Raw genomic sequence first — 48,045 nt, forward strand, 5'->3', positions numbered from 1 at the left:
AAAGACATGATGGGTAATTATAATTATCCAAAATGGTTGCTGGTTTTGGGTGTATTAACCTGCTTACTCACATGGTGGATGGGTTATATGTCATTCACGACGGTATTTAATTACCTCACCAAGCTCTAATCAACTTCACACTCAATTGAAAAGGAATGATCACAATGTATGTCGATTTAAATAGTGACTTGGGTGAAAGTTTTGGCTCATGGAAAATGGGTAATGATGAGGAAATTTTACCTGTGGTCAGTAGCGCCAATATTGCCTGTGGCTTTCATGCAGGTGACCCGTTGGGAATATTGAAAACGCTTCAACAAGCGGTGAAGTTAGATGTCACGATTGGTGCGCATGTTTCCTACCCAGATTTGGTTGGTTTTGGTCGCCGTAATATGGATCTGTCTCAAGACGAGCTGATTGCAGATGTGCTCTATCAAATTTCGGCACTTGACGGTTTGGCAAAAGTTGCTGGCTCCAAAGTGCAATATGTCAAGCCGCATGGGGCGTTGTATAACACCATTGCCAAAGATGCTGTACAAGCCGAAGCCGTGATTGAAGCCATTAAAATGTATAACCCATCATTGGTACTGGTTGCTTTGGCTGGGTCAAATTTGGTTGCACAAGCACGTCAGGCAGGTCTAAAAGTGGTTTCAGAAGCCTTTGCTGATCGTGCTTATAACCGTGATGGCTCACTGGTTTCACGCCGTTTAGAGGGTGCTGTTTTGCATGATGCAGAGTTTGTGGCAAAACGTGTGGTTGCGATGTTAAAAAATGGCGGGGTTGAGTCAATTGATGGTGTCTTTACCCCGATTCAAGCCGATACGATTTGTTTGCATGGTGATACCGCAGGTGCACTAGAAATGTCAGCAGCGATTAAAGCTGAGCTGTTAAAAAACGACATTCAAGTTCGTTCATTTTGTGCATAAAACAATAAGGACAAAACACATGTTTAAAGAGATTAAAGTCGATCCAGTTCAACTCAAAGCGGCATTGGATGCGCGACAACAAATTCGTGCGGGTTTTGATCAACCCACTGCAGGAATGGCTGCTGGGATGACGCAAGTGAATATGATTTCTGTACCCAAAGACTGGGCATATGATTTCTTGTTGTACGCACAGCGTAATCCGCAAAGCTGTCCTGTATTAGATGTTTTGGAAGAAGGCGTATACCACTCTCGATTGGCTGCTGACTCAGACATTCGCACTGACTTTCCACGATATCGTGTTTGGAAAGACGGTGAAATGGTTGATGAGCTCACTGATGCGAGTGAGCTTTATAACGCGCATCCTGATTTAGTGACCTTTTTAATTGGCTGTAGTTTCTCCTTTGAAACAGCTTTGCAAGAAGCGGGGATTGAAGTGCGTCATATCCATGACAAGACCAATGTACCGATGTATTTGAGTAATATCGAATGCCTTTCTGCTGGACGTATTTCAGGAAATATGGTGGTTTCTATGCGCCCAATTCCTGCCCATCAAATAGCTGAGGCTGTAAAAATTACGGCGCGTATGCCGAGTGTTCATGGTGCTCCCGTACATATTGGTCATCCTGAAAGTTTGGGCATACGTGACATCAATCAGCCAGATTTTGGTGATGCCTCACGTATTGAACAGGGTGAAATTCCAGTATTTTGGGCATGTGGTGTAACGCCTCAAGCGGCAATCATGAACTCGAAAATCCCATTTGCCATTAGCCATGCACCAGGACATATGTTGATTACAGACATACCTGATCGTGCGTGGCTGCGTTAAGATAAGAAAGGATCAGTAAATGCGATTTTTATCGGTAAATTCCGACAGTTTCTTGATTGAACTTTCTAGTTTAGAAGAAACTTTGGCGTTATACAGTAAATTGCAAAATTTACACTTGAATGGAATCAAAGATTTAATTCCTGCTGCAAAAACAATTTTAATTTGTTTTAACGAAATCAAGACTGACTTTAAAACCTTGAGTGTTTTGATTAGTACTTTAAACCTTGATTCAGGTTTTGATCGCAATACGCAGGAAGTGATTATTCCGATTCGTTACGATGGCGAAGATTTAGCACAAGTGGCGGAACTGCAAGGCCTTTCTATAGCCGATCTGATATTAAAACATCATCAAAGTACTTGGGACGTTGCCTTTATTGGCTTTGCTCCAGGTTTTGCTTATATGAGTAGCCTTGATCTGCCCTTTACAGACGTTCCTCGTCTAAAAACACCGCGTAAAAAAATTCCATCAGGCTCACTTGGACTTGCTGGGCAATACTCGGGTATCTACCCAAAAGATAGTCCAGGTGGCTGGCAATTGATTGGAACAACGTCAGAAAAAATGTGGGATTTGGAGCGTCAAAATCCTGCGTTTTTACGACCAGGAATGCGGGTGCATTTTGAGGATATAACCCATCATCCTGTATCTGTGGATGTGCCCAAGAAAATCACGCCACGACAAGATTTAAATTTAAAACACCCCCTATTCAAAATCACGGCATCTGGCTTGCAAGTTTCGATTCAAGATGAAGGCCGTTTTCAGCACAGCAATATCGGTGTGGGTACAGCAGGGGCGATGGATGTCGCTTCGATGCATTGTGCCAATCGAATCGTGGGGAATCCAACGGATACGCCTGTGATTGAGGTGCTAAATGGCGGTTTAAAAGCAGTCATGCAAAATTCAGCTGTCATTAGCGTGGCAGGTGCAATTTCCAATATCCATGTGAAATTTGCAGATGGTCAAAAAGCAGATTTTGATAGCTATCAGGCGATTGCACTGGATGAGGGAGATGAATTTCAAATTCAAACGCCGAGTGCAGGGTTACGCAATTACCTTGCGGTTCGTGGTGGTTTGGATATTCAACCCGTTTTAAATAGCTGTTCTTTTGACAGTTTAGCCATTCTTGGTCCAGCCCCTTTAAAAACGGGTGATGTCATTTACCAAGGTCAAGTCGTCCCATCCAATATCAGCATCAACGAAGTGCCAAAATCCAATCTCCCATCCCTTGGCGATACGATTGAACTTGATATTGTGATGGGACCTCGAACGGATTGGTTTGAGCAAAGCAGTATTGAAAAACTGTGCAATCAAGCATGGTTAGTCACCAATGAAAGTAATCGAGTGGGATTACGTTTATCTGGGAAAGCGCCCTTAACACGTAAGATTCACCATGAATTGGAAAGCGAAGGCACATGTATTGGTGCTTTGCAGATTCCACCCAATGGTCAACCTGTATTATTTATGAATGATCACCCCTTAACTGGTGGTTATCCTGTGATTGCTTCGGTTGCCAAGCATCATTGGGATTTGGTGGCACAAATACCTGCGGATTGCCATATCAAATTTAGAAAAATCGCCGAATTTGTAGATATCGAGAACTAAGATGAACCAGCAAAAATATGTAAATGAAAAATTATTGATTGCCAATCGTGGTGAAATTGCTGTGCGTATTATCCATGCTTGTCGTGATATGGGCATTGCTTCTGTGGCAATGTATGCAGATGATGATATCGGCAGTTTACATGTCGAACTTGCAGATGAAGCATGGGGTTTGGTTGGCGCAACCGCAAAAGAAACCTATTTAAATATTGATGCCATTATTGATATTGCTAAAAAATCAAAAGCCACCATGGTGCATCCTGGTTATGGTTTTTTATCGGAACGGGCTGAATTTGCACAAGCTGTGATTGATGCAGGCTTGAAGTGGGTAGGCCCATCTCCTGAAGCAATTACCAAGTTAGGTGATAAAATTGAAGCACGTAAAATCGCTGCTTCAGTGGGTGCTCCTTTGGTACAAGGCACACAAGACCCATTGAATAATGCAGATGAGGCTTTAGCCTTTGCAAAACAATATGGCTTGCCTATTGCAATTAAGGCGGCATTTGGCGGTGGTGGTCGTGGTTTAAAAGTGGTTTGGAAGCTTGAAGAAGTGAAAGAACTCTATGACTCTGCTGTCCGTGAAGCAAAAGCGGCCTTTGGCCGTGGCGAATGCTTTGTTGAGCAGTACTTAGACAATCCTCGTCATGTGGAAGCGCAAGTGATTGCAGATCTACACGGGAATGTGGTGGTCTTAGGTACGCGCGATTGTTCTTTACAGCGTCGTAATCAAAAATTAGTTGAGGAATCTCCAGCACCATTTATCAGTGATGAGATTTACCAAGAGATTTTAACTTCAGCAAAAAATATTTGTCAGGCTGCTCAGTATGTTGGAGCAGGGACAGTCGAGTATTTATTAAGTCAAAACGGGACTTTATCATTTTTAGAAGTCAATACACGGTTGCAAGTTGAGCATCCTGTGACTGAAGAAACAGCGCGAGTTGATTTGGTGGTTGAGCAAATTCAGGTGGCTTTGGGCGAAGAGTTATCGATCAAAGAAACCCCTAAAGCACAAGGCCATGCCATTGAGTTTCGTATCAATGCAGAAGACCCTAGCCGTGGTTTTATTCCAGCATTTGGTACACTAAGTTTATTTGAAGCACCTTTTGGTCATGGTGTGCGTGTAGATACCGGCGTGCGCACAGGCTCTCTGGTTTCCAGCCATTTCGATTCTTTAATGGCAAAGCTGATTGTGACGGGGGAAACGCGTGAAATCGCAATACGCCGCGCAAAACGTGCTTTAAAGCAGTTTAAAATTGAGGGTGTGGCTTCAGTTTTAGATTTTCATCGTGCCGTGCTGAATGAGCCTGATTTTACCGACGAATTTAAAGTACATACGCGTTGGATTGAAAATGACTTTAAACAAGACTTAAAATCAACTCGACGTGCAATTCCTCAGCATCAACAAGCGATGGTTTTAAGCTATATCGAAATTGATGGGAAATTACATCGTCTAGGCTTACCTGCAGGGATGTTTGCTCAAGGTGCAGTTCAGGTGGAGCAACAACCAGCGCAAAGCACAGAGTTAGCACTTCAACCTGAGCACTTACAAGCGCCTATAAACGGTGCAATCATTGCTTGGAAAGTCCAAACTGGTGAGCAAGTGAGTGCAGGGCAAGTTGTGGCAATTATGGAAGCCATGAAAATGGAAGTTCAAGTTTTGGCACATCAAAGTGGTCAAATTGAATTGCTGAAAGAAGTCGGGAGCACGTGTCAGGCTGATCAAGTGATTGCAACCATCCAATGATATTTATCTTTAAAATCTAAAGCTTATATATTTAAGTCAGATGGAATTGGGAATTTAGGATTAAATTTCCAATTTTATTTGACCTTTTGTTGAAAGCTGGTTGTAATGCTTGCCACTGTTCAGTTGCAAACTTTTTGACCATGCCGAATAAAGCTGTTCTTCTCGATCTTGAAAATAATATGCCTACAGCCAAAATGCTGCGGGAGATTATTGAACATTACCCAACACTCTATCTTTTCAATTGTACGGGGCAATTCCAGTACTCACTGGAAGATTTAACTGAATTTTCAGGCTGGGTGAGCAGTGGTCAGGTGGTGATTTTAGAAGTACCGAATGCATCTGAAAAAGAATATGAATATGCAGTTGTGGTGGGGCAATTATTGGCATTATTAGAGCCAGAGATGCAGATTGAGGTCATTTCTGCGATGCCAAGTTGTTCCTTATTGTTGGATCTGATGCGTAGTGCTGATCTAGCGTGTAGTTTTATTCAAGTCGAATCAACGTTGGAACGTCAACGCAACAAGTACTCGATACCTAGTCTACAAACCATTCAAAATAAGCCGTATTTGCAAATGGTTAAAAAGTATTGCGATGCCTTGGGAGAGATGACAGGCAAACCGAATACCATTGAAAAATTAAAGAATTCTATTGTGAATATTTTACAAGTTGTGCCAGAAAAAGCTCAGCATCTGGTCGGCATGTTAATTAATTTAAAAATTGTCAAACGCTTTGATGATCAGGTGGCTTATCGTAAAAAAGTCTTGAAACAATGGACAAGTCTCGATATCGACAAGCCTGTTTCAGCGTATCCAACTGAGACGGAATCCGCAGCACAACCCAATATCAAACTTGAAAAAATTGATCAAATTTTAGAAAAATTACGTATCGATTCAGATCAGGTGTTACAGGAAATGGATCAGCAAGACTCAGTGAGTGCAGTACATCAGGTTTTGTTTAAAAACTTTGCCAAAATAGATCCAGTGCAAATTGAAGTTATTCATAAATTGAATAATTTAAAAACCGATAAACCTAAAGATATTTATGAGTTGCGTGATTTATTGGAGCAAATGTTTCCAAAATCAGATATCCGTTTATTGCTTAAAGAATTGATTGAAAAAGGCTATATTTATTGGAATGGTCATGAAGTTGTTTATAGCCATGAAATGTATTTAAATTAGGGCGATTTTTAAGCTGCTCAGAGCAATATAAAAAAGCGCTTAGATTTGGATATTTAGCGCTTTTTTATTAAGCCATACACTATAGTTTTATAACTTTGCTTATGCTTATAAATTTGCTACGCCACCATCGACCAAAAGTTCGCTACCGACAATAAATCTAGCTTCGTCAGAAGCAAGATAAATAAAGGCATTGGCAATTTCGACTGGATCTGCCAACCTTTGAATTGGCACAAGATTTTCAATACTGGCTTTGAGCTGTTCAACTTCAGCAGGCGTACTCGCAACTTTGTTGAGGGCAGGGGTTAAGGTTGGTCCTGGTGAAAGTAAGTTAAATCGTATTTTCTGGGCTAAAAGTTCTCTAGATAAGGTCTTGACCAAAGAGCGTAAGGCGATTTTTGAAGCGGCATAAACGCTACTTTTCTCTAAGGCGATATGAATACTGGTCGAACCACATAAAATCACTGAAGCATGGGGCTTGATCATTGGAAGTAAGCGTTGTATCAGAAAAAATGGACCTTTTACATTGGTATCGAAAATCGCATCGAATTGTTCAACAGTCCATTGTCCAAATGCTTCATGGCTAACACTGCCTGCATTGATATAAATTACATCGAATTTAATGGATAATTGTTGCATTTTTTCAATGAAATGATCTTGTGATGCTAAGCTTGAGTGATCACATTGGATGCCCAAACTTTGGCTGCCGAATTGTTCTTGTGTCAGTACAATTTGATCTGGATTTCGGCCAGTAAACACAACAAAAGCACCTTCTTGTATTGCGCGTTGTGCTGCTGCAAAACCAATTCCACTGGTTGCGCCAGTAATTAAAACCGTTTTATCCTTTAATCGCATGTTTTTCACTAAAATGTCTACAAACCCTTATATTGTGAAAATTTATTTGCCAAAGTAAGTACTTACCAACTGGTGACTTAGTCGTTGTTTGGTTTGAAATGGACTAAACTCAAAGGCTATAAAATGTAGCTTTATGTAAGGTAGAAAAAATGACGACACTGCAATATGAGCAAAATTGTTCGATTATGCGATTTGTTGGATTATTTTCGGGAAAATGGGTATTGCCAATTGTCTATCATCTTATTGAAGCACAGCATCCTGTTCGATTTAGCCAATTACAGAAGGCTTTAGCGCCAATCCCACAAAAAGAGTTGTCGAAACATTTAAAACTGCTGGAGCAACACCAACTTATAACCAAGCAGATTTACCCAGAAGTACCGCCTAGAGTGGAATATCAAATTACCGAATTAGGACAAACGCTGCAAAGCGCTATTCAGTCATTGGGAAGCTGGATGGAGCTTTATGAAAAAAATATGAATGAAAAATAAGAAATTAAACTGACCTCAAAATCAGTAATTGGCGGTAATTTTAATTTTAAACTTGCGTTTTATATTCAGCTTATGCAACTCTAATATAGGAATTAAAAGGTGAACTATGGAACACACTGGTCTTTGGGTTGCGCTCGTTATTATTGTTTTTGTATTGGGCTCAATTTTTGGCTTACGCGTAAGCCCTAGAGAAAAAGCATTAGGTTTAATGCGAGAGAAAGCACGCAAGATGGGCTTACACCCACGTTTAGTGGCTGCACCAGAGTGGACGAAAATCCCGATGGCAACAGAGTCTCGTGCGAGTATGGTGGCTTATTATAGTGTACTGATTCCAGATGCACGCTTAGCTTTGATGCGCGCCCGTGTAGAAGAGCAAAAGCTTCAAGTGGTCCTCGGTGATGAGAAATTTAAAGATTTTCCCATTGCATTAAAAGGGATTTATGCTATTGATATGCAGGCCAACTGTGTAGGGCTTTATTGGGATGAAGAATCTGACCTCAGAGCAACACAGCTTGATGATATGAAGGCATATTTACTTAAATTGGCTGAAATTTAACTTAATAATAGGAACAGTGGTTTATTATGGCGAACGCTCCTCGGTCCACATCCAAAAGCACAACAGCAAATTCTCCTGATGCTGGGAAAAAACGTGCATTAGTGATTGTGGAGTCGCCTGCAAAAGCGAAAACGATTAATAAATATTTAGGCTCAAATTACATTGTGAAGTCTTCGGTAGGTCATGTTCGTGATTTACCTACAGGTGGTTCAAGTAAATCGACAGAAAAAAAGCCTGCAACGCGTACCAAATTGACGGATGAACAGAAGGCTGAAAAAGCACAATCCGCTTTAGTCAATCGTATGGGTGTCGATCCTGAGCATGGTTGGAAAGCCAAATATGAAGTGCTTCCCGGCAAAGAACATGTGGTCGCTGAACTCAAAAAACTAGCCAAAGATGCAGATGAAATCTATCTCGCAACGGATTTGGATAGAGAAGGAGAAGCGATTGCGTGGCATTTAAGAGAAGTGATTGGTGGTGATGATAGCCGTTACCATCGTGTGGTCTTTAACGAGATTACTAAAAATGCCATTCAAGAAGCATTTAAGCAACCTACACGTCTAGATTTAAACCGTGTGAATGCGCAACAAGCACGTCGTTTTCTCGACCGCGTGGTGGGCTTTATGGTTTCACCGCTACTGTGGGAAAAGATTGCACGTGGCCTCTCTGCAGGGCGTGTACAGTCGGTTGCAGTAAAATTGGTGGTCGAGCGTGAGCGTGAGATTCGTGCCTTTATTCCTGAAGAATACTGGCAAGTTTTTGCAGACACTCATTCTGCAAAAGATGAAATTCGTTTAGAAGCAGTCAAACAAGGCGGCAAAACATTAAAATTACAAAATAAAGCGCAAACAGATGCTTTATTGAAAATTTTAAAAGATGCTGAATATAAAGTTGCAACACGTGAAGATAAGCCAACGAAGGTCAATCCAAGTGCGCCTTATATCACTTCAACCTTGCAACAAGCTGCAAGTACTCGCTTAGGTTTTTCAGTAAAGAAAACCATGATGCTTGCACAGCGCTTATATGAAGCTGGTTTTATTACTTATATGCGTACTGACTCAACATTCTTGAGTGATGATGCTGTCAGTATGGTGCGTAATCATATTGAAACTGAATTTGGTGCAAAGTACTTACCTGCTAAAGCAAATCGTTATGGGAATAAAGCCAATGCGCAAGAAGCCCATGAAGCGATTCGTCCTTCCAATGTTGCCTTAAAAGGCGATAGTTTGGCGGGTGTTGAGCGTGATGCACAGCGTTTATATGATTTGATCTGGCGTCAATTTGTTGCATGTCAAATGACTCCAGCAGAGTATTTATCCTCAACGATTTTGGTTGATGCGAATGGTGTAGAACTCAAAGCCAAAGGTCGTACTTTAGTTTTTGATGGTTTTACCAAAGTTCGTGGTCAGAACAAGTCTGATGATGATGTTTTATTACCTGCAGTCAAAGTGGGTGAAATTCTCAAACTTGAGAAACTTGATCCTTCTCAACACTTTACTAAACCACCTGCACGTTTTACTGAAGCATCTTTAGTAAAAGAGTTGGAAAAACGTGGAATCGGTCGTCCATCGACTTATGCTGCGATTATTTCGACGATTCAAGATCGTGGTTATGTCAAACTCGACAATCGCCGTCTTTTTGCAGAGAAGATGGGTGAAATTGTTACCGATCGTCTAGACGAGAACTTCAATAACCTGATGAATTATGCATTTACTGCAGATTTGGAAGGTCAATTGGATAAAGTTGCAGATGGTGAACGTAATTGGAAAGAACTGTTAGATAGTTTCTATGGTGATTTTAAAAAGCGTTTAACCACAGCACAGGGCGAAAACGGCATGCGCCGTAATCAACCTGTAGAAGTTGAAGCTGTTCACTGTAAAGAATGTGAACGCCCGATGCAGATTCGTACAGGCACGACGGGTGTCTTCCTTGGCTGTTCTGGTTATAACTTACCACCAAAAGAACGCTGTAAAGGAACGTTGAATTTAACACCAGTTGAGTCGTTGGCTATACTTTCTGATGATGACAGTGCTGAAACTGCTGACTTAATGTCGAAAAAACGTTGTCCAGTATGTGGTACTGCAATGGACAGCTATGTGATTGATGGTGGTCGCAAGTTACATATTTGTGGAAATAACCCAGATTGTGATGGTTATGAGCTGGAAGAAGGCGAGTTCAAAATCAAGGGTTATGATGGTCCAACCATTCCATGTGATAAATGTGATGGCGAGATGCAGTTGAAAACGGGTCGTTTTGGTCCATATTTCGCTTGTATGAGTTGTGACAATACCCGTAAAGTTTTGAAAAATGGTCAGCCAGCACCACCTCGTGTCGACCCAATCAAAATGGAACATTTACGTTCAGTCAAACATGATGATTACTTTGTTCTACGTGATGGAGCAGCGGGTTTATTCTTGGCGGCAAGCAAATTCCCTAAAGTACGCGAAACACGTGCACCGAAGGTTGCGGAGTTACGTTCAGTTGCAGATCAACTTGATCCTAAGTATCAGTTTATCTTGCAAGCACCTGATCAAGATCCAGATGGTAATCCAACATTGGTTAAGTTTAGCCGTAAAAACCAAGCGCAATATATTGGTTCAGAAACCCCAGAAGGTAAACAAACCAAATGGTCTTTGGTCTACCAAGATGGGAAATGGGTAGAAGCTTAATCCATAAATATTTAAAAATGCTGGCCTAGGTCAGCATTTTTATTGCGATTAAAAATTGAGAATATATTCAATGTGGAAAAAGATTCGAGTTGGTATTTTACTGGTCATTCTGTTGATTGTTGCAGTGAACGCATGGCGTGATATGAATCAAGATTGGAGCAAGCCAATCGTTGTTTTATTACATCCGATCAATGCAGATGGTCAACGCTCCACATCAGCCTATATTCAGCAAATTTCAACAGATGATCTTGAAGAAATTGAACATTATTTAGGTCTACAGTCTCAAGCATTTCGTGGGCAACCGATTTCATTTCATTTTCAGCTTGGACGTGAATTAAATACCTTGCCACCTAAGTTTCCAGAATCAGGTCGTATCTTGGATACGGTTTTGTGGAGTTTAAAATTTAGATTTTATGCATGGAAACAGCATCAAGGCGAAGATGGCTCACCATCGGTAACGCTGTATTTAAATTATTATGATCCCAAGTTGCAGAAAGTATTGAAGCACTCCACTGCATTGGAGCGTGGGCGTATTGGCTCAGTGAATTTATTTGCATCACGAAAGCAAAGTTCGAGCAATAAAGTCGTTCTTGTACATGAGTTATTGCATACCTTTGGTGCAAAAGACAAATATGATTTTACAACGGGGCAGCCACTCTATCCGACGGGCTATGCCAATCCTGAGCAACAACCACGTTATCCGCAGCAGCGTGCAGAAATTATGGGCGGCTATATTGCGCTTTCAGAAAGCAAAAGCAAGACACCTGAAGATCTAGAAGATACCATGATCAGTCGACTCACTGCACAAGAAATGGGGTGGGTGAAGTAGCGTATAGAGCTGTGCTGTTTATCGCTTAGATTCTGCTCAAACAAAGCTTTATTTTGGTACAGATGCAGATTTTATACAGACAAACACCTGAATTAGATCAACAATAAAATGAATGAATAACAACCAAGAGAAGAATTATGCGTACTGTAGGAAATGATTTAGTTCGTCATCAACTCCATGAAAACCGTAAATGGTATCTTCTGCTTGGAGCTTTATTGGTGATCTTTGGATTAGTGCTATTGGCTTCACTGGGTATGGCAACATTGACGGTTGTTGCATTGTTTGGTGCTTTAATGATGATCGGTGGGGTTTTACACCTGATTGCAGCGTTTAAAATTTTTGATGGTGGTTTCCGCTGGCTTTGGGCGTTGTTTGGTGTGTTGTATATTGCAGCGGGTTATTATGCATTTAAATCTCCGATTACTACTGCAGTGGTATTAACCAATTTACTGGCAATTGCTTTATTGATTGGCGGTTTTATTCGTATTTTTAATGCGTTTATGTTAAAGCCAATGTCTGGATGGGGGTGGACATTATTTTCAGGGCTTTTAACCTTGGCAACAGGTGCAATTATTCTGGCATCACCAGACTCTCCTTTTTGGGTACTCGGATTATTTTTAGGTGTGGATATTTTGTTCCAAGGAGTCAACTATCTCACCTTTGCTGCGGCAATTAAACAAATCCCACCTGCGAGTCATTAAGGTTTCATTTAATGTTTTAAATCATATGTGCTTTTAACAAAACGCCTGATCAATGAGATCAGGCGTTTTGCATTTTGGTGTAAACTTTTATGCAACTAGAGCAGTATTCAGTTAAATCTTATCTCAATTAACCTTCCTAAAAAGCGAGGTGTTACCTAGATAAATGATTTAAGCGTTGAAACTCAGCTTATTTCGCGACTTTATATTGGCTGGAAATGGCGATACGGTTCCATGTGTTGATCACAATCGCAACCCATTCAATCGCCGTGATTTCATCACTGGATAAATGCTGTGCAGCTTGTTCATAAGCGCTATCTGGAAAATGTTGATTGGCAATTAAAGTGATCTCTTCAATTAAAATTAAAGCCGCACGTTCTTTTTCAGTAAAGTATTCACTTTCACGCCAAGCACTAATCAACGCAATACGATCCGTTGACTCGCCCGCTTTAATTGCATCTTGGGTATGCATACGAACACAGAAAGCACATTGGTTAATTTGCGAGGCTCTTAATTTGAGCAAATGAGAGAATCCAGCATCAAGCCCAGCTTGCTGAACTTTTTGCATAGATAAATTTTCAAGCTCGATGACCGTTTTATATAGTTCTGGGGCAGTCTTACCAAGGTTTACACGTTGCATAGTTGTCATTTCTTTAGTCTTAATTATGAATTTATTAGTTTATCTATACTCGAAAAATCGTTATGTTAATTTTTGAATCTCACCAAAATGCATTTGCTCATGTCTAAAGTTTTTGTTCTTGCGCCTGACTCATTTAAAGAAAGTATAACAGCCGAACAAGCTTGTTTTGCAATGCAACGTGGCATTGAAAAAGTCATTGCTGATGCACAGTTTATTCATATACCTATGGCAGATGGTGGCGAGGGAACAGTCGATGCTTTGGTCGCTGCACGAAGTGGTCGAAAAGTATATATTGAGGTCACTGGTCCATTGGCTCAGCAACGAATATCGACCTATTGGGGATTAATTGATAGCGGTCAAACGGCTGTTATAGAAATGGCGATGGCAAACGGTATTCATCTGATCGAGAAGTCTCAACGCAATCCTTTAGTGACGTCAACTCTGGGTACAGGGGAAATGATTAAAGCCGCTTTGGATTTGGGTGTTGGTAAAATCATTATTGGTCTGGGTGGTAGTATTACCAATGATGCTGGTGCCGGGATGGCACAGGCTTTAGGGGCAAAATTTTTAGATGAAAACAACCATCCTGTAGACGTGGGTGGTGGGCAGCTTCAGCAGATCAAAAGCATTGATATTTCACAACTCGATGCGCGTTTAAAAGCGACTGAGATTATTATTGCCAGTGATGTAAACAATCCGTTATGTGGTCCAAATGGTGCTTCTTTTATTTTTGCGCCACAGAAAGGAGCAACTGCTGAGATGGTCGGGATCTTAGATCAAAACCTTGATCATTTTGCTGCGTTGGTGAAACAACAGTTGAATGTTGATGTTGCAAATCTACAGGGTGCTGGTGCTGCAGGCGGTTTGGGTTTCGGACTTATGGCTTTTACGGGTGCAAAAATACGCTCAGGTGTGGAAATCGTGATTAAAGAAACCCGACTTGAGGAAAAAATTGCCCAAGCAGATTATGTGTTTACTGGCGAGGGTGGTATTGATTTTCAAACCAAGTTTGGCAAAACACCTTTTGGGGTAGCACAAGTTGCCAAGCAGTTGAATAAACCTGTGATTGCTTTTGCAGGGCATATCGGTGAAGGCGTCGATGAGCTTTATGCAGAAGGCTTTAGTGCAATTTTTGGTATTGTTGATGGTGCATGTGATTTAGCAACAGCATTAAAGCATGGTGAGCAAAATTTAGAACGCTGTTGTGAGAGTGTGGCACGGTTGTTAAGACTATAAGGCGGTTTTTATTGTATAAAGTCCTCCTTTAATCTCTGCTAGGGACGATAAATTTTATTGTCTTGAGTTTTTCTTCATTGGTATGTCCTGATTTAAGCGTCAATTCACGACTTGATTCTTGGGTTAAAATGCATAATTTCACTATAGCTCTGCTAAACTAGCAGCCATCCATAAAATGATGAGTGAAAATGAGTTTAGCCAACCTGATTGATGAATTAAACCCTCAACAAAAACAAGCTGCTACGACTGAAACAAAACATAGTCTAGTTCTTGCTGGGGCAGGTTGTGGCAAAACCAAAACCATTGTGGCACGAGCTGCATATCTCATTGATCAAGGCATTCCTGCCAATCAAATCCAAATTTTGACATTTACCCGCCGTTCTGCCAGCGAGATTGTGGCGCGGGTAGAACTTGCTTTAGGTGATCAGGCCAAAGGGTTACGCGCATCTACATTTCATACCTTTTGCATGTATTTACTTAGACGTGTGCCAAAAGCTTTTGGATTGGATCAATTTTCGATTATAGATCGTGATGATCAATTGATGTTGTTCCGTTTGATTCGTGGGAAGGATGATAAAAAGAATCCCAACGCCTTACCTAAACCACAACAGCTTTGTGATTTATATTCCTTTGCACGCAATACTCGGCAAAAACTAAGTTTGGCTTTAGAAAAGCAACTGCCTGAGTTTTTAGACGATAAAGAGCAAATCGCTGAAATCATGAAAGAGTACGAAATCCGTAAGCGGGCACGTAGTTTTCTAGATTACGATGATATTCTCGCCGTGGTTGCTTCTGCTTTGGCGCAGTCCGATGGTTTAGCGGATTATGTTGCGGGCTTATGTCAGTACATGCTGGTTGATGAAATGCAGGATACCAATCCTTTGCAGTGGGCGATTCTTGAACCATTAAAAGATAAAACATCACTGTTCTGCGTGGGAGACGATGCACAGTCGATTTATGGTTTTCGTGGTGCGGATTTTGAAAATATCCACCATTTTAAAGAGCGTGTGCCAGATGCAGAGATTTTCAAATTAGAAAAAAATTATCGCTCTACTCAAGAAATTTTAGATTTTTCAAACTGGTTACTCGATCAAAGTTCGATTCATTATGATAAAAAACTGGAAGCTTATCGTGGTGATGGCATTAAACCGCGAATGCATGTTTTTCCAAATGAATTTGATGAAGCAAAATGGATCGCGATCGACATCAAAGAGCGACATTTATTGGAAGGTTCAGCTTGGCATGACCATATGGTGTTGGTGCGTTCGGCCTTTGCTGCAAGACATATTGAGGCTGCTTTTATCCAAGCCAATGTTCCCTACCGATTTATTGGTGGGATGAAGTTACTTGAAACAGCGCATGTCAAAGACTTATTGAGCTTATTGCGTGTTATTGCCAATCCATTGGATGATATTGCGTGGATGCGGTTTTTAACCTTATGGAATGGCGTGGGTGATGTCGGTGCGAGTAAGCTGGCGCAACAACTCTTACTTGATGCAGATATTGAGAAAATTACAGAAAAATTAGAAAAGTTTGGGCGCATTCCTGACAACACATTGCTGATCATGAAGCAAATGAGTGTATTAAAAACCGAAGTTGAAGCCTGTGTAAAACTCGGTGTAGAGGCTATTCTCAATCAGCTTGAAGAAAATTATGCCAAAAAAGATTGGCATAAACGGGTGGGTGATTTTGATCTGGTCAAGCAATTGGCGTCTAAACATACTCAACTGAGCGAGTTCTTAGAAGAATATGTACTTGACCCTGTTTCAATCAGTGAAATTGAGCGTCAGTCGCAAGATGATGTGGTGACTTTAATTACCATCCATTCTGCTAAAGGCACAGAACAAAAGGTTTGCTATGTGGCAAATGTCTCTGCTGGACAATACCCAAATGCACGCGCACAAGGCAATTTCGATGAAGTTGAAGAAGAGCGCCGTGTACTTTATGTGGCTTTAACACGCGCGCAAAATGAACTTATTCTAACCAAACAAAATTTAAGTTTTTGGGCTCATACGCAAACAGATGAACAAGGTCGTAAGATTGAAAGTTATTTTCTCAATGATTTAACTCGAAATTTATGTAGCACAGAAACCCACTATAGACAGCGAGAGCAAACTGTAAAAAGTGCCCTAATCGAGCGTCGGGCGATTAATTTAGATTTTGGTATAGATCTAGATTAAACTATAGCAATCGTTTTTCATTCAAAAAGTAGGTAGGCGAGTGCTTTTTGATGTTTTTTGCCTCGTTTATATTTTAAGGTTGTGAGATGAAAATTTTAGTTCGTAATTTAGAACGTACTGTAACTGAAGCTGAATTGTTAGAGTTATTTAAGCAATACGGTACAGTAGATACTTGTACTCTAGTACTTGATGCAGCAACAGGTAAATCGAAAGGTTTTGCTTTTGTTGAAATGCCACATGGTAGAGAAGCAGTTAAAGCGATTAAAGGTTTAAATACCTTGCGCTTACATGGTCATGGAATTCGTGTAAAAGCAGCAGAAGATAAGCCAGAAGCATAATTGGCAGATATTCTAAGGAGCATTTATTGCTCCTTTTTTATTTTAGTATTTAAATGATCTCGTCAAACCATGATAAAAATAAAAACTTAAATTGATATTTTTGTAAAAACGAGCGCTATCTATTTTATTGACATACAACATGGATAAAATTCATTGTGATTTTTGTTCAATAAAGATTAAGCTAAGACTGTAAAGAATGCCAAAATCTTAGGGAACTTCCATGTCACGTGTAGCTCGCTTTCATGCAGACCGTACCAATCAAAAACTTTATTTTGCTCGTCTTGCATGTATGCAGGGAGAACAAACTGAAAATGTTCAACAAGCTCAAGCACATCGTGAAGCAGCAGTATTTCATTTACATGGCGCGGTTTTAGCATTTCTGCAAGAGTTGGTACGTTATTACCGTTTAAATGATTTTTCCCCAACCTTAAAGTCAATCGAAGAAAATATGGCGGCTAAAGGACAGGTCTCACCAGAAGTTTTAGTGATGCAAAAATTAGCCAAAGAAGGATTTATTGCTGAACTCAAAAGAGCATATCGACTTTGTCAATATGCACCTGAACCAAGTGCACCAGAACCAGAGGATGAAACATCATCAAACTTAATTATCAAAGTGACGCAAACACCTCAAGCTTGGTTGCCTGATACAAAGATTTTAAGAGAGTGGCACCGAGATTTATCGCAACTTATTGATGGTTTTCGTAATGAAATGGTTGAATTCTGATCTTTTTGATCAGATATACTTGAAATTTTGTTTTAAATGACTATATAAAATATCTACAAGATGCAAAGTGCATTCAGCACCTTGCCCCATGTTGAGCATGGAGGATTTATGTCTATCGAACAGTTAAAAGAGTTATTTGGAAATCAGGAAGCTATTTTGGAGTTGGTACAGCTCGAAAGTGGGGAGCTGGCACTGCGTAATGCAGGTTCTGAAAAAGAGCCATTGGTCACTATTCAATTTAATGAAGAAGTGAAAGCACTACTGGGTGATCAAACGCCAGCGATTGCACAACAGATGATTCAAGCTGCATTATTTGCGTTACTTGAAAAACAGGCAGATGAATGGCACGCTGAAGTTGTTGATGAACAACCAAAATTTATGAGCTAGTGATTTCATTTATTCTAGAATAAATACAATAAACGCACTTTCGAGTGCGTTTTTCTTTGTATGCAAATAACCTGACATACGCAAATGGCGTCAAATTCTAGAAGTTCTAAATCTCTGCTTAGATGGGGCGGTGATCCCCCATCCAACATGGTTATCGATACCATTACATAATGAAGCACCACGACTTTCCAATGTCTACAAAGAACGGTCGTGTGGTTTTAGCTGCCTTTTAAAAGATCTACGTTTTAAAGATGAGCCGAATTCAATGTGTTGGTTCATGATGGTGAGCAATTTGGATCTGGTTTAAAATATGATTACTCATGTTTTTCGCCATTTCCTCTTTTGCATAATACACTTCACCGACATTGTCTTTACGGATCACTTCAGCTTCTTCTTTATTTTCAGCACAGACTAACACTTGAATTTCTGGATTAAGCAGCTTGGCTGTATCGACAATTTTATGAATATCTACAATATCCATCGGTGAAATCACCAATAGCCGTGCATGTTGGATATGGGCTTGAATCAATACACTGGGTTCAGTTGCCCGACCAGAAACCGCAGCGATGCCTTTTTCACGCAAATTCTCTACAATTTCGCGGTTCTCTTCGGCGATGACCACTTTGATGCCATCATCCATCAATGTTTTGGTAATACGACGTCCGACTTCACCATGACCAACAATCACCACTTGATCACGTAAATAGGCTTGATCAACTTCATCTGGAAGCATCGCCAATGGGTCACCGCTACGCTCAAGTAAGCGTGCTAAATGCGAACGCTCACGGATCCAGTTTTGCACAGGTTCGATCGCAGAAAATAGAAATGAATTGAGAGTGATAGAAAATAAAGCACCCGCTAAGATTAAGTTTTGCGCTTCAGGGCTAAGTAATCCAAGTGACAAACCCAAGGTTGCCAGAATAAAGGAGAACTCTCCAATTTGTGCCAAACTGGCGCCCACTGTTAATGCTGTATTGATGGGGTAACGGAAAAATAATACCAACGCCATCGCTGCCAGCGTCTTACCAATCATAATAATGGCAATGACTGCTAAGATATGTAGAGGCTGTTCCACAATAATACGTGGATCAAATAACATCCCGACAGAAACGAAGAACAAAATCGAGAAAATTTCGCGTAAAGGTAAGGTTTCTTCTTCTGCACGATGACTAAAATCTGATTCTTTAACTACCATTCCGGCAAAGAACGCTCCAAGTGCCATAGAAACGCCGAAGATTGCGTATGAGCCATATGCGATTGAAACTGCTGCTGCGACTACGGTTAAGGTAAAAAGCTCTCTAGAGCCTAAACGTGCCACATATTGCATAATCATTGGCACAAGACGTTTCCCAATGATGAGCATAAATGCGATAAAACCAGTTACTTTTAATAGGGTGATGCCGAGTGTTAACCAAATGTTTTGATCAGATTCATGTCCTGCAATAGGATGTCCGCCTAAAAGTACGGCTGTTGCAGGCAGTAGAACCAAGACTAAAACCATGACCAGATCTTCGACCAGCAACCAGCCAACGGCAATCTTACCATTCACCGAGTTAAGCAGTCCTTTGTCGCCTAATGCTTTGAGTAAAACCACAGTACTTGCACAGGATAAGCTTAAGCCAAAGACCAGTGCAGAGCCAAAGCTCCAGCCCCAAAAGATGGAAACAGCCATACCCAGTAAGGTCGCAACTGCAATTTGTAAAATTGCACCAGGGAGGGCAATTTTTCGGACTTGCATTAAATCGTTGAGGGAAAAATGCATCCCGACACCGAACATCAAGAACATGACGCCTAATTCAGCAAGCTGATTGGCCAGCGCGATGTCTGCAACAACACCTGGGGTATTGGGACTGATGATAATTCCCGCAATTAAATAACCAATCAAAGGTGGCAGGCGTAATCGTGCAGCGATATAGCCAAAGATCAGGGCTATACCAAAACCAACTGCAAGTAAAATAATCAGATCTACATCATGAGGCACTAAATACTCCTTAAATCTTCAGGAGAAATCATTCAAAAAATCATTTCTTAAGGTAATGACTTTGTATAAAGCCATATAAAATGCACAATCAGTGCCAAATTCGCTAAAGAGTTTAACAAGTCGAAGAAAAAAAAGGCAAAAAAAACGACCCAAATGGATCGTATTTTTTAAGAAAACTAAAATTATTTAATTTTAGCTTCTTTGAAGATTACGTGTTGACGGATTTTTGGATCAAATTTTTTGATTTCCATTTTTTCCGGCATAGTACGTTTGTTCTTAGTAGTGGTATAGAAATAACCTGTACCAGCAGTAGAAACTAAGCGAATTTTATCACGCATGGTTCAGACTCCTTAGATCTTTTGACCTTGAGCACGAAGGTCAGCAACAACCTTTTCAATGCCCAATTTGTCGATAATACGCATACCTTTAGTGGTTAGACGAAGACGTACAAAACGTTTTTCGCTTTCTAACCAGAAACGGTGGTGATGCAGGTTCGGCTCGAACCGGCGTTTAGTTTTGTTGTTGGCGTGTGAGACGTTGTTACCAACGACTGGACGCTTGCCGGTAACTTGGCAAACCTTAGACATGGTGTAACTCCATTGATTTAGCCAACAGCAAATCTGTATGGCCAGTCAAAATAAAACGGATTGAATTCATTCAAGGGGCGTTTTATACCAAAATTCCGCTTAAAAGACAAGCGGAATTCGTCAAAACGCAACATGATCTAATTTGATAGATCATGCCTTGATCAGTTAGCGTAAGAAAGTTTTCTCTAAAATCTTATTTAGGGCTTTGTCATAAGGCGCTAATATGAATTTTAAGCTAAATAGCTTAGGAATAGACATTACTGAACGCTCATGTGATAAACCAAAGAAACCTTCCGGGCCATGATATTTGCCCATGCCAGATGCACCAACGCCACCAAATGGTAAATCGTCTTGTGCAACATGGGTAACTACGGCATTTTGACCGAAATGCCCAGAATGGGTACGTTGAGAAACGTATTCTGCGCGGGCATTGTCAAAGTCGAAATAGTATAAAGCAAGTGGACGCGGTCTGCCATTAATAAAGTCAATTACATCGTCAATTTGATCATATTCCATAATCGGAAGCACTGGACCAAAGATTTCATTCTTCATAATGTCCATTGTCGGTAGAACACCTGTTAAGAATGTTGGGGCAATTTTACGTACACTCGCTAATTCCTCATTTTGAGGATTGATTTCAATCAACTCAGCGCCTTGTTGACGTGCATCCTCTAAATAACCTTGAACACGGTTGTACTGCTTATCGTTGATAATGCTGGTGTAATCTTGATTATCACGAATCGTCGGGTACATTGTTGTTGCAGCTTGTTTAAAGCTTTCAATAAACTCGGCAGTTTTTCCTCTAGGTAGGAACATATAGTCTGGTGCTACACAGGTTTGACCAGAGTTCCATAATTTACCAAAAGCAATACGTTCAGCGACCAGATTGAGATCGCTTGAAGGATGTACGATTACAGGTGATTTACCACCAAGCTCAAGAATAACAGGCACTAGATTTTCGGCAGCAGCAGACATCACGGTTTTACCGACATTGGTAGAGCCAGTAAAAATGATTTTATCGAATGCTAAATGTGAAAATGCATCTGAAATTTGACCACCACCATTCACCACGGCAACCAATTCTTGTGGAAATGCTTCTGAGAGAGCATTTTCAAGTACGAAGCCAAAATTAGAAGATGAACTTGAAATTTTGAGTATTGCGTGATTTCCGGCAGCCAGTGCACAAATCAGTGGGCCAACAGAAAGCAACAATGGATAGTTCCATGGTGCAATAATTCCAATCACACCTAAAGGCTGATATTGCACCCAAGCTTTAGCTGGTTGGTGTAAGATAGACACATGGCGCTTAGATGGTTTCATCCATGCTGTTAAATGCTTGCTATAATATTTAATTTGTTCTAAACATGTGAGTAGTTCACCAATTTTAGTTTCGCTGATTGAACGATTGCCGTAGTCTTGATTGATTGCTTCTGCAAATTGATCTTGGTATTTTACCAGAACTTTCTTTAAGCGAGCTAAACGTTCAATACGTTCCTTTGCTGTAGGAACAGGGTAGCGTTGATAAGCGACTTTCTGTTGTTCAAGAATGTCATGCATACGTTGAACTTCAGGTGAGTAAGAAGTCATTGAATTTGTTTTTGTATGACTGTTCATGACAAACACCATTTACGAATAGGTTAATATAATATAATTTTTAGAGTAAATACTCTAAATAGTCAAGTCACTTTATGTTAGCTTGTGCTAACGGTTAAAAATGGTAATAGGATGTCGAGCTCCAAAACTTTGAAAACGAAAGACCGAATTTTGCAGATTAGTCTGCAACTTTTTAATGAGCGCGGCGAACGTGCAGTTACAACGAATCATATTGCAGCAGAGCTTGGGATCAGTCCTGGAAATTTGTATTATCATTTTCGAAACAAACAAGAAATCATCAAAGAATTGATGGAACAATACCAAAAAGAAACTTTAGATATGCTGTCATTACCCGATGACCGTGGAGTCAATGCGAATGATAAAATCCGTTATTTCCAAGTTTTAAGCAGTCAGCTATGGGAATATCGCTTTCTACATCGTGATGTTTATCATTTAATTGAAAATAACGACGACTTTAGAAAAATTTATCCTCGCTTTGCTGGCAAGGTCATGCAACAAGGGCAAAAAATTTATCATGCCTTTGTTGAAGCGGGACTGATGCAGATGACACCTTCTGAAATTGAAGCACTTATCATCAATATTTGGATTGTCCTGACCAACTGGACCAACTTCCTATATATGTCTGGGCATTTAAGTGACTCCAACCATTTAGATGAAAAATGGATTTGGCAAGCATTGCGCCAGATGGTGTTTTTAGAAGGTCCTTATTTACGTGGCGAAAGTCGTGAAACCTATGAACGTTTGCTAGAAAGCTTCGGTTCTTCGGAATTATTTGCCAGTTTATCTGCGGTAAAACGCGATTGATGCTGAATCAAGATTGAAAGCTGATGAAAAAGCGTTAAAATATTCGGCTGTTTTTTAAATTAACTTATAAGTGATATCCATCAACATGAACATGACTACTGCCAACACAGCACGTCTACTGATTACTTGTGAAGACAAGCCAGGAATCGTGCAAGCTGTATCGAGCTTTTTGTATCATCAGGGCGCGAACATTACTGCGCTTGATCAATACGCAACTGAAGCTCAGGGCGGGCGTTATTTTATGCGTGTTGAGTTTGAACTTGATCATTTGCAATCCCGTCGTGAGAGTCTCATTCAAACTTTCGCAACCAACGTGGCTGAACGTTATAGTATGCATTGGCGTTTAGCTTTAGTGAGCGACATTAAAAAAGTCGGTATTTTGGTGTCTAAAGTTGACCATGCTTTGCTTGAGTTGTTATGGCGTCATTCGCGTGGTGGCTTACCTTGTGAAATTACCCAAGTGGTTTCAAACCATGAAGACTTACGCGAATCAGTAGAAAACTTTGGTATCCCTTTCTATGTGGTTCCTGTCAACAAAGAAAATAAACGTGAAGCCTATACAAAGATCGATGAGTTAATGCAAGGGAATGATTTATTGGTTCTCGCGCGTTATATGCAAATTCTCGATGAAGAGTTTGTACAAAAGTGGGAAATGAAAGTGATCAATATTCATCACTCATTTTTACCTGCTTTTGTGGGGGCAAATCCATATAAACAGGCTTATGAAAAAGGCGTTAAATTGATTGGCGCAACAGCGCATTATGTGACGGCTGATCTGGATCAAGGTCCAATCATTGAGCAAGATGTAGAACGAGTAAACCACGATTTTACTGTGGATCAACTGCGTGAATTAGGCCAAGACGTTGAACGTAACGTACTTGCTAGAGCGGTAAAATGGCATCTAGAAGACCGTATTATTGTCGATGGCAATAAGACTGTTGTTTTTCAATAACATGTGAATATTCATTTAATATTAGTCATAAAAAAGGATGCTTTATGCATCCTTTTTTTATTTTTAATTTGTAAAATCGATTAAAAACATTGAAAAACCAGTTGCAAATGAAAACACTTCTCATTTATCATTGTTGCACTTTAATTGTTCTATCCGATGAGCTTAATCTACAAACTGAATAATTTTTTGTAGTTTGCTCAATTTTAGGTATTTAGATTCTTATGAGTCAGTCTTCCATTGCACCACTTCAAACGCCACCACCGATGAAGAAAAAAGTCCTTGCTGCAGTGTTAGCAGTTGTTGTCGGGCACGTAGGTGTGTTGTGGGGGGTAAGTCATATGAAACCATTTGAACTGCCTCAAATAAAGAAAGAACCTTTAAAAATCAAATTTTTAAAGTTAAAAGAAGATGTTCCACCGCCGCCACCTCCTCCATCTGAACCCATCAAACCTAAAGTTCAACCGAAACCTATAGAGAAGAAAGTTGAGCCTAAACCTGTGGTTAAGCCAAAAATCATTGAGCAGAAAAAACCTGTAGAAAATGATGATCGGGCAAGAAAGCTTGAAGAACAAAAGCGTTTAGAAGAGCAACAGAAGCAGGATAAGGCACGTCAAGATGAGCAAAAACGTCAAGATGATCAGAAGCGTGCGGAACAGCAGAAACGTGAACAAGATGAACGTGATCGTCAAAAACGTGAGCAAGATGAGCGTGATCGTCAACGTCGTGAGCAAGAGCAAAGAAACACGCCGCGTAATGTAAGCGAAGGCCAGGTGTCTTGGAGTCGTAGTCCACGTATCGCAAAAGAGCAATTACTTAAACTGATGTCTCCAGAAGATGGAACAAAGGTTGTGAATCTAGAAATTACTGCGGATGCGGGCGGAAATATTACCAATGTCCGTATTCTTCAATCTAGCGGTAATTCAAGTTTAGATAGTTATGTTGTTAAGCAGACTCAATCTGCAAAATTTAAAGCTTATAGAGAAAATGGTGCGGGTGTACCATTTAAAATTAGGCAAGATTTTGCATTGTCGGTCTCAAAAAAGTAAATAATTTTTTTAAGAATTAGGAAATGTGCATATGAACTTTTCAGTTTATTGGCAACATGCTGATGCGGTCAGTAAGACACTGTATTTCGTGTTATTGGCAATGTCTATTGCAACGTGGACTGTGTTCATTTTGCGTATTTTAGGCACGCGTCAACTCAAGCAAGTTGCTCAAGATCACCTTGCTCAGGCTTTAAAAGCATTAAAAGCCAAGCTTGCGCCATTAAGCTTTGATCAACGTAAAGCGGTTGCAGAACAAGCTTTACTCCGTCAAATCTCAGCAGAAAAGGCCAATGCTGAAAAAGGTGTTTCAGTTTTAGGAACGATTGCTTCACTTGCACCATTTGTTGGTTTATTTGGTACAGTATGGGGAATCTTCCATGCACTTGTTGCTGTAGGTAAAAGTGGTCAAGCAGGTTTAGCTCAAGTTGCAACGCCAGTTGGTGAGGCATTGATCATGACCGGTCTAGGTCTTGCTGTTGCGATTCCAGCGGTATTGGCATATAACATTTGCGTACGTTTTAACCGTACATTGTCAAATGAGTTGCAAGATCAAGCACATGGTTTGTTAATTGATACGATGTTACAACAAGATTCTTCAACGCAAAAAGTTGAATCTGAATCTACCAGTAAAGGTTTAGTTGGAGGTCAAGCTTAATGGCTTTTCAATTGGGAGAAGACAACGATTCTGGCATGAATGAGATGAACCTCATTCCGCTGATCGATATTATGTTGGTATTGATGATCATCTTCTTGGTGACAGCCACCGTTGCTAACCCATCGATACCATTAACTTTACCAAAGACCACTGCTGAAGTAATCGCGCCTCCACCTGAAGCAATTACCATCAGTATCAATCAGAATGGCGATGTGGCTTGGAATGATAAAGTCATCACTTTAGATGAATTGGCTAAAAGATTTGATGAAGAAGGTCAAAAGCCAGTAAAACCAGCTGTACAGTTGAGAGCGGATAAAGAATCTCGCTATGATACCGTTGCACAAGTGATGTCTCGTGCAAGTGAAGCAGGATTAAATGATCTTGCATTTATGAGTGATAATTAATTTAAATAATTATAAATATTTGAAAACCTCCTTTTAAGGAGGTTTTTTTATGTTGATATTTTAACTATTGGGTTACTTCACTTTTGTTGCATAAAGTGAACTATTTCAGTGATCTTAGTCTTTTAAAAGATCTTGAAATTGGCTATGGAGTTTGAGTAATTTTGGTGGAATGGCAAAATTACAATAACCTTGTGCAGGATTACGGGCAAAGAAGTTCTGATGATATTCTTCGGCAGGATGGAAGGTGGGTACTGGACTGAGTTCAGTCACAATATTTAAACCATCTGCTTTGAGCTGCTCAATAAATTGCTCAGATTCAAGTTTTTGCTGTTCATTGAAGTAATAAATCACCGAACGATATTGTGTTCCAATATCATTACCTTGGCGGTTTAATGTGGTTGGATCATGAATTGCAAAAAAAACCGTGAGTAATTGTTGATAATTGATTTGCTGTTCATCAAATTCAATCAAAATCACTTCAGCATGATTGGTATCCCCATTACAAATTGCTTCATAAGTTGGATTGGGAGTATGCCCGCCAGCATAACCACTGACTACGTGATTGACACCTTTGAGTTGTAAAAATACGGCTTCGGTACACCAAAAGCAGCCACCACCAAATAGAGCCTGTTGCATGTGAAGATCCCTTTATTTTTAAATTATAGAAAAGACGAAACGATGCCAAAGATCATATCGTGAACTTGCTTAGTTTGTCATATAACCATTTAAGCATAGGTACAATACTTGTTTGACTCACTAAACAGATCTGTTTAAATTGTTGCAAAATTTTAAAAGCGTAATCTATTCGAATTGCTGTAAAAACTTAAGCTTTTCTATTTAAGGTGAACCAAAAGACATTCAACGGAATGCCTTCTATATTCATGAGAATTTATTCGTCGTCTAATAAATCCATTTGTTTTGCAATTTGATAGAGGTTATTTGAACGATTCCCTGTACGACAAAACATAAGTACTGGTTTTGGAAGCTCGTTAAAGCGGTTGGCAAAGGTTCTAACATCAACTTCTGTGATTTGACCAGCAACAACAGGTAGAAATACATAGTCCAAACCTGCAGCACGTGCAGCTTCTTCTATTTGAGCACTTGTAGGCTGTTCCGTTCCGCCTTCCAAATCAGGACGATTATTTATTACAGACTTAAAGCCTTTTTCTGCCACTTGAGCAATATGTTCTGGACCAATTTGACCAGCAAAACCAACATTTTCACTCATTTCGTCACTCCTATATGATTTAAAATCCAATATGCTATATATAATAGCATTAAGCTCAGAACTGAGTTTGAACGATAAAAGATTTATAAAAGAAATATCTATAAAAGATAACGCAATGGAGTGTGTATGTACGCATATACAGTTGAACCACTATATATTCCCATTGGACAAGAAGTCATAGCGGCGGATTTTTATCGACCTAAAAATCTAAAAAAACCTGCTGTTATTATTATGGCTCATGGATTTGCATGTTTAAGACAATTTAAGTTGGTGAGCTATGCGCAAAAAATTGCACAGGCAGGCTATGCGGTTGTGCTGTTTGATTATCGTTTTTGGGGAGGAAGTACAGGCTTTCCTCGTGAACTAATTTCACTGCAAAATCAATTGGATGATTGGAAAACTGTAGTCAGTTATGTCGCAACTCAAAAGAAAATTAATCCAAAAAAAATAGTGCTTTGGGGAACCTCTTTGAGTGGCGGCTATGTACTTAGTCTTGCAAGTGAGCTAAAAAGTGTCCAAGCCATTATGGTGCAAGTGCCTTATGTGGATGGAGCAGAAACGGCAAAATTGTTTCCAATTCAACAGTTACCCAAGGCATTAAAAATATCTAGTCAAGATTATATGGGGGCAAAAGTTGGTATGCTTCCACGAACCTTACCTGTAGTACATCCCTTTGATTTATGCTTTATTCCGACCAAAGATAGTTATAACGGCTATATGTCGATTGTAAATCCAGACTACTTTTGGAGTGGGGAAGTTCCAGCACGGGTATTTTTTAATTTAATTCGTTTTAGACCAATTCAGACCGTCAGAAGTATTAATATTCCTGTGCTATTTATTGCTGCTAAAAAAGACAGTTTTATCCCGATTGAATCTAGTCGGGAAACGGCGACAAATATTGCACCTTTTGTACAATATCATGAATGGGATATGGCACATTTTGATATTTATCATGGGAAATGGTTGGAAAAATCAATTTTGACCCAATTAGAGTTTTTACATCAACATATTGGAGTGAGCTAGATGATTATTGTATGTCCATCATGTGGCGCAAAAAACCGAGTTCCCGAAGATAAATTAAATGCTCAACCCACTTGTGGTCAATGTCATCAAAATTTGATTACACTTGCTCCTATTGAGTTAAATGAACAAAATTTCAGTAACTTTGTCAGCCATAGTGATTTGCCAATTATGATTGATTTATGGGCAGAGTGGTGTGGTCCTTGTAAAATGATGGCACCGCATTTTGCTGAAGTTGCAAAAAATAACCCCCATGTGGTTTTTGCTAAAATTGATACTGAAGCGAATCCACGGTTAAGTAGTGCATTTAATATTCGCAGCATTCCAACCTTGGTTTTAATGAATAAAACTACGGAAGTTGCTAGAATAAGTGGTGCGTTACGTGCTAACCAATTACAAGAATGGTTAGATCAACAATTGAATGCCCATAAGTAATTCACGGGCTCGGAGTTATTGTGTCAGATTCTCATGTAAAACCTGAAGGTACACTGTCTTTACAAACCATCGCAATGCCAGCAGATACAAACTGGAGTGGTGATGTTTTTGGTGGTTGGATTGTTTCACAAATGGATTTGGCTGGTGCAATTCATGCAGAACGCTTTAGTAAAGGGCGTTGTGCAACGATTTCGATTAATCAGATGACTTTTCTTGTTCCCGTAAAAGTGGGGGATGTGATTAGTTGTTATACCAAGCTTTTAAAGGTCGGTAATACATCGATTCAAATGCAGATCGAAGTTTGGGATAGTCATGACAGTTCTCGTGCTGCCAAGCGTGTTACCGCAGGTGTATTTACTTTTGTTGCTGTAGATGTTGCGGGAAATAAACGCCAAATTCCTGAAGATGTAAAGCAGAAGTATTTAGCGTCGCAAAGTGCTTAAATGCTCAAGATAAAAAATCCCAACATTGTTTGGGATTTTTTATGGAATAGGTGCTTAGATCGTTTGATTTAAATACTGTGTTAAAACATGGTATTGCTGTTGGCGCTTGATTCTGGAACAGCTTGCTGTACATCCCAGTGTTCAATAATTTTTCCATTTTCGACTCTAAAGATATCGACAATTGCAACACCACGATCTTGTGGATTTTGAGCTGAATGAACGTGTAAAAATACTAAATTTCCTTCTGTGACAGCACGTTTGATTACACTTTTTGCTTCAGGATTTTTTTGGAAATACTGGGTAAAGTGATTTACAAAGGGCGCTTTACCATCTGGAACACGCGGGTTGTGCTGAATATATTGGTTACCAATATAACGATCTGCATATGCTTTAACTTGATGCTTTTGAAATACACCTTCATAAAAATCAGTCACAATGGCTTTATTTTGTTGCGCTTGTTGGGTGGTTGAATTCGCTGCTAATGTGTTGCCCGTTGCAGTAGTAGCAACGTGATTTGGATTTTGGGCACATGCAGTGAGAAACAAAATAGGGCTTAGAATGAGGCTGAGTACAATAATTTTTCTTGGCGTAGCTGATCGCATGGTTATTCTCTATAGTTCAAATCTCAATAGTTCAAGATGGTGGTGGAAATAACACCATCTTGATGAGTAAATAAGCATGAATATAGTGAATAATCGTCACTCATTATTTGTACTTTGGTAAATTTTATACTTACTGAGCAGTAAGTTTTATTTACATTTGCAGATTTGTATTTATTTCTTTTTTAGGCGTTCTTTTGACACCCAAGCCCACACCATTTGGCATTCTACAGGCTCTTTTCCAGACTCATCCATAATGGTGACTGGAACCAGCGTTTCACCTTTTTCAGAGCTTTGCATTTCTAAAATTTGTTCTTTGCTCAATGTCGCTGTTGCTGTCATATCACCTTTAGACGGTCGTTTATATTCAATATGCATGCTTTTGATCAATACAATTGAACTATCAGGAACATTCATACCTGTGACAAAGCCTGTTGCTGTTTCAGCAATCAGCGCCATTGCAACAGCGTGTAATTGTCCAATATGGTTTTGCATAGCACGGTGGTTTTTAATTTCCACCACAACTTTTGAATGACTGACTTCTAGGTACTTAATATTGGCTGTGCCCACCATAGGCACAACTCGACCAAATGCCTTACTCCAGAGCGTACTACGAATGCCTTTAGGGAATTTAGAAGTCGCTTTCACAAGTTTAGATAAACGGTTGGTCTGAGTCATGTCTTAACCTATAGTGTTGCTAAAGACCTTAGTCTTTGAAGTTATTAAATTGTAAAGGTACACCGAATTGTTGTTCTTTTAAAAATGCCATAACTTGCTGTAATGTATCGCGCTTTTTATCAGTTACACGTATCTTGTCACCTTGGATAGAAGATTGCACTTTGACGCCACTTTCTTTAATGGCTTTATTAATTTTTTTTGCGGTATCTGAGTCAAGTCCATCTTTAAGCTTGATCACTTGCACAATATTTTTACCTGAAGCCGTCATTTTTTGTGGATCAAGGGCTTGAATATCGATTTTACGTTTAAAGAAATGATTTTCAAGCATGCTATAGACTTGTTCACACTGGAAATCACTTTCAGTTGAAATTTTAATTTCTTTGGCTTTTTCATTAATTTCGATTGAAACGTCCTGACCACGGAAGTCAAAGCGTGTCGCAATTTCTTTTTGTGTGTTTTGAACAGCATGATTTACTTCAAAAATCTCTAATTCTGAAACAATATCGAAAGATGGCATAGTTTAGACCTTTACAAATGGAAAGAATATCTGAGATGCTAGGGATGTTTTCTTCATTTGCCAAGTGTTGTTTACATCAAAGGAGTGCACAATGATCCGTAAATTAGAAATTACAACATTTGAGTTCCCAGAAAATGCAGTTATCTGGGATGTTCGTGATGCAAAAGCCTTTGCCGAAGGCCATGTAAAAGGGGCTGTAAATCAGCCTATAGATGGTTTAAGTGCTGAGAGCTTGACTCAAGTGAATTCGGATCAGTCCATTTACATTTTATGTGGTGGTGGAAGTAAAGCGCCTCGAGCTGCTGAAAAATTAGAGAGTTTAGATGATTCTCGTGATTACGTTGTACTTATGGGGGGAACACGTGCAGCACGTGATGCAGGTCTCCCATTAGAACAGGGTTCGTAAAAAAGCGCCGAAAGGCGCTTTTTTATTACAGATAATTAATAAAAAAGAATCATGATTGAATCGGTTTAAAATAAGGTTTTTTGGCTTTTACTTTCTTTTGAAAGCGGTTTGGATTTAATTTTTGCAATAAATTTTGGGGAATTGGGCAAGCTTGATTAAGGACCAAAGCCACCAATATTTCACTACACAAGGGCGCAAATAAAAAACCTTTAGAGCCCAGCCCAGAAAATGTATAAACCTCTTTCTCAGCTTCAACTTTTCCCAGTAATGGAAAATAGTCCAGACTTTGGGCTCGTACAGAAGCACGCCCGTGCCATTCATCAACTTTGCAGAGTGATTCTGCGTATTGTGGAAACACACTGTGGATAAGTTCATAGTTATGCACATGGTCTTCAAGCAAAACTTCAGTGTCATCACGATTGGGATAAAAAGAAGCACCTAAAATCAAATGCTGCTCATCAAGCTGCATGCAGTAGCCACCATAACTGTAGGCATAGTGCGGATCTAATCGGTGTTTAACATTGTTGAGCCAACTGACTTGTCCACGGATCGGTTTGAGTATCGGGAACTGCTCAAAAAAAGCATGGCTTTCCTTGGCACAACAGACAATCACATGATTAAAATCACCAAGATCTGTGTGCTGGCTATCTTGTAGTGTTAATTGATGATGATTCGATTGAACAATACTATGAATGTGAGCATGTTTAAATTGAATCAGCGGATGTTCAAGGATTTGGTCTTTGAGTTGCTGGGGATAAATTGAACCCGCTTGAGTGAGCTGTAAACTCTCAAGTGTAGTTTGTGGCTCTAAAGCATCGGCTGTTTGAGCTTTGAGTAAACCTTGAGGATATTGTGCTGCTAAATCTAATAAATGTTCAGCATTTTTTTGTGCTAATTGTTGAACGGCAATAGGACGAAAAGCCTGAAATTTTGGATAGTGCTGTAGGGCATGTTGCCAAGCCAAGGTCATTAAATGTTCCGAACTTTGCTCGATAGGGCAGAGTTTCGGATTTAATAAGGCCAGAGGATTACCAGAAGCACCTGCTAAAGGCGCTGATTGGTCGTAAATCGTAACTTGATGTCCTCTTTGGGCAAATCCCCATGCGCAGCTTAAACCTGCAATTCCAGCACCAATGATGGCAATGTGGCGTTGATTTAAATTATTTTGGGTTTTCCGTATTTTTTTTTGAATGTTTTGCGTTGCAAGGTCCATTGACTGAGATTGATTTTCTTCGACTGCTTGCTCAGATGGATTCCAAATGGCTTTTAGCATTTCACGTTTATGACCAAAACCACGCGGACGTGAAATAGTGATTCCATGCTGTTTTAGACCCCGTTTAAGCACACCTGCTACGCTGAATGAGGCAAAAGTTGTTCCAAAATCTGACAGTCTAACAATATTGTTTAAAACTTTGTCCTCCCACATGTCTGGATTACAAGAGGGTGCAAATCCATCTAAAAACCATGCGTTAACTTGTTGGGCTTTAACCATTGCTGGAAATACATCATGTGCATCACCTAACCACAGATCAATTGAAAAACGCGCTTCTGGAAAGCTTAAGCGGTGACAACCTGCGATGGGCAATGGATAGTGTTGAATCAACTGATCAGAAAATTGTTGAAGTTCAGTCCAGACCTTTAACGCACGGGTTAAATCCTGTTTAGACAAGGGGAACTTCTCTACACTGATCACATGTAAGTGGCTGTGATTATCTGGACGAACATTGTGCCAAAGTTGCCACAATGCCAAAATATTTAATCCTGTACCAAAGCCAGTTTCACCAACACAGAAGTATTCAAAATCATCTAAATCTGCAAGTCGTGTTGAAAGATCATTACCATTCAAAAATACGTGTCGGGTTTCAAGTAACCCGTTGTCTTTAGAAAAATAGACATCACCAAATTGTTTGGAAATTGGAACTTCAATTCCATCAATACATTGCCAGTCTAAATCGGCAGTTTGAATGGCATTTGACAAAGCAGATTACCTTTTGATAATTAAAATGAAAAAACCTGACATTTCGCAGTATCAGGTTATAGCGTGAAACTTTTTAAGCGTAATGTCGAAGCAGTGGCTTACCACTGACGACGACGTTTGGTATAGATATAGCTTGCGATTAAAAAGCCAAGTAAAACACCAACAGCAATGGTCGCAGCACCATATAAGAACATTTGCGCACTTTGTTCACTTTGTAGAACTTGAACTTGTACACCCAGATTGTCATTTTTGAGTTGTAATTCTTGGTTCTGTGAAAGGGCTTCTAAATTGGCCTTTTCAAGTTGCTGTAAACGTGTTGCTTGGTCTTTAACCAAAGCTTTAGCTTTGGCATCTTGAGACGCTTTTTCTTTGCTAATTTGTTCAGCCGTTAAAGGTTTATTTTCTTGTGCTTGCGCCTGTGTTTGGGTGCTGGAATTTGCACCTGCTACAGCAGGAATAATACTCGGTTTTGGCGGTGCAACAGGTTGGGTCGCCTGAGTAGGCGCTGCCGTCGTTGCTTGAGTCGCTGAAGATTGAGTAGGCTCAGCCGATACAACAGGTGATAAAAGTACAAAAGAACTTAAAGTCAGGCTAAGTAAGCTTTGGACGACAACGCGCATTATGTTATCCCTTAGGCAATGCTTTATTGAATGGTTTAACATCAATATGACTATAAATCCCTTCTTTTAAGAAAGGTTCGTCTTTTAACCATTCATCCAAAGCTTCACGGCTGTCAAAATCGAGAATTAAAGTACTGCCATAAAAACCTGCTTGTGGATTTTCACGATCAATCGGCATCGCGCCAGCCACGATGACACGGCCTTCAGCATCTAACTGCTCGAGTCGAGCTAAATGTTGTGGGCGTACAGCAAGACGTTTTTCTACTGTACCTGCTTGATCTGTACACGTAATTACAAATAATGGCATGATATTTCTCGATTTTCTAAAACACTTTATTCATCGGTAGATTTAAAGTGTTTTCGTAATATAACAAACTGGATAATAATAAAGGAAAACATGACGATCATGTCACCAAATGCTGTAAATTCACCCCAATATTTTCCACCTGCAAATAAAAATGCGAAGAAAATATGTAAACAAGACATGACAATGAACATTGCAGCCCATGCAAAGTTTAGATTTTTCCAGCCTTTTTCAGTCAGGTTTAAAACAGGACCAAATAATCTTTGAATGAGTGGCTTCTTTTCTTTACCAAAATAGGGAGAGAGTAAGAACGCGCCAGCAAAGGCTAAATTCAAAATTGCAGCTTTCAGGCGAATATAGAAGTCATCACTCAACATTAAGGTGATTCCGCCAAAAATGACGGTCATGAACAAAACAAACCATTGTTGTTTATCCAGACGGAATTTTTGGAAAATGAATAACGCACCATAGACCACAAGCATTGAAATAATCAGACCTGTAGTTGCAACAAGAATGTTGTTGTTATTTACACCACCTGCTGAGCCGATCAATTGTAATAATGGATGATCGGTGTTTTTAGGATCAACCGTTTTGTATAAATAAAAGAAAATTATGAGGGGCACAAAGTCTAAAAGTGCTTTCATGTTAAAGTATCTAGTCTGTTCAGGTTGATGGGATAGTATAAAAGATGCAAGGCATAGATTTACATACTCACAGTAATATTTCTGATGGGACTCTGACGCCAGAGTTATTGGTTCAAGCTGCCATCGAGAAAAGCATACATACACTTGCATTGACGGACCACGATAGCATGGATGGCTTAATACAAGCTGAACAATTTGCAAAAAATCAACCAATTCAAATCATTTCAGGTGTAGAAATCTCTAGTCAATGGTCCAGACCTGAGACTAAAAAAAGTTATGGTGTGCATATTGTTGCGCTCAATATGCAAAATCCTGAACCATTACAACAGCTTTTAACGCAACAGAAGAAAATTCGTGCTGAGCGAGCCAAGCAAATCTGTGATTTGCTAATTCCTTTGATTCATCAGGATATTTATGCAGAAGTTGTGGCAAAGGTAGATGGTGAACCTGATCGGATTACTCGAACGCATATTGCCAAGACGCTTGTAGAAAAGGGTTTTGTTCAGCGCGCACAGCAGGCATTTGATAAATACATTAAGGAAGGTAAAAAAGCCTATGTGAAATTTGATGGTTTAGGTTTAGCAGAAACCATTCAGGTGATTCATGAGAGTCAAGGTTTTGCAGTATTGGCACATCCAACACGTTATGATTTATCAGCAACAAATACTCGTTATTTAATTGAAATATTTGCACAATATGGCGGTGATGCTGTTGAGCTTCCACCCGCAATGGAACCCGCTTCAACACGACAAATGGTCGATCGAATGATTGCTGAACACGGTTTAAAAGTGTCTGTGGGGAGTGATTTCCATGGTGACAATATGCCTTGGATTAAATTAGGCAATATTCCACGTGTCAAAGACGGGCAAGTTGGGATTTGGGAGAGTTTCCGATAATACACCATGATGATGTATTCAAATACTTAGATTTTGAATGAGATCAGTTTTTTGAAAGGCATCTCATTTGAATGAAACAAAAAATCCCTCTAGAGCAGAGGGATTTTTTGTTGATTATAAAATCAACTTTCTTTAACGGTATAAGGGTTTTCAAAGCCTAGTTTTTTCAAGATTTCAATTTCGAGTGCTTCCATTTCCTCGGCATCATCATCTGAAGTTTCATGGTCATACCCCATTAAATGTAAGGTGCCATGAACCAGCATATGAGTGAAATGCTCAATCGGTGTTTTTTGTTGTTCAATCGACTCTTGTAAAACCACGGGGATGCAAATGACTAAATCACCGATGGGTAATGCATCGAGCATGGGTAAAACTTCTTCTGGAATCTCACTTGGAAAAGACAATACATTGGTGGGTTTGTCTTTTTCACGATATTCAAAATTTAATTTGTGACTTTCATCTTCATCAACACACGCAATTCCGATTTCACAATCTTGGTCTACATCAATATGACGTAGCGTTGTTTCAATGACTTTTTTTACATAGACACGTTTGAGCACCAATTCTGGTGCTTCAAACGCTTGTTGCAACGATAAGCTAAGTTTCAAAAACAGTCCTTAAACATTTTCCTGATTTGCAGCAGTATGTTCTTCATGTTGAGCATCTGCGGCAGAATCATTTTCAGAAATTAAGGCTTCTTGACGTGCTTTACGTTCTGCACGTGCTTCAGCACTTAAACGGTATTGTTCACTATCCCATCCTTCATAAGCCTCTACAATTTTTTGTACCAGCTGGTGACGAACGACATCTCGGGAATGGAAGCGAGTGATGTGAATTTCTTTGATCTTTTCGATGATACGCAATGCGTGAGCAAGACCAGACTGTTGCCCGCGTGGTAAATCGACCTGTGTAATATCCCCAGTGATCACTGCACGAGAACCAAAACCTAAACGGGTCAAAAACATCTTCATCTGTTCAGGGGTGGTGTTTTGTGCTTCATCGAGAATTACAAAGGAATGATTTAATGTACGACCACGCATATAAGCAAGTGGTGCAACTTCAATCACTTGACGCTCAATCAGTTTTGCAACTTTTTCGAAGCCAAGCATTTCATACAATGCATCATAAAGCGGGCGTAGATATGGGTCGATCTTTTGGCTTAAATCGCCCGGCAAGAAACCGAGTTTTTCCCCAGCTTCAACAGCAGGGCGAACCAAAAGGATACGTTGAATTTCATTACGTTCTAACATATCTACCGCAGCAGCGACTGCAAGATAGGTTTTACCTGTACCTGCAGGGCCGATTCCGAAAGAAATATCGCTTTGTAGAATACGTTGTACATAACGTTTTTGATTGGCACCACGAGGGTTGATTCGACCTTTACGCGTTTGCAACCAGACGTCATCTAAACCGGTATGCTCATTGTCTGAAAGGTCGTCTTGTAACTCACGGTCAGTTTGGCTGCCTTGAATCATCAAATGAATCGTATCAGCACTGATTTGCTGAGAGAGTTCAGCTTCTGCATGCAAACGCTGCAATAAACCTTCAGCTCTCTCAACGGCTTCTAAATCACCATCGATATAGAAGTTATCGTTGCGATGAGAAATGTTGACATTTAAACGTTGTTCGATTTGTTTCAGATGACCGTTATAAGCACCTAACATGCTTTTTAAACGTTCAACTGAAATACCTGGAAAAGCTACTGTACGTCGAATCGCTGCAGTCAAGAGATATCCTTTTTTAAAGTAAAGTCTATACCCTTACATTACGCCACGTCAGGCTCAAGATTCAAGAGTTCTCCATAAACTAAATTTAGGGTCTTAATCTCTGTAACCTCAATCTCTGCAAAGCGTCCGACCCAAGAGGCGTCACCTACAAATGTTACTAAACGTGTATTGTCAGCTGTACCGACCAATAAATTTGGATCTTTATTAGAAACATTTTCAACCAGTACACGTTGAATGGTGCCTAACATCGCATCGGTTTTACGAATACTTGATTGCTTAATCCAGTGTTGAACTTTGGCTAAACGTTCTTTCTTGACTGCATCAGAGGTGTCATCAGGTAATTCAGACGCTGGTGTGCCAGGACGTTTTGAATAAACAAAACTATAAGAATGATCAAAGTCTAAATCTTGGATAAACTGATAGGTTTCTTCAAAATGTGCATCAGTTTCACCAGGGAAGCCGATGATGAAATCTGAAGATAAATGCATATCTGGACGAGCTTTACGCAGTTTGGCAATTTTTTCGATATAGACATCAATGGTGTGGTTACGCTTCATCGCTTGTAACACATCATTTGAGCCACTTTGTACTGGTAAATGCAGATGTGAAACCATTTGTGGCAGGTCACGGTAGCATTGAATCAAATCTTCATTAAATTCGAGCGGATGGGATGTTGTATAACGTAAACGACCGATTCCTGGAATTTCTGCAATCAAACGTAATAAATCTGCAAAGGTACAAATTTCACCTTCAAAAGTTTCACCACGGTAGCCATTTACATTTTGTCCTAAAAGGCTAATTTCGCGAACGCCTTTTTCAGCCAAACCGGCGATTTCTGCCAAGACATCATCCAAAGGACGAGAAACTTCTTCACCACGAGTATAGGGAACCACACAGAAAGAACAGTACTTCGAACAACCTTCCATGATTGAAACAAACGCTTTGTAACCTTCAACACGCGGTTCAGGTAAAAAGTCGAATTTTTCAATATCTGGGAATGAAATATCTACAAGTTTAATTTTGTCTTTCTTCGGCTTTTCAATTTGCTCAACATGCTGATCCAGCATTTGCGGTAAACGGTGCAAGGTTTGAGGGCCAAAAACCATATCGACATACGGTGCACGTTTTTGAATGTTGTCGCCTTCTTGAGAAGCAACACATCCACCAACACCGATGACGAGATCAGGATTTTTTTCTTTTAATTTGCGCCAGCGACCCAACTCAGAAAATACTTTTTCTTGGGCTTTTTCTCGAATTGAGCAGGTATTCATTAACAGGATATCTGCGTCACTTGGATCTTTGGTTAAAATATAACCGTGTGAGTCGCCTAAAAGATCTGCCATACGATGACTGTCATACTCATTCATCTGACACCCTTGCGTTTCGATATACAGTTTTTTAACTGCACCGTCGGCTGGGGTGTGCTGTGGCTGGGTTACAGTGTTTTCTGAGGCAGCTTTGGCACCATTGGGAATGAAGGTTTGAACCGTCATGGAGGCGTCTTTCCTATGAATAAAGGGAATTTTGAATGTGTACTAAGCCTGCTATTTTAACAGACTCATAAAAGGCGCGCCATTTTATAGCATTTAGAGTGAACTCAGTAAAATATTTAGCGGCTATTGCCATTTATTGGATTGTAGGGCATTGAAAATGAAAATTATGAAGAAAAAATAGAGAACAATATTAATGATGAATCATAAGGTTACATAACACAACAGTAGAAATGGATTAGAATAATTAAACTAGGCACAAATAAGTGCATCAGTATGTTAAAGGCACATCATGCAGGTTGAGAGAAAAACGGTGTTAAAGCAGCAACTTAAGCAAAATAAATTAAAACTTTACCTTTTAGGAACAGTTGCATGTACAAGCCTGCAAGTGGCCCATGCTGCTGAAGAGCAGTTTAATGATGCTTTACGTAATGCAAATAATCCAAGCGCTTTAGAACAGTATCGTTCTTCAATGCAAAATGATGCTTTGGGCTATTATCCTGAGTATTGGTCACTGAATTCAAATCTCGCTTTTCAACCTTCTGCAAATATTATTAGCTTTGCGCAACGTTATCCTCAATCGGCGATGGCGGAAAAGTTAGCTGCGGATTATGTCGAAGAAAAGGTGAAACAAGCAGATTACGCCAGCGCGCAACCTGTATTGCAATATGTCTCTAATCCAGATCAAGCAGAACGTTGTGCTGTTGCTCAAGTTCGTGCGAAAACTGGAGACGTTTTGGTCTATGCTGAATTTAAAGATGTTTGGTTGGCAACCAATTCTCAACCTGAATCATGCAATGGTTTAGGCCGCATGATGCTTAGTAGCCCACTCATGACCGCCCAAGATCGCCAACAACGATTATATGCACAACTGAGAGCAGGGCAGTCTGGTCTAGCCATCGCTACCGCACAAACGATTGGCGTTAATTTATCGTTAACCCAATTGAACCAAATCCAAACCAATCCATTAAATTATTTATGGTCTGCACCAAAAAACAATGTAGAAGATTATGCTTATTTGGTTTATGCATTGGGTCGTGCAGCAGATACGGATTTAACCAGCGCTTTGCAGTCGGTACCTAAGTTGGTTCAGGGTGTACCAGCAGATGTACAAAAATATATTTATCGTACAGTCGGTTATATCGGTGGAACGACCGTCATGAAAAATAATTTTAATCGTGAAGTACTGCAAAATTTTGATGCAAGCTATGGTGTGCCTTTCAGTGCAGAAGAAGCAGAAGTTTATGCACGACAAGCCATTCGATTTGGGGCTTGGGAAAGTGTGATTCGTGCAATAGACAGTATGAGCGTGACACAAAAGCAAGAAGACCGTTGGCAATATTGGTTGGCGCGTGCTTCAGAACAACGCAATGATGCACAATCTAAAAGAACCGCTAAAGATATCTATCAACGATTGGCAATGTCGGGTGATGATTATCATAATCTGCTTGCCAAAGATCATTTGGGGCAAAAGTATAATGATAGCCCTGCCAGAGAACAGCCTTCAACTGATGACCAACAACGCTTAAATAGCGATATTCATTTCCGTCGTGCATTTACTTTACGAAATATTAATGCGCCTGCAACTTATACCAATAGGGAATGGAACTGGGCGGTACGTCAGGCATACTTAAAACATGATGATGGGTTGCTGCTTGCTGCGGCAAAACGTGCAACTGATATGGGCTGGTATGATCGTGCAATTTATGCGGCAGAACGTACTGAGAAAAAACATAACTATGTTTATCGTTATGCAACACCTCATCAGTCGTTGGTGGTGAGTCATAGCCGTAATGCGGGTATTGATCCTGCTTGGGCCTATGGTTTAATGCGCCAAGAAAGCCGTTTTGTAACTGCTGCTCGCTCACATGTTGGTGCAGGTGGTTTGATGCAAATCATGCCAGGCACTGCAAAGTTGGTGGCAAAACAAATGGGTGAAACTTATAATCCTGCTGCGCTCAGTGATGCCAATACCAATATTCGCTATGGTACTTTCTATCTGTCGATGATTCATGGTCAATTAAGCAGTAATCCTGTCTTGGCAACCGCAGGGTATAATGCTGGGCCAAATCGCGCGAAACGTTGGCAGCCAGATTATCAAAATCTTTCAGCAGATCAATATACAGAATCTATTCCTCTGAATGAAACACGTGACTATGTAAAAAATGTGATGACCAATGCAGCACATTATGGAATCTTGTTGGGACAAGGGCCTCAAGCGATTGAAAGTCGTATGCCTGTTATTCCAACCCGTGTTTCACAATAAAACTATTTGGACTTGGATGAAACTTTGTTGGTAAATCAATGATTTTCAAAATTTTGCGTAAATTGAAACAATCTTGCTTAGCATGGAGCTTATGCTTTGCGGGATTGTTTGGGCTCAATGTGCAGTTACATGCTGCACCGCAATTACAAGGCTATGTCATGCAAGTCCAGTTGACACCTGCTGTCTGTGCACTTGATTCTTCAAAACAAAAGCAACGCAAATGTCTCGAAGGTTATTCATTGACAATCACAGGTCTGTTACCTGAAACGACAGAGCGGAATTGCACCACCAATACATCTGCAAGTTTGACCCCTTTACAAGCTAAGGTGGTTGCACGGGTAATGCCTGAGGAAAATGCACGTATTCAGTTGTGGCGTAGCGTGGGTGGCTGTGTTCCAATGAACGCGAGTCAATATTTTAGAACTGTGATTAATTTAGCAGATCGTTTGAAAATTCCTGCAGATTTAACCAGCTCTGAAAACAAAAATGTGCAACATAATGCGTTAAAAACTCAATTTGTTAGATTAAACCCGGGAATGAATAACGACAGTATCCGTTTTACTTGTCAAAGTTCATCGTCAAACCCAGTGTTAACCGAGGTTCAAGTGTGTTATCGGGTCAATGGTCAGTATAAACAATGTTCAAATCACATTGTTTCAAACTGCCCAAATACATTCTCGATCAAAGGGACTTATTAGTTCTTCTGAGGAATTTTATTTATATTTCCTATCATACTTTTGTTGAAAAGCATTCTCTTTTACATGCAACTGTTAAAGGATTGGAGTACAATCTTTGCCGTTTATGATAATTCGATTAAAACGGATTTAACCGTTTAATCACATTAACGATCCTCATTGGAGATAATTACATGAAGCAACCTGTTCGCGTTGCCGTTACTGGCGCAGCTGGTCAAATCGGTTACAGCTTATTATTCCGTATCGCTAGCGGTGAAATGCTTGGTAAAGACCAACCCGTTATTTTGCAATTGTTAGAAGTTCCATTTGAGAAAGCTCAAGCTGCGCTTAAAGGCGTAATGATGGAATTAGATGACTGTGCTTTCCCATTATTGGCTGGCATGATCGGTACTGATGATCCAAAAGTTGCATTTAAAGATGCTGACTACGCGTTATTGGTTGGTTCACGTCCACGCGGTCCTGGTATGGAACGTGCTGACTTGTTGAAAGTGAACGGTGAAATCTTCATTGGTCAAGGCCAAGCACTTAACGAAGTTGCGAGCCGTGACGTTAAAGTACTTGTTGTAGGTAACCCTGCAAATACAAATGCTTATATCGCAATGAAATCTGCTCCAGATCTTCCAGCGAAGAACTTTACAGCAATGTTACGTCTTGACCACAACCGTGCGTTGACTCAAATTGCTCAAAAAGCGGGTGTTGCTGTAGCGGATATCAAAAACCTTACAGTTTGGGGTAACCACTCTCCAACAATGTATGCGGACTACCGTTTTGCAACTGCAAATGGCGTAAGCTTAAAAGACAAAATCAACGATGCTGATTGGAACGCAAACGTATTCCTTCCAACTGTTGGTAAACGTGGTGCTGCAATCATTGAAGCGCGTGGTCTTTCTTCTGCTGCTTCTGCTGCAAATGCTGCGATCGATCATATGCGTGATTGGGCGCTTGGCACCAATGGCGAATGGGTAACAATGGGTATTCCTTCTGACGGTTCTTATGGAATTCCTGAAGGTGTGATGTACGGTGTTCCTGTAATTTGTGAAAATGGCGAATACACTCGTGTTGAAGGCTTAGAAATTGATGCATTCAGCCGTGAACGTATGGACAAAACTCTTCAAGAACTTGAAGAAGAGCGCGCAGCTATTGCTGATATGCTTAAATAATTAAAATTTAATCTGTTAAAGATTAATTTTGAAAAAGCACTCTATTTAGAGTGCTTTTTTTATGCTTCAAATCAAACATCTTGAGAATAGATAATTTATATTAAGCCAACATTTGTTTGTTTTTTAATCACAAATTGAAACAAGAAAATTAAAATCTAGACTATCTTTTAAAATTATTTTCTTATAAGTTAATTGAATAAAAGATGACAAATAAATTTATATAAGGAGGCAATATGCTCAGGACGAACACACCATCCTTAGAATTACTATTTTCTCAACTTGGTTTGGCAAATAGTCCCGCAGCAATTGAGCTATATGTACGCACTCATCAATTGCCAGCAAATCTTTCATTACATGAAGCGCCGTTTTGGAATAAATCTCAACGTGACTTATTAATCAGTCATTTGGTACAAGATGATGATTGGGCAATTTGGATTGATGAGTTAAACCAACAATTACATCTAGATGCGTATAAGCTAACAGCCTAATGATTTAGTTTCCCCCAGAGCAACAAAAAAGATGGCCGTTATGGCCATCTTTTCTATTTAGTATTGATCAAATTAGCTTTGATCAAAACGAATAACAAATTGAGTTATTTTGAATGGGCATAGCGCTGATCAATGTAATTTAGACTGAATCATTTGACTAAACCAAGCTTCATTGCGAACAGGTCTAAAGGCAGTGTGTTGTTGCAGTAAGGTTAAATCAAAATCAGTTGTCTTGATATATTTACTCAGCCAGTGACGAGTCAATGCAAATTCATTTTTACTCACAGATGCATAAGCCAACATAAAGTAAATATCAGCATGATGATGTTGTGCCAATGGTTTTAAAATTTGCTGCGTAATCAAGGCATAACGTGATTCTTTGGTCAATTCAAAGTAAATCATATAGGCTTTGGCCAAATGCAAAGAAAGCTGAATGTAGACTGACATTGGCATTTCTTCATATTCAAATCGTGCAGTTTCAAGTAAAACAATGGCTTCTTGCAAGAAATGAATTTGTTCCTGCTTTGAATGACTTTGAGTGACCAGTTGTAAGCGTAAGTCCCCACGTTCAAGTGCAAGTTCAGGTGTATTGCTTGACAAATACAATTGATCTGTTTCCCCAATACGCGAGATGATTTGTTTTGTATTATCAAACATGTGCTGAATCCTCTGAATTTATGAAGAGTATTATGAGGTCTATTTCAATAATTTAAAGCTTGGCCTATAGAGATACAGCGTTGCAAATTTGAAAACTGAGTATATTACAACACAGTATTGTCGCTTCTTAGCCATGCGGTAATTGATAATCGCTGATGTTTGGCTTCTAGCACTTCATGTAATAAATCACTTTGGAACATGGCAATACGATTAGGCTGGGGATCTATAATATGCCAAACATTATTTTTATCCTGTAAGTGTAACTTTCCACCCCAATTATCCTGCCATTCTTGGTGTAGATAATACACCGTAGAAATCATACGGCCATTTTTACCTTGCGGATTATCGCGATGAAGTGCATAGAATTCACCTGCGTTATAGCAGGCAAAATGTGCTTCTACATCCTGAATGCCTAAATAAAATGAGTAGTTTAAAATTTGCGAGAGCTGTTTGAGTGCATCAATATGTTGTTGTGCTATCGTAAGCTCTTCATTGATCCACAAGATATGGTCGCTGCGAATATTGCTGATCACGCCATTTTGAATTGCTGCCTCACGAAAGCGATTTAAATTTGAAGTACATTCTGCAACCAGTTGAAGTCCGTATTCAGCGGGGTAAGCATTATCAATAATGGTAAATCCATGTTGATCTAAATCATCAAGAATTTGATCAACATTCCATGACTTTGGGAGTAGCAGCGCTTCCATAAATTACCAAAAAATAGTGCAATAAAGATATGTTGTTATATTAGAACAAACGATGGACAGTGAAGAAATATTTTTTCGTGTTAAAATGATTGTTGAACTCAGGAATTAATCGAAACATGAATTACCGTCACCATTTCCATGCAGGCAACTTTGCCGATGTCATGAAACATGTGTTATTGCTGCAACTTTTGACACGTCTAAATACTAAAGACAAACCATATCGCTATATAGATACACATGGTGGTGCAGGTAAATATGATTTATCTACTTCTGAAGCACAAAAATCAGGTGAATTCTTAACGGGGATTCATCGTCTGGTTAAGCTGGATGAGTCGATTAAACGTAATGCGCCTGAAGGTGTAAAACAATATCTTAAAATTGTTGAAGATATGCGTGCAGGTTCAGGTAAAGGCGCTTATCCAGGTTCACCGTGGTTTGCACTTGAAGGCATGCGTGATATTGATAAAGCGACTATTTTTGAAATGCAGCGTGATGTGTTTCAACAATTGTATTTTAATATTCGCGATAAACGTGCGGGTTTACATGAGCGTGATGCTTATGAAGGTCTTTTGGGGGTTATTCCTCCAAAAGAAAAACGTGGTTTGGTGATGATCGATCCACCTTATGAATTAGAACGTAAAGACTTTCCGCAATTGGTCGAGTTGATTGCCACTGCACATAAAAAATGGCCAACAGGCGTATTTGCCATTTGGTATCCAATTAAAGACCGTGCCATGATTGATCGTTTTGAAAAGAAAATGATGAAAACAGGGATTCGCCGTCAGTTGGTCTGTGAAGTTTGTGTTTGGCCAGATGACACACCAGTCGGCTTGAATGGTTGTGGTTTGTTGGTGATTAACCCACCTTGGAAATTCTCTAACGATGCTGATGAGGCATTGCAATGGTTGTTCCCACATTTACGTATGAGTGAAAATGGTGGACATGCTGCTGTTCGCTGGTTAGTGGGTGAATAATCCATTCGATTGGATATCAACAGAAACATGAACGATGGTGTGAATTACAAATTAAGACGAAATACATTGAGTAATTCACATCAATTTCACTTAAAAATGAATGTGATAAAATATTTAAGTGAGATATCAACAGCTCTATAAGAGCCATAGATAGGATTCAAAAAATGACAAATATAAATAAACCAGAAAGCCCAAACTCTTCTAATCAAGACCATGGATTTGATGGCATTACTTTTGAAGTGGAAGAAGAAGAGCATACCCATGAAGGGCAGAAGGTCAAACGTCGCGGAATCTATTTGTGGCCTAACCTAATTACAACATCTGCGTTGTTATCTGGCTTTTATTCGATCATTGCCAGTATGAATGGTGACTTCACTCAAGCCGTTTATGCGATATTCCTTGCAGCACTATTTGATGGTTTAGATGGTCGTGTTGCTCGTGCAATTGGTGCACAAAGTGCTTTTGGTGAACAATTCGATTCTCTTTCAGATCTCTTGGCATTTGGTGTTGCCCCAGCAATTTTGATGTATAGCTGGAGTTTGCATGATCTAGGACGGATTGGCTTGGCTGCTTGTTTTGTTTATACCGCATGTGCTGCATTCCGTTTAGCCCGCTTTAATGTACAAATTGGTGTGGTCGATAAGCGTTATTTCATCGGTGTGGCAAGCCCATTGGCAGCAATTATTATTATTGCATGGGTATGGGTTGGACAAGATTTTACCTATATTTTTGATTTAAAAGATGTTGCGATTCAAGCGACCAATGCATTTGTTATCATTGCAGTAGGTTTGTTGATGATTTCAAATATCAAATATTATTCTTTTAAAACAGTAGACCGTAAACGTGTTCCATTCTTTGTATTGCCTATAGCAGTTTTTATCCTTGCAGCAATCACTTATAATATTCCAGTAGGGATTTTAGTCATTTCGATTATCTATGCGATTTCTGGTTTTGTGACAACATTCTTAGCGAGAAAGAATACTGTTGAATAAAAGATAAAAAGGTAAGGGGGCTTGATATGCGGTTGTTTCAAGATTTCTTAGATCAGTCTAAACAGCTGAATCAAGCTCAAAAGCCTATAGAACTTTGCTGTCATCCCCCACAAGACAGATATAAAATTATTCATCAAAAATTAGTGCTTGCCAATTTACCCGCGCCGTTGCATTACCTCAATTTTTTTAGTTTGATTGGACAGCCTAATAGTCCTGTTTTTTGCAATAACAATGAAATCTCAACAACTGCTTTAGATACAGCAACCTTACTGGTCAGCTCCAGCCCCCATATGGTGGGACAATTAAACTCATATTCAATTCAGCATGAATGCCAATTTCACCTTGATGAAAAGAGCAATGTGACCTATACATTTGGTCAAAAAGAAAAAGTGTTTGGAAAAATTCCTGATTTTACTATTCAAAGACAAGATGACGAATTGAGTGTGAATTTAAGCATTACAACAATGCCTTTAATTTCTCATTTTATTCATTTGAAATTTGGATTTGCACAGCACTGGTCTTTGGTTGCGCATTGTAAAGGGACAATTCAATACAAAGATCAAAATTACGAAATTGAACAAAATGCTGTTTTTGAATATATGAAAACAGTGAATTTCCCTTATCTACCTTATGCGCTGTATACATATCAATTGATTCAAGTGAATGATGATCTACAGATTATTTTTATGCATAGTCGTGATCAGATGAATAATATTTTACATTCACGTATCTATATTCGAGATATTCAAAACAATGAAACAAAAATGCTTGATCGACAGGTCTGTTTCAATATTCATCGGGTGTTCCCTAAAGTCACAACAGTAAATCATCAGGAGATGTATTTACCACGCGAGTTTGAATGGCAATATCAAGATGAAAATACCAAAATTGATATTCAAGCACAAAGCCGTGGTGATTATAAGTTTGGTTTAGCTGCAGGTTATGTTGGAAGTTTTGTTTATCAACTACATCTTAATGATGAATATTATCAAGGTGAGGGTGGTTACTGTGAATATATAGATTGCCGCCCTTTAAAATGGCAGGAAATAGATAAAGACAATAAATTATCAAATAAATCGAGTAATCCTGTGCTGATTATGCTTAAAAAATAGACCAAAAAGCAGAAATAAGGCCAATTTAGAAGAATAAATAAGCAAGTGATAGATAAAATGAAAAATAATTAAAAAAAGGGGTTGTGTTGGATTGTGAATGC

Annotated in this window: 52 protein-coding genes and 1 pseudogene (1 of these 53 only partly in view); 33 read left to right on the plus strand and 20 right to left on the minus strand. The window is 39.6% G+C overall.

Translation table 11 applies throughout. The features are described 5' to 3' along the window. From AC07WY_RS19050 to AC07WY_RS19075, 6 genes and pseudogenes are all read left to right on the plus strand, one after another. Nucleotides 1-129: pseudogene (locus AC07WY_RS19050) on the plus strand (NRAMP family divalent metal transporter); it begins 1,123 nt to the left of the window's first position. A gap of 35 nt (nucleotides 130-164) precedes the next feature. Next, nucleotides 165-923, plus strand: a complete 759-nt coding sequence (locus tag AC07WY_RS19055; RefSeq protein WP_419335552.1) for a LamB/YcsF family protein — start codon at nucleotides 165-167, stop codon at nucleotides 921-923. A gap of 19 nt (nucleotides 924-942) precedes the next feature. Next, nucleotides 943-1,749: a putative hydro-lyase gene (locus tag AC07WY_RS19060; RefSeq protein ID WP_105713966.1), complete on the plus strand. Its 807-nt coding sequence runs from the start codon at nucleotides 943-945 to the stop codon at nucleotides 1,747-1,749. A 19-nt stretch (nucleotides 1,750-1,768) separates the two neighbouring features. Further along, nucleotides 1,769-3,349, plus strand: coding sequence for a 5-oxoprolinase subunit B/C family protein (locus AC07WY_RS19065; protein WP_419335554.1), 1,581 nt, complete (start codon nucleotides 1,769-1,771; stop codon nucleotides 3,347-3,349). 1 nt (nucleotide 3,350) lies between these two features. Then, on the plus strand, nucleotides 3,351-5,090 hold the full coding sequence (locus AC07WY_RS19070; RefSeq protein WP_034611657.1) for an acetyl/propionyl/methylcrotonyl-CoA carboxylase subunit alpha: 1,740 nt from the start codon (nucleotides 3,351-3,353) through the stop codon (nucleotides 5,088-5,090). 140 nt (nucleotides 5,091-5,230) lie between these two features. Next, nucleotides 5,231-6,268: a coiled-coil domain-containing protein gene (locus tag AC07WY_RS19075; RefSeq protein WP_419335555.1), complete on the plus strand. Its 1,038-nt coding sequence runs from the start codon at nucleotides 5,231-5,233 to the stop codon at nucleotides 6,266-6,268. 105 nt (nucleotides 6,269-6,373) lie between these two features. On the opposite strand, the gene AC07WY_RS19080 is transcribed toward AC07WY_RS19075, so the two are convergent. After that, nucleotides 6,374-7,120 (minus strand): SDR family oxidoreductase, encoded by a 747-nt coding sequence (locus AC07WY_RS19080; RefSeq protein WP_262084969.1) that lies wholly within the window; start codon nucleotides 7,118-7,120, stop codon nucleotides 6,374-6,376. 149 nt (nucleotides 7,121-7,269) lie between these two features. On the opposite strand from AC07WY_RS19080, the gene AC07WY_RS19085 reads away from it, so the two are divergent. From AC07WY_RS19085 to AC07WY_RS19105, 5 genes are all read left to right on the plus strand, one after another. Continuing rightward, a complete protein-coding gene (locus tag AC07WY_RS19085; RefSeq protein ID WP_034611662.1) occupies nucleotides 7,270-7,608 on the plus strand; it encodes a winged helix-turn-helix transcriptional regulator in 339 nt (112 codons plus the stop codon). A gap of 106 nt (nucleotides 7,609-7,714) precedes the next feature. Next, a complete protein-coding gene (locus AC07WY_RS19090) occupies nucleotides 7,715-8,164 on the plus strand; it encodes an ammonium transporter (RefSeq protein ID WP_004718027.1) in 450 nt (149 codons plus the stop codon). Nucleotides 8,165-8,190: 26 nt separating this feature from the next. After that, the gene (gene topA / locus AC07WY_RS19095; RefSeq protein WP_004818820.1) at nucleotides 8,191-10,833 is read left to right on the plus strand and encodes a type I DNA topoisomerase; all 2,643 of its coding nucleotides are present in this window, start codon (nucleotides 8,191-8,193) and stop codon (nucleotides 10,831-10,833) included. Between the two features lie 70 nt (nucleotides 10,834-10,903). Further along, entirely contained in the window at nucleotides 10,904-11,662 is a 759-nt protein-coding gene (locus tag AC07WY_RS19100) for a hypothetical protein (protein ID WP_034611666.1), read from the plus strand. A 137-nt stretch (nucleotides 11,663-11,799) separates the two neighbouring features. Further along, nucleotides 11,800-12,363: an HdeD family acid-resistance protein gene (locus AC07WY_RS19105; RefSeq protein ID WP_004718021.1), complete on the plus strand. Its 564-nt coding sequence runs from the start codon at nucleotides 11,800-11,802 to the stop codon at nucleotides 12,361-12,363. 187 nt (nucleotides 12,364-12,550) lie between these two features. Here the strand turns inward: AC07WY_RS19105 and AC07WY_RS19110 are convergent, their stop codons facing one another. Next, nucleotides 12,551-13,000 (minus strand): carboxymuconolactone decarboxylase family protein, encoded by a 450-nt coding sequence (locus AC07WY_RS19110; RefSeq protein ID WP_262087434.1) that lies wholly within the window; start codon nucleotides 12,998-13,000, stop codon nucleotides 12,551-12,553. A gap of 99 nt (nucleotides 13,001-13,099) precedes the next feature. Between AC07WY_RS19110 and AC07WY_RS19115 the strand changes: the two genes are divergently transcribed. The 5 genes from AC07WY_RS19115 (at nucleotide 13,100) to AC07WY_RS19135 (ending at nucleotide 17,865) form a co-directional block, all read left to right on the plus strand. Beyond that, nucleotides 13,100-14,236: a glycerate kinase family protein gene (locus tag AC07WY_RS19115; RefSeq protein ID WP_494736922.1), complete on the plus strand. Its 1,137-nt coding sequence runs from the start codon at nucleotides 13,100-13,102 to the stop codon at nucleotides 14,234-14,236. A 188-nt stretch (nucleotides 14,237-14,424) separates the two neighbouring features. Continuing rightward, nucleotides 14,425-16,416 (plus strand): ATP-dependent helicase, encoded by a 1,992-nt coding sequence (locus AC07WY_RS19120; protein ID WP_494736923.1) that lies wholly within the window; start codon nucleotides 14,425-14,427, stop codon nucleotides 16,414-16,416. 86 nt (nucleotides 16,417-16,502) lie between these two features. Continuing rightward, on the plus strand, nucleotides 16,503-16,754 hold the full coding sequence (locus AC07WY_RS19125) for an RNA recognition motif domain-containing protein (RefSeq protein WP_004718014.1): 252 nt from the start codon (nucleotides 16,503-16,505) through the stop codon (nucleotides 16,752-16,754). Nucleotides 16,755-16,974: 220 nt separating this feature from the next. After that, nucleotides 16,975-17,478 carry a DUF6586 family protein gene (locus AC07WY_RS19130; RefSeq protein WP_004718012.1) on the plus strand — a complete coding sequence of 168 codons (504 nt, stop codon included), beginning with the start codon at nucleotides 16,975-16,977 and terminating at the stop codon, nucleotides 17,476-17,478. A gap of 108 nt (nucleotides 17,479-17,586) precedes the next feature. Continuing rightward, the gene (locus tag AC07WY_RS19135) at nucleotides 17,587-17,865 is read left to right on the plus strand and encodes a hypothetical protein (protein ID WP_004718010.1); all 279 of its coding nucleotides are present in this window, start codon (nucleotides 17,587-17,589) and stop codon (nucleotides 17,863-17,865) included. Nucleotides 17,866-18,127: 262 nt separating this feature from the next. Here the strand turns inward: AC07WY_RS19135 and AC07WY_RS19140 are convergent, their stop codons facing one another. The 4 genes from AC07WY_RS19140 to AC07WY_RS19155 all read right to left on the minus strand — a co-directional run bounded on the left by AC07WY_RS19140 (nucleotide 18,128) and on the right by AC07WY_RS19155 (nucleotide 22,047). Beyond that, nucleotides 18,128-19,846, minus strand: a complete 1,719-nt coding sequence (locus AC07WY_RS19140; RefSeq protein ID WP_004718008.1) for a cation:proton antiporter — start codon at nucleotides 19,844-19,846, stop codon at nucleotides 18,128-18,130. Between the two features lie 182 nt (nucleotides 19,847-20,028). After that, nucleotides 20,029-20,184 carry a 50S ribosomal protein L33 gene (rpmG, locus tag AC07WY_RS19145; protein WP_003654787.1) on the minus strand — a complete coding sequence of 52 codons (156 nt, stop codon included), beginning with the start codon at nucleotides 20,182-20,184 and terminating at the stop codon, nucleotides 20,029-20,031. A 12-nt stretch (nucleotides 20,185-20,196) separates the two neighbouring features. Further along, on the minus strand, nucleotides 20,197-20,433 hold the full coding sequence (rpmB, locus tag AC07WY_RS19150; protein ID WP_000048256.1) for a 50S ribosomal protein L28: 237 nt from the start codon (nucleotides 20,431-20,433) through the stop codon (nucleotides 20,197-20,199). Nucleotides 20,434-20,598: 165 nt separating this feature from the next. Then, on the minus strand, nucleotides 20,599-22,047 hold the full coding sequence (locus AC07WY_RS19155; RefSeq protein WP_016539261.1) for a coniferyl aldehyde dehydrogenase: 1,449 nt from the start codon (nucleotides 22,045-22,047) through the stop codon (nucleotides 20,599-20,601). 111 nt (nucleotides 22,048-22,158) lie between these two features. On the opposite strand from AC07WY_RS19155, the gene AC07WY_RS19160 reads away from it, so the two are divergent. The 5 genes from AC07WY_RS19160 (at nucleotide 22,159) to AC07WY_RS19180 (ending at nucleotide 25,908) form a co-directional block, all read left to right on the plus strand. Further along, nucleotides 22,159-22,851 carry a TetR/AcrR family transcriptional regulator gene (locus AC07WY_RS19160; protein ID WP_034611676.1) on the plus strand — a complete coding sequence of 231 codons (693 nt, stop codon included), beginning with the start codon at nucleotides 22,159-22,161 and terminating at the stop codon, nucleotides 22,849-22,851. A gap of 85 nt (nucleotides 22,852-22,936) precedes the next feature. Beyond that, nucleotides 22,937-23,803, plus strand: a complete 867-nt coding sequence (gene purU / locus AC07WY_RS19165) for a formyltetrahydrofolate deformylase (protein WP_016539263.1) — start codon at nucleotides 22,937-22,939, stop codon at nucleotides 23,801-23,803. A 221-nt stretch (nucleotides 23,804-24,024) separates the two neighbouring features. Next, complete coding sequence (locus AC07WY_RS19170; protein WP_494736924.1) at nucleotides 24,025-24,849, plus strand: energy transducer TonB family protein; 825 nt, start codon at nucleotides 24,025-24,027, stop codon at nucleotides 24,847-24,849. 31 nt (nucleotides 24,850-24,880) lie between these two features. Continuing rightward, entirely contained in the window at nucleotides 24,881-25,504 is a 624-nt protein-coding gene (locus tag AC07WY_RS19175; RefSeq protein ID WP_004717997.1) for a MotA/TolQ/ExbB proton channel family protein, read from the plus strand. Beyond that, nucleotides 25,504-25,908: an ExbD/TolR family protein gene (locus AC07WY_RS19180; RefSeq protein ID WP_004717995.1), complete on the plus strand. Its 405-nt coding sequence runs from the start codon at nucleotides 25,504-25,506 to the stop codon at nucleotides 25,906-25,908. Before AC07WY_RS19175 ends, AC07WY_RS19180 begins: the two co-directional genes overlap by 1 nt. A 114-nt stretch (nucleotides 25,909-26,022) precedes the next feature. Here AC07WY_RS19180 and msrA read toward each other — a convergent pair whose 3' ends face one another. Both msrA and AC07WY_RS19190 read right to left on the minus strand, forming a co-directional pair. Then, entirely contained in the window at nucleotides 26,023-26,544 is a 522-nt protein-coding gene (msrA, locus tag AC07WY_RS19185; protein WP_494736925.1) for a peptide-methionine (S)-S-oxide reductase MsrA, read from the minus strand. A 253-nt stretch (nucleotides 26,545-26,797) separates the two neighbouring features. Beyond that, the gene (locus AC07WY_RS19190; RefSeq protein ID WP_209828087.1) at nucleotides 26,798-27,136 is read right to left on the minus strand and encodes a protein tyrosine phosphatase family protein; all 339 of its coding nucleotides are present in this window, start codon (nucleotides 27,134-27,136) and stop codon (nucleotides 26,798-26,800) included. Between the two features lie 126 nt (nucleotides 27,137-27,262). Here AC07WY_RS19190 and AC07WY_RS19195 point away from each other — a divergent pair, with 126 nt between their 5' ends. The 3 genes from AC07WY_RS19195 to AC07WY_RS19205 all read left to right on the plus strand — a co-directional run bounded on the left by AC07WY_RS19195 (nucleotide 27,263) and on the right by AC07WY_RS19205 (nucleotide 29,034). After that, nucleotides 27,263-28,159, plus strand: a complete 897-nt coding sequence (locus AC07WY_RS19195) for an alpha/beta hydrolase (RefSeq protein WP_004717989.1) — start codon at nucleotides 27,263-27,265, stop codon at nucleotides 28,157-28,159. Continuing rightward, nucleotides 28,160-28,591 (plus strand): thioredoxin TrxC, encoded by a 432-nt coding sequence (gene trxC, locus AC07WY_RS19200; RefSeq protein WP_004818833.1) that lies wholly within the window; start codon nucleotides 28,160-28,162, stop codon nucleotides 28,589-28,591. Nucleotides 28,592-28,665: 74 nt separating this feature from the next. Further along, a complete protein-coding gene (locus tag AC07WY_RS19205) occupies nucleotides 28,666-29,034 on the plus strand; it encodes an acyl-CoA thioesterase (RefSeq protein WP_154130156.1) in 369 nt (122 codons plus the stop codon). Between the two features lie 80 nt (nucleotides 29,035-29,114). On the opposite strand, the gene AC07WY_RS19210 is transcribed toward AC07WY_RS19205, so the two are convergent. From AC07WY_RS19210 to AC07WY_RS19220, 3 genes are all read right to left on the minus strand, one after another. After that, complete coding sequence (locus AC07WY_RS19210) at nucleotides 29,115-29,636, minus strand: nuclear transport factor 2 family protein (protein WP_494736926.1); 522 nt, start codon at nucleotides 29,634-29,636, stop codon at nucleotides 29,115-29,117. 171 nt (nucleotides 29,637-29,807) lie between these two features. Beyond that, nucleotides 29,808-30,311 carry a DUF4442 domain-containing protein gene (locus AC07WY_RS19215; RefSeq protein WP_004717985.1) on the minus strand — a complete coding sequence of 168 codons (504 nt, stop codon included), beginning with the start codon at nucleotides 30,309-30,311 and terminating at the stop codon, nucleotides 29,808-29,810. A 28-nt stretch (nucleotides 30,312-30,339) separates the two neighbouring features. Further along, nucleotides 30,340-30,828 carry a YajQ family cyclic di-GMP-binding protein gene (locus AC07WY_RS19220; RefSeq protein WP_004717983.1) on the minus strand — a complete coding sequence of 163 codons (489 nt, stop codon included), beginning with the start codon at nucleotides 30,826-30,828 and terminating at the stop codon, nucleotides 30,340-30,342. Between the two features lie 91 nt (nucleotides 30,829-30,919). Here AC07WY_RS19220 and AC07WY_RS19225 point away from each other — a divergent pair, with 91 nt between their 5' ends. After that, on the plus strand, nucleotides 30,920-31,234 hold the full coding sequence (locus AC07WY_RS19225) for a rhodanese-like domain-containing protein (protein ID WP_004717980.1): 315 nt from the start codon (nucleotides 30,920-30,922) through the stop codon (nucleotides 31,232-31,234). A gap of 49 nt (nucleotides 31,235-31,283) precedes the next feature. On the opposite strand, the gene mnmC is transcribed toward AC07WY_RS19225, so the two are convergent. The 4 genes from mnmC to AC07WY_RS19245 all read right to left on the minus strand — a co-directional run bounded on the left by mnmC (nucleotide 31,284) and on the right by AC07WY_RS19245 (nucleotide 34,780). Next, a complete protein-coding gene (gene mnmC, locus AC07WY_RS19230) occupies nucleotides 31,284-33,212 on the minus strand; it encodes a bifunctional tRNA (5-methylaminomethyl-2-thiouridine)(34)-methyltransferase MnmC2/FAD-dependent 5-carboxymethylaminomethyl-2-thiouridine(34) oxidoreductase MnmC1 (RefSeq protein WP_494736927.1) in 1,929 nt (642 codons plus the stop codon). A 98-nt stretch (nucleotides 33,213-33,310) separates the two neighbouring features. Next, nucleotides 33,311-33,832 carry an SH3 domain-containing protein gene (locus tag AC07WY_RS19235; RefSeq protein WP_056516941.1) on the minus strand — a complete coding sequence of 174 codons (522 nt, stop codon included), beginning with the start codon at nucleotides 33,830-33,832 and terminating at the stop codon, nucleotides 33,311-33,313. A gap of 4 nt (nucleotides 33,833-33,836) precedes the next feature. Beyond that, nucleotides 33,837-34,139, minus strand: a complete 303-nt coding sequence (locus AC07WY_RS19240; protein WP_494736928.1) for a YciI family protein — start codon at nucleotides 34,137-34,139, stop codon at nucleotides 33,837-33,839. Nucleotides 34,140-34,165: 26 nt separating this feature from the next. Continuing rightward, the gene (locus AC07WY_RS19245; RefSeq protein ID WP_004717972.1) at nucleotides 34,166-34,780 is read right to left on the minus strand and encodes an inner membrane-spanning protein YciB; all 615 of its coding nucleotides are present in this window, start codon (nucleotides 34,778-34,780) and stop codon (nucleotides 34,166-34,168) included. 44 nt (nucleotides 34,781-34,824) lie between these two features. On the opposite strand from AC07WY_RS19245, the gene AC07WY_RS19250 reads away from it, so the two are divergent. Beyond that, entirely contained in the window at nucleotides 34,825-35,676 is an 852-nt protein-coding gene (locus AC07WY_RS19250; protein WP_494736929.1) for a PHP domain-containing protein, read from the plus strand. Nucleotides 35,677-35,798: 122 nt separating this feature from the next. Here AC07WY_RS19250 and ybeY read toward each other — a convergent pair whose 3' ends face one another. Genes ybeY through miaB form a run of 3 tightly spaced genes read right to left on the minus strand, consistent with a single transcriptional unit; the run spans nucleotide 35,799 to nucleotide 38,896 of the window. Beyond that, nucleotides 35,799-36,284: an rRNA maturation RNase YbeY gene (gene ybeY / locus AC07WY_RS19255; RefSeq protein ID WP_004818840.1), complete on the minus strand. Its 486-nt coding sequence runs from the start codon at nucleotides 36,282-36,284 to the stop codon at nucleotides 35,799-35,801. Between the two features lie 9 nt (nucleotides 36,285-36,293). Then, on the minus strand, nucleotides 36,294-37,403 hold the full coding sequence (locus AC07WY_RS19260) for a PhoH family protein (RefSeq protein ID WP_004717967.1): 1,110 nt from the start codon (nucleotides 37,401-37,403) through the stop codon (nucleotides 36,294-36,296). Nucleotides 37,404-37,441: 38 nt separating this feature from the next. After that, nucleotides 37,442-38,896 carry a tRNA (N6-isopentenyl adenosine(37)-C2)-methylthiotransferase MiaB gene (gene miaB / locus AC07WY_RS19265; protein ID WP_494736930.1) on the minus strand — a complete coding sequence of 485 codons (1,455 nt, stop codon included), beginning with the start codon at nucleotides 38,894-38,896 and terminating at the stop codon, nucleotides 37,442-37,444. A gap of 289 nt (nucleotides 38,897-39,185) precedes the next feature. Between miaB and AC07WY_RS19270 the strand changes: the two genes are divergently transcribed. The 4 genes from AC07WY_RS19270 to AC07WY_RS19285 all read left to right on the plus strand — a co-directional run bounded on the left by AC07WY_RS19270 (nucleotide 39,186) and on the right by AC07WY_RS19285 (nucleotide 43,502). Further along, nucleotides 39,186-41,159 carry a lytic transglycosylase domain-containing protein gene (locus tag AC07WY_RS19270; protein ID WP_154130947.1) on the plus strand — a complete coding sequence of 658 codons (1,974 nt, stop codon included), beginning with the start codon at nucleotides 39,186-39,188 and terminating at the stop codon, nucleotides 41,157-41,159. A gap of 38 nt (nucleotides 41,160-41,197) precedes the next feature. Next, nucleotides 41,198-41,857 carry a ribonuclease T2 family protein gene (locus AC07WY_RS19275; protein ID WP_004717962.1) on the plus strand — a complete coding sequence of 220 codons (660 nt, stop codon included), beginning with the start codon at nucleotides 41,198-41,200 and terminating at the stop codon, nucleotides 41,855-41,857. A 170-nt stretch (nucleotides 41,858-42,027) separates the two neighbouring features. After that, entirely contained in the window at nucleotides 42,028-43,014 is a 987-nt protein-coding gene (locus AC07WY_RS19280) for a malate dehydrogenase (RefSeq protein ID WP_004717959.1), read from the plus strand. 233 nt (nucleotides 43,015-43,247) lie between these two features. Then, nucleotides 43,248-43,502, plus strand: coding sequence for a DUF2789 family protein (locus tag AC07WY_RS19285; RefSeq protein ID WP_004717957.1), 255 nt, complete (start codon nucleotides 43,248-43,250; stop codon nucleotides 43,500-43,502). Nucleotides 43,503-43,631: 129 nt separating this feature from the next. Here the strand turns inward: AC07WY_RS19285 and AC07WY_RS19290 are convergent, their stop codons facing one another. Next, the gene (locus tag AC07WY_RS19290; RefSeq protein ID WP_494736931.1) at nucleotides 43,632-44,159 is read right to left on the minus strand and encodes a hypothetical protein; all 528 of its coding nucleotides are present in this window, start codon (nucleotides 44,157-44,159) and stop codon (nucleotides 43,632-43,634) included. Between the two features lie 104 nt (nucleotides 44,160-44,263). Beyond that, nucleotides 44,264-44,866, minus strand: coding sequence for a 2OG-Fe(II) oxygenase (locus AC07WY_RS19295; protein WP_494736932.1), 603 nt, complete (start codon nucleotides 44,864-44,866; stop codon nucleotides 44,264-44,266). Between the two features lie 116 nt (nucleotides 44,867-44,982). Between AC07WY_RS19295 and AC07WY_RS19300 the strand changes: the two genes are divergently transcribed. From AC07WY_RS19300 to AC07WY_RS19310, 3 genes are all read left to right on the plus strand, one after another. Beyond that, the gene (locus tag AC07WY_RS19300) at nucleotides 44,983-45,840 is read left to right on the plus strand and encodes a 23S rRNA (adenine(2030)-N(6))-methyltransferase RlmJ (protein WP_004717951.1); all 858 of its coding nucleotides are present in this window, start codon (nucleotides 44,983-44,985) and stop codon (nucleotides 45,838-45,840) included. A 164-nt stretch (nucleotides 45,841-46,004) separates the two neighbouring features. Beyond that, nucleotides 46,005-46,832, plus strand: coding sequence for a CDP-diacylglycerol--serine O-phosphatidyltransferase (gene pssA / locus AC07WY_RS19305; protein ID WP_004717950.1), 828 nt, complete (start codon nucleotides 46,005-46,007; stop codon nucleotides 46,830-46,832). Nucleotides 46,833-46,858: 26 nt separating this feature from the next. Then, the gene (locus AC07WY_RS19310) at nucleotides 46,859-47,944 is read left to right on the plus strand and encodes a DUF6670 family protein (protein ID WP_494736933.1); all 1,086 of its coding nucleotides are present in this window, start codon (nucleotides 46,859-46,861) and stop codon (nucleotides 47,942-47,944) included. Nucleotides 47,945-48,045 lie beyond the last annotated feature (101 nt).

This window comes from Acinetobacter sp. GW821-FHT01C12, from assembly GCF_059422625.1.

Coding starts and splice junctions, on each gene's coding strand:
- AC07WY_RS19175 (WP_004717997.1), top strand. CDS start 24,881: ATGAACTTTTCAGTTTATTGGCAACATGCTGATGCGGTCAGTAAGACA.
- AC07WY_RS19115 (WP_494736922.1), top strand. CDS start 13,100: ATGTCTAAAGTTTTTGTTCTTGCGCCTGACTCATTTAAAGAAAGTATA.
- AC07WY_RS19190 (WP_209828087.1), bottom strand. CDS start 27,136: ATGAGTGAAAATGTTGGTTTTGCTGGTCAAATTGGTCCAGAACATATT.
- AC07WY_RS19080 (WP_262084969.1), bottom strand. CDS start 7,120: ATGCGATTAAAGGATAAAACGGTTTTAATTACTGGCGCAACCAGTGGA.
- AC07WY_RS19135 (WP_004718010.1), top strand. CDS start 17,587: ATGTCTATCGAACAGTTAAAAGAGTTATTTGGAAATCAGGAAGCTATT.
- AC07WY_RS19160 (WP_034611676.1), top strand. CDS start 22,159: ATGTCGAGCTCCAAAACTTTGAAAACGAAAGACCGAATTTTGCAGATT.
- AC07WY_RS19215 (WP_004717985.1), bottom strand. CDS start 30,311: ATGACTCAGACCAACCGTTTATCTAAACTTGTGAAAGCGACTTCTAAA.
- rpmG (WP_003654787.1), bottom strand. CDS start 20,184: ATGCGTGATAAAATTCGCTTAGTTTCTACTGCTGGTACAGGTTATTTC.
- AC07WY_RS19220 (WP_004717983.1), bottom strand. CDS start 30,828: ATGCCATCTTTCGATATTGTTTCAGAATTAGAGATTTTTGAAGTAAAT.
- AC07WY_RS19180 (WP_004717995.1), top strand. CDS start 25,504: ATGGCTTTTCAATTGGGAGAAGACAACGATTCTGGCATGAATGAGATG.
- AC07WY_RS19205 (WP_154130156.1), top strand. CDS start 28,666: ATGCCAGCAGATACAAACTGGAGTGGTGATGTTTTTGGTGGTTGGATT.
- AC07WY_RS19155 (WP_016539261.1), bottom strand. CDS start 22,047: ATGAACAGTCATACAAAAACAAATTCAATGACTTCTTACTCACCTGAA.
- trxC (WP_004818833.1), top strand. CDS start 28,160: ATGATTATTGTATGTCCATCATGTGGCGCAAAAAACCGAGTTCCCGAA.
- AC07WY_RS19300 (WP_004717951.1), top strand. CDS start 44,983: ATGAATTACCGTCACCATTTCCATGCAGGCAACTTTGCCGATGTCATG.
- AC07WY_RS19125 (WP_004718014.1), top strand. CDS start 16,503: ATGAAAATTTTAGTTCGTAATTTAGAACGTACTGTAACTGAAGCTGAA.
- AC07WY_RS19055 (WP_419335552.1), top strand. CDS start 165: ATGTATGTCGATTTAAATAGTGACTTGGGTGAAAGTTTTGGCTCATGG.
- AC07WY_RS19275 (WP_004717962.1), top strand. CDS start 41,198: ATGATTTTCAAAATTTTGCGTAAATTGAAACAATCTTGCTTAGCATGG.
- AC07WY_RS19130 (WP_004718012.1), top strand. CDS start 16,975: ATGTCACGTGTAGCTCGCTTTCATGCAGACCGTACCAATCAAAAACTT.
- AC07WY_RS19285 (WP_004717957.1), top strand. CDS start 43,248: ATGCTCAGGACGAACACACCATCCTTAGAATTACTATTTTCTCAACTT.
- AC07WY_RS19105 (WP_004718021.1), top strand. CDS start 11,800: ATGCGTACTGTAGGAAATGATTTAGTTCGTCATCAACTCCATGAAAAC.
- AC07WY_RS19235 (WP_056516941.1), bottom strand. CDS start 33,832: ATGCGCGTTGTCGTCCAAAGCTTACTTAGCCTGACTTTAAGTTCTTTT.
- miaB (WP_494736930.1), bottom strand. CDS start 38,896: ATGACGGTTCAAACCTTCATTCCCAATGGTGCCAAAGCTGCCTCAGAA.
- AC07WY_RS19065 (WP_419335554.1), top strand. CDS start 1,769: ATGCGATTTTTATCGGTAAATTCCGACAGTTTCTTGATTGAACTTTCT.
- AC07WY_RS19075 (WP_419335555.1), top strand. CDS start 5,231: ATGCCGAATAAAGCTGTTCTTCTCGATCTTGAAAATAATATGCCTACA.
- AC07WY_RS19090 (WP_004718027.1), top strand. CDS start 7,715: ATGGAACACACTGGTCTTTGGGTTGCGCTCGTTATTATTGTTTTTGTA.
- AC07WY_RS19085 (WP_034611662.1), top strand. CDS start 7,270: ATGACGACACTGCAATATGAGCAAAATTGTTCGATTATGCGATTTGTT.
- pssA (WP_004717950.1), top strand. CDS start 46,005: ATGACAAATATAAATAAACCAGAAAGCCCAAACTCTTCTAATCAAGAC.
- AC07WY_RS19110 (WP_262087434.1), bottom strand. CDS start 13,000: ATGCAACGTGTAAACCTTGGTAAGACTGCCCCAGAACTATATAAAACG.
- AC07WY_RS19245 (WP_004717972.1), bottom strand. CDS start 34,780: ATGAAAGCACTTTTAGACTTTGTGCCCCTCATAATTTTCTTTTATTTA.
- AC07WY_RS19290 (WP_494736931.1), bottom strand. CDS start 44,159: ATGTTTGATAATACAAAACAAATCATCTCGCGTATTGGGGAAACAGAT.
- rpmB (WP_000048256.1), bottom strand. CDS start 20,433: ATGTCTAAGGTTTGCCAAGTTACCGGCAAGCGTCCAGTCGTTGGTAAC.
- AC07WY_RS19120 (WP_494736923.1), top strand. CDS start 14,425: ATGAGTTTAGCCAACCTGATTGATGAATTAAACCCTCAACAAAAACAA.
- AC07WY_RS19310 (WP_494736933.1), top strand. CDS start 46,859: ATGCGGTTGTTTCAAGATTTCTTAGATCAGTCTAAACAGCTGAATCAA.
- AC07WY_RS19060 (WP_105713966.1), top strand. CDS start 943: ATGTTTAAAGAGATTAAAGTCGATCCAGTTCAACTCAAAGCGGCATTG.
- AC07WY_RS19250 (WP_494736929.1), top strand. CDS start 34,825: ATGCAAGGCATAGATTTACATACTCACAGTAATATTTCTGATGGGACT.
- AC07WY_RS19270 (WP_154130947.1), top strand. CDS start 39,186: ATGCAGGTTGAGAGAAAAACGGTGTTAAAGCAGCAACTTAAGCAAAAT.
- AC07WY_RS19240 (WP_494736928.1), bottom strand. CDS start 34,139: ATGCCATTATTTGTAATTACGTGTACAGATCAAGCAGGTACAGTAGAA.
- AC07WY_RS19100 (WP_034611666.1), top strand. CDS start 10,904: ATGTGGAAAAAGATTCGAGTTGGTATTTTACTGGTCATTCTGTTGATT.
- AC07WY_RS19210 (WP_494736926.1), bottom strand. CDS start 29,636: ATGCGATCAGCTACGCCAAGAAAAATTATTGTACTCAGCCTCATTCTA.
- AC07WY_RS19195 (WP_004717989.1), top strand. CDS start 27,263: ATGTACGCATATACAGTTGAACCACTATATATTCCCATTGGACAAGAA.
- purU (WP_016539263.1), top strand. CDS start 22,937: ATGAACATGACTACTGCCAACACAGCACGTCTACTGATTACTTGTGAA.
- msrA (WP_494736925.1), bottom strand. CDS start 26,544: ATGCAACAGGCTCTATTTGGTGGTGGCTGCTTTTGGTGTACCGAAGCC.
- AC07WY_RS19070 (WP_034611657.1), top strand. CDS start 3,351: ATGAACCAGCAAAAATATGTAAATGAAAAATTATTGATTGCCAATCGT.
- AC07WY_RS19295 (WP_494736932.1), bottom strand. CDS start 44,866: ATGGAAGCGCTGCTACTCCCAAAGTCATGGAATGTTGATCAAATTCTT.
- AC07WY_RS19280 (WP_004717959.1), top strand. CDS start 42,028: ATGAAGCAACCTGTTCGCGTTGCCGTTACTGGCGCAGCTGGTCAAATC.
- topA (WP_004818820.1), top strand. CDS start 8,191: ATGGCGAACGCTCCTCGGTCCACATCCAAAAGCACAACAGCAAATTCT.
- AC07WY_RS19225 (WP_004717980.1), top strand. CDS start 30,920: ATGATCCGTAAATTAGAAATTACAACATTTGAGTTCCCAGAAAATGCA.
- AC07WY_RS19170 (WP_494736924.1), top strand. CDS start 24,025: ATGAGTCAGTCTTCCATTGCACCACTTCAAACGCCACCACCGATGAAG.